This is a genomic window from Bacillus sp. FMQ74 (genome assembly GCF_001875785.1).
Taxonomy (GTDB): domain Bacteria; phylum Bacillota; class Bacilli; order Bacillales; family Bacillaceae; genus Bacillus; species Bacillus stercoris.
On the sequence record NZ_MOEO01000007.1, the window covers coordinates 173015 to 229742 of the forward strand.

Sequence of the window (56728 nt, forward strand, 5' to 3'; positions counted from 1 at the left end):
GGATAGGGCATTCTTTAATTCGTGTTGGTGATACTGTTTTTGATTGTAAAGGCGTTAACCCTGCTGCCTCGTATTTGTCTTTTTTATATGTAAATCCGAGCTGTTTCTTCAAAGGCGGTATACTCTTTTTTCCGCTATAAGATGAAATTCTTTCAACGTTTTCCCATAAATCCGGGCCAGGCAAGTTTATGACACATTCTTTGTGTCTTTCCAAATTGTCGATGGCTTTTCCTCCCAGTCCTACTCCAAGGATTATATAATGTCCAAGAGCCCAAGAAGAAGACATAGGACTAATATTAGTGGTTCCATCCTCATTCAATGTTGTTAGAAGAAATGTCGAGGTACCATAATACATAATCTTGGGTTTGATTTCTTTAAATCGACGAGTGTCTCGTTTTTTGATGTCCATCGTTTTTTCCTCCTTGTCACGCTTACATTTATATTGTAAAGGATTAACATTTCAACTATCATCGAAATATGAATGTAAGGAGGAAAATCATGAATCCTAATATTGCAAAAATCTCTTCGTTGCTATCAGATCCCTCGCGTTCTTCCATTCTTCTCAGTCTGATGGATGGAAGGATACACCCTGCGGGAGAGCTTGCATATCTCGCTAACATTAAACCTCAAACCGCAAGTTTTCACCTGAATAAATTGCTTGACGCGAAGCTGATTAGCGTAGAAAAGCATGGAAGACATCGCTATTACAGATTGTCTAACTCAGATGCCGCAAACGTGATTGAACAATTGCTTCATATTGCTCCTAAAGGTAAAGTCAAATCTTTAAAAGAGTCAAAAGAGAAAAAGGACTTGCATTTCGCCCGTACCTGTTATGATCATTTGGCAGGTTATGTGGGCGTGCAAATGGCACATTCACTAGTTGAGCAGGGGATGTTAAAAAAAGTTGATTTACACTTTGAGGTGACTTCAGAGGGTGCTTTATTCTTTTCGAAGTTAGGCATCAATGAAGAGCAACAACGGAATAAGAGGAGAGCTTTTGCCCGCTGCTGTTTGGATTGGAGTGAACGGCAGCATCATATTGCAGGAGCATTAGGAAACGCCCTATTGGTGCGCATGTTAGAAGAAGAATGGATCGTTCGTATGCCTAAAACGAGAGCGATTAGGATTACACAAAGCGGGAAAATCGCGTTTGAAAAGCACCTAAACGTGAAGATTTAGGATTTTGAAACGGAAACATCAGATGATGCGGTACGATATCTAGGAGGAGTAAGATTCGCTCTAATCTTACTCCTTCTTCTTATTTTGAAGCAGCTCGATTCCCCATTGCAATGGAGATGCGGTTCCAACTGTTTATTTGATTAATGATGAGAACAAGGTCAACATATTGTTTTTCATCATAATGTTCCCGCACCCGATGATATAGCTCATCAGGAACCCTTTTAGATGGAATGAGCGTGATGTGTTCAGACAGTTCGAGAGCAACTTTCTCTTCAGGGGAGTAAAAATCACATTCATTCCAAGCATGTAAACAGTAAATTCGCTGTTCAGTTTCTCCCATTTTGCGGGCATCGGACGTATGCATATCTATGCAGAAGGCACAGCCGTTGATTTGGGAGACTCTGATTTTGATTAATTCTCTCGTAGTTCGGTTAATTGAAGATTGTTTCGTGTATTTCTCCATATCCATCATGATTTTCATACCTTCAGGTGCAATCTCATAGTAGGACACTCTTTGACTCATTAGGCAAGACTCCTTTCCGTCGTATATCTAAATTGTATCTCGATATTGATATCTTTACCAATGTGAGAATTGTATGGCATTATTTCACTATTTTTTAGCAAAAAGCTGCTTAGAATAAAAATAAGGGTAACCCAAAATGATGAGTGGAGCTGCTAAGGCAAGCAGGGTCCACGAGCCTGAGTGGCTGTCTCTAATGACTCCAATGAATACACAAGTACCGATAAGAAAATATAATAAAGCACCTAGAAACCAATACATGATCATTCCTCTTTTTCCTTGCATCTGATTTTTGGCTGCGTATTTTTATCTGTCATATGGCTTAATCGATCAGGATATTGGTTTTTTAATACCTTCTCAGTCCGGATTCCTTTTCTTTTTAATGATAAAATTGTAAGATCAATTGATTTCAATGATGATCATTCCTTCAATGAATAGTATGTTCCTTATGATTTTAAAGATAAATTTGAAAAGATAAAACGTACATAAAGGTAGAACGTTCATGTACGTTTGGGCAATGATCATTTGTTGGAAACTCTAATGTTGGGTTCGATTCTCATGAATTTTGATTTTGTGAAACAGGTAAAGGAAGTGGATAAGGTTTGCTTATAAGGAATCCTTTCAAAGATAAATATTACTCACATGATAGGCGGGCATTAAACATGCTTGCGCTTAGAGTGCCTGGCCTGGCTTTTATTCTTATGATCTATATAGCCTCTATCGTGCTGCAATTTGTTTCTGGGAGCTGGTCCATTTTATTGCTTTATGCGTTTACCCTATTAATCGGAATTTTTGCCTTGCTTCATTGGCACTCATATCGCTGGGTTAAGAAAAGAGTGATTCTGTATTTCGTGGTACAAGGCCTGATCACCTTTATACTTGCTAATCTCATGACTGGCTTTCTCATACTGGTCATTATCGGCCTTTATGCATTTTTAATTGGACAAATCATAGGAATGGCAGACAGAAGAAGGACTTTTCCCATTCTTTATCTATTGCTGCTGCTGGCCATAAACTCGGCGTATCACCTTAATAAAGGTGAAGTGTTGCATTTTATTGTTATTGCTGCACCGATCATGATTGTTATCATCACTTATGCTGCAACATTTTTTGCCCAAGTCGATGAAAAAATAAAAGCTCAATTGACTCTTGAAAGGCTGGAGCTGGCTCATCAGCAGGTAGAACAGCTGACGCTGCAGAACGAAAGGCAGCGGATGGCCCGAGACTTACACGATACGCTTGCTCAGGGTCTTGTCAGTTTAAATATGCAGCTGGATGCAATTCATGTTCATCTCGCCAAAGGCAACACAGAGAGAGCGAAGGAAATCATACAACAATCGATGAAAAGAGTGAAAAGCACATTAGCTGATGCACGTTCAGCGATTGACGATCTCCGCAGCAAATCAGAAGAAATCGGTGTTTTAAAAGAAAGAATTACCTCACTAATGGATCATTTTATAGAGTCGACAGGCATGGCTTGTTTATTAGATTACAGATTGCATCAGGTGCTGGATGTGCGTACAGCTGAAAACTGTTATTACATCATTGGAGAATGCATGACGAATGCGGCAAAGCATGCTGAAGCAAAAACAATCTGGATTTCCATTTGGGATGATGAAAAGGGGAGGCTTCATTTAACAGTTAAGGATAACGGCAAAGGCTTTGATGTTGAAAAAGGAAAGAAAAAGAGAGGGCATTATGGGCTTCTTGGCATACAAGAACGTGTCAGAGCAATAAATGGCCAATTCAATATAAAGAGTACAAAATTGAAAGGAACACAAATTGAGATTACTGTACCAATTCAGGGAGAGATGCAAGATGTATAAAGTTTTAATCGTTGATGACCATCTTGTCGTGAGGGAAGGTCTGAAGCTTTTAATTGAAACGAACGATCAATACACTATTATAGGAGAGGCGGAAAATGGCAGAGCAGCAGTCCGTCTTGCAGATGAATTACAACCGGATATCATTCTGATGGATTTGTATATGCCGGAGATGAGCGGATTAGAAGCCATTAAACAAATAAAAGAAAAACACGATATCCCCATCATTATTTTGACTACATATAATGAAGATCACTTAATGATCGAAGGGATTGAATTAGGAGCGAAAGGCTATCTGTTAAAGGATACGAGTTCAGAAACCCTTTTTCACACAATGGATGCAGCGATAAGAGGAAATGTGCTATTGCAGCCTGATATCCTTAAACGTCTGCAAGAAATCCAATTTGAGCGGATGAAAAAGCAGCGCAGTGAGACGCAGCTGACAGAAAAGGAAGTCATTGTTCTAAAAGCAATTGCTAAAGGGCTTAAAAGCAAAGCGATTGCCTTTGATTTGGGCGTCTCTGAGCGAACAATAAAGTCCAGATTAACGTCTATTTACAATAAATTAGGCGCGAATTCAAGAACTGAAGCGGTAACGATTGCCATGCAAAAAGGTATTCTGACATTAGACAACTAAACTGCATATTTGAAAATTGCCCAAACGTACATGCCCGAATGTACGTTTTTTTTATTTCAATGTCAACTACAATCAGAAAGTAAGTGATCAAGCAATGTGCTGAAAGGAGATTATCATGTCAAAAATGTTATATACATTAGGAGGATGGGTTGCTCGCCATCGCGTAAAAGTCATATGTGCGTGGATCGTTGTGTTAGTTGCTTCGATAGGGCTTGCCACCACGTTAAAACCGAGTTTTTCTGAGGATATGTCCATTCCTGACACACCTTCGGAAAAAGCGATGGATGTGATTCAAAAAGAATTTCCTCATGGCCCTGATAAAGGGAGCATACGGGTGATTTTCGGAGCTGAAGATGGAGAGAAACTGACTGCAAATTCAGCGAAAAAAGCAATAGAAAAGACGTTCAAGGAAATCAATAAAGATGATTCAGTTGACTCGATTGCAAGTCCTTTTGTCACAGGAACAATCGCGAAAGACGGCACAGTTGCCTATGCTGATATCAAGTATAAATCTACAGCGGATGATATAAAGGATTACTCTATTAAACACTTAAAAAACAGTTTGAAAATCGCTGATGATGAGGGTTTGCAAACGGAGCTAAGCGGAGATGTCCCGGGAGCCGAGATGGAGATAGGCGGTGTTTCTGAAATTGTCGGCATTATCTTGGCTTTTGTCGTTTTAGCCATTACATTCGGTTCTTTATTAATAGCAGGTTTGCCGATTTTAACTGCACTGATTGGTTTAGGTGTAAGCATTGGAATGGTTTTGATTGGGACACAAGTATTTGATATTGCTTCCGTCAGTCTTTCATTAGCCGGAATGATTGGCCTTGCTGTTGGGATTGATTATGCTTTATTTATTTTTACGAAACACCGCCAGTTTTTAGGTGAAGGCATACAAAAGAATGAATCGATTGCGAGAGCCGTGGGAACAGCGGGAAGCGCAGTCGTTTTTGCCGGACTTACTGTTATCGTCGCCCTTTGCGGATTGACGGTTGTTAACATTCCTTTTATGTCTGCAATGGGGCTGACAGCAGGGCTTAGTGTACTGATGGCTGTTCTCGCTTCCATCACGCTGGTGCCTGCCGTCTTATCGATTGCAGGGAAACGGATGATTCCGAAATCAAACAAGTATAAAGAAAAGCAAAGCGCTGAAACAAATGTCTGGGGACGCTTTGTCACCAAAAATCCTATCATGCTAAGTGTATGCAGCATTCTGATTTTGCTCGTCATTAGTATCCCATCTATGCATTTGGAACTGGGCTTGCCTGATGCTGGGATGAAAGAGAAGGATAATCCGGATCGGCGGGCATATGATTTGCTTGCCGAAGGTTTTGGAGAAGGATTTAATGGCCAATTAACCATCGTAGCGGATGCCACAAATGCTGCAGAAAATAAGGCGGAGGCTTTCGCAGATGCAGTGAAAGAAATAAAGGGCTTAGACCATGTAGCAAGTGTCACCCCTGCAATGCCTAATAAAGAAGGGAACTTTGCCATCATTACGGTCGTTCCTGAAACAGGGCCAAATGATGTGGCAACGAAGGATTTGGTACAGGATGTGCGCAATTTATCAGATGAAAACGGAGTAGATTTGCTTGTTACTGGATCGACTGCAGTGAATATTGACATTTCAGATCGCCTGAATGATGCGATACCTGTGTTTGCTGTACTCATTGTCGGCTTTGCATTTGTATTGCTGACCATTGTTTTCCGTTCGCTGCTTGTGCCGCTTGTTGCTGTTGCAGGTTTCATTTTAACGATGACAGCCACTCTTGGGGTCTGTGTATTTGTCTTGCAGGACGGGAATCTCATCGACTTTTTCAAAATACCTGAAAAAGGGCCGATACTCGCCTTCCTGCCGATTTTATCAATTGGGATTCTGTTCGGTTTAGCCATGGATTATCAAGTATTTCTTGTCAGCAGAATGCGTGAAGAATATGTTAAAACAAAGAATCCAGTACAAGCCATTCAGGCTGGATTAAAACACAGCGGTCCTGTTGTTACAGCAGCCGGCTTGATCATGATCTTCGTTTTTGCAGGATTTATCTTTGCGGGTGAAGCTTCGATTAAAGCAAACGGATTGGCTCTTTCCTTTGGTGTGCTCTTTGATGCTTTTATTGTAAGGATGACACTGATTCCGAGTGTCATGAAGCTGATGGGGAATGCAGCCTGGTATTTGCCGAAATGGCTGGACAAGATGATTCCGAATGTGGATATAGAAGGGCATCAACTCACAGAGGAAATACAGCCAGAAATAAATCATGAACAAAAGAAACAAATCATGTAATAGAAAAAGCAGATCTTTTATGATCTGCTTTTTTGCTTAACGTTTGTTGCCTGAATCATGTTGTAGGCGATTCTATGGCCACTCAATGTGGCAGTATTTAGAAGGTGGAGCCGCCATTTTGTTTTTGCGCAGGCAGAGGACACCAAGCGGTATAGGATGTGTTTGATCAGGTTAGCCGAGATAATGTTTCAATCTCTCTAATCCTATTCTCAACTCGTCTAATGATTCTTTTGAAGAAAGCGCAACACGCAAATACTTATGAGGAGTGGCAGAACCGCTCAGAAAGAGATCAGAATGAAATGCGCGGATTCCATGTTTCTTCAAATCCGTTTCCAGCTGTAACGCATCGGTATCATCATTGATGGAAAGCCACCGATAAAAGCTGAGAGGATGTCCATTCAGCTCTGTTTCAGGAAAAAACTCTGCAAACATATCATTAGCTGACTGGGCAAGCTGTTTTTTTTTGAGAAACAATATCGTGCGCTTTTCCTGATAAGATCAGTTCTGTTATGACCTCTGCATCAAAAGAAGACGTTTTTACATTAATGTTGAACATCGCCTGGTGAATTTTCTCGCCTTAGGCAGTTCCATAGACCATATAAGCCACTCTTAATCCTGAACAGATTGACTTAGAGGTGCTGCAAATATATACGCTTTGTTCTGGGAGCAAGTTGAACATGGGCTCCTGATAATCAGAAATCAAGCCTGCGGTCATAAACGCATGAATATCGTCCTCAATCAATAATAAACGAAGCTTGCGGATCACTGCCGCGATTTCTTTCTGGCACTCGACATCACAACAGTAGTTGGGTTACAGCAAGAAGGCATCAAAAAAATGCCATGAATGTTGAGTTGAGTACATTATTGAACGAGCGGCGCTAGGAGAAACAAAGGTTCCCTTTCCGGTGACCGCATATATCAGCCCCTTTACCTCACACACTTTATAGGCTTGGGTAATTGTAGTAAAGTTTAAGTCAAGAAAGTCAGCCAATTCTCGCTGAGGCGGGAGTTTTGTACCAGGTGCTAAAAAACCATTTTTGATATCGTGTTCAAGCAGTGCAGCGATTGATTCATAGAAAGGCCGTTTTAATGCCTCTCTTTCTGGCTTCCAAGACATTGGATAATTGTCGAATGAATTGACCGGCATAATCCACCTCTATTGTTTCATTTCCCATAAATGGTTTTTAAAGGAGTGCAGCAAGTTTCTCTATTATCATACAAAGGATAATTGTAATCCATACAATTATCTTGTTTGTTGTATGGATTTAATATGGTACTTTAAAATAAAAATGTTGCAAGGTGTGAATCTGATGACAAAAACAAATCAAATAGGGGCTGCATTTCGTTCGGCCTTCCCGTATACGATTCCGATTTTTGCCGGATTTTTATTTTTGGGAATTGCTTATGGAATCTTTATGCACTCTTTAGGGTTTAGTGCAATTTATCCGATCATCATGAGTTTTATTATATTTGCAGGATCAATGGAGTTTGTTGCCGCCCATTTCTTGCTGGGCGCGTTCAATCCGTTGAATGCTCTTTTTTTGACGCTGATGGTCAATGCCCGGCATTTGTTTTATGGAATTTCCATGTTGGATAAGTACAGGGGGACTGGAAAGAAAAAGCTTTATTTGATCTTCGGGATGTGCGATGAATCATTTTCTATCAATTATACCGCTAATGTTCCGGCGAATGTTGAAAAGGGCTGGTTTATGTTTTTTGTGACACTGCTTAATCATTTATATTGGGTCGCGGGTGCAGCGATAGGAGGCATGTTTGGATCGTATGTGAAATTTAATACCGAAGGCCTTGAATTTGTGATGACCGCCCTCTTTATTGTGATCTTCATCGAGCAGTGGATGAAAGAGCAAAAACATCACAGTGCCCTCGCAGGACTTGGGCTTTCAGCTGCCAGCCTTATGATTTTTGGCGGAAACCATTTCATTATTCCTGCTTTGCTCGCCATTTTAGGGATACTCACTGTTCTGAGAAAACCATTAGAGAAAGCTGAGGTTTCCGTATGACGATGAGTATAACGCAGCAAATCATTACCGTTGCTATGGTCGTGCTTGGCACAATGCTGACACGGTTCCTGCCATTCATGATTTTCCCGTCTGGGAAACCGACACCGCAATACATACAATTTTTGGGCAGAGTGCTGCCATCAGCGGTAATCGGGCTTCTGGTTATTTATTGTTTTAAAGACGTGAGTCTACCTTCTGGGAGTCACGGCATCCCTGAATTGATTGGAGCAGCTGCAGTTGTACTGCTTCACTTGTGGAAAAAAAATATGCTACTTTCCATAGCGGGGGGAACCGTTGTTTATATGGCTATGGTACAATTGGTTTTTTAAACGTATGGGGAACGATCAAATGATCATGATTTTATTGAACTTTTTAAAAATTAATGAAATTGACACAATCTTATTTTGGAATCAGCACCGTGCCAATGCATATAGCATCTGTAGTGTTTCCTTGCCATTCAAGAGGTGTCTACTTTATTCGGAGGATTTATCATGTCAAAAAAAGTGTCTGCTTCCTATATCATCATTATAGGATTAATGCTATTTGCATTGTTTTTTGGGGCGGGAAATCTTATTTTCCCGCCTATGCTTGGGCAAATGGCTGGAAAAAATGTATGGATTGCCAATGCGGGTTTCTTGGTGACAGGAGTTGGCTTGCCGCTGCTGGCAATGACTGCATTTGTTTTTTCAGGTAAAGATAATTTACAATCGTTAGCCAGCCGTGTGCATCCGGTGTTTGGCATTGTGTTTACAACGATTCTCTATCTGGCCATCGGGCCTTTTTTCGCTATCCCAAGATCGGGGAACGTATCGTTTGAAATTGGAGTGAAACCTTTTTTATCAGGTGATGCAGGCCCTGTTTCATTGATCATATTTACAATATTGTTTTTTACAGTTGCATGTCTGTTATCACTTAATCCCACAAAAATAGTTGATGTGGTCGGAAAATTTTTAACACCAATTAAGTTGACATTTATCGGTTTACTTGTAGTGGTAGCTCTTGTTCATCCAATTGGAACCATTCAAGCGCCCTCAAAAGGGTATACATCACATGTGTTTTTTAAAGGCTTTCAGGAGGGATACCTTACACTGGATGCCCTTGTAGCATTTGTTTTTGGAATCATTGTGGTGAATGCAATGAAAGAACAAGGGGTAGCCACCAAAAAACAGCTGGTCATCGTTTGTGCAAAAGCAACCGCGATTGCTGCGACACTTTTAGCTCTTATCTATACTTCCCTTTCATATATGGGGGCCTCCAGCGTTGAAAAGCTGGGGTTTTTAGAAAATGGGGCCGAGGTTTTGGCTAAGGTTTCATCCTATTATTTTGGATCCTATGGTTCTATCTTATTGGGTTTAATGATTACAGTAGCATGTTTGACGACAAGTGTCGGACTCATCACAGCGTGTTCTTCGTTTTTTCATGAATTATTTCCGAGCATTTCTTATAAAAAAATAGCTGTGATGTTAGCGGTGTTTAGCACACTTGTTGCAAATATAGGATTAACAGAGCTCATTAAGGTGTCCATGCCTGTCTTAATGACGATGTATCCAATCGCGATTTCCTTAATATTGTTAACGTTTTTGCACTCTGTATTTAAAGGGAAGGCTGAAGTGTATCAGGGGAGCTTACTGTTCACGTTTATCATCAGCCTATTTGACGGTTTGAATGCAGCTGGGATAAAAATTGAAGTCGTGAATCGCGTTTTCACTCAGATTCTTCCTATGTACAGCATAGGGCTTGGGTGGCTTATTCCAGCAATTGCTGGGGGGATAGGCGGCTATATACTGAGTGTGTTCCGAACAAAAAAATCATGATATAGCGCTGTAGGACCGATAGAACCACTCACCTTCATAGATGTTGATTTCCCTGATCCGTGTTCTAAAGAGTTGAACAATGACTCAGATCTGCAGGTGGAATAAAGCTCTTTTCCGCCTGCATAATTGGGGGGAAGAAGATGGCTGATCAAAGAGAAGCTTTGTGTACGAGATTAGCACACATAGATAAACATGAAAGATCGATCCTTCGTGAGTTTCAATTACAACGGTCAAAGGCGCTCCCATCTCAAGCCGCGCTCATGGAACAAGCTGCAAATGATATAAAGACATATCGTGTAACATCAAAACCAATCCAAAAGAAAAAAAGAAGACAGGGCAGAGCTGAATCAAAAGCCTCCCGTGAAGCAGCATTACACATATTAAAGCAGCAGAATAAGCCAATGAGCAGTATCGATTTGAAAAGAAGGATTGAAAAGGAAACCGGCGTACACATTTCGAATATGACATCGTTTATGAATACTTTGATGAAAACGCACCCAGAGGTGAGAAAGCCTTATAGAGGGCAGTACATTGTGATTTGAATGCACGGTATCAAAGAATCAGCATTACAAATGTAGATCGGAGACAGAAACACAGTGCATTATCAGCATGATGCCAAGGATCTTGACGACCTTGGTATTTTTGTTGTGAACTGCCGGCCATCGATCGGTTTATGTACAAAGACGATCGCAAAGATTGTAATGAATGAATTGACGCCCATATGACCATTCATCGTCTGTCCCAGTGATAAAACATGGCCGGCATTCATGATTTCCGCATAATTGATGTCGATTTGTTAAAACCATAATCCAAATGAATGAATCACAAAAATCACAACAGGAGGGATCAACAGGGAAGGCAGCAGATTCAGTGTTTTGAACTTCTTGATTCCAAGAATGCTTAGACCTGAACTGAGGATGAGTATGCCTCCCACAATTGTGATTTCGTTAATAAGGTCTGCATTGATTGCGCTCTCCATTACTTTAGCAAATAAATAGATGGAGCCCTGCCAAGCAAACAATACAATGGCAGCTGCCGCTATTCCAAAACCAAAAGTCGAGGCGAGCACAATGGAGGTGATCCCATCTAACATACCGTTTGTCAGAAGGTATGTATAATCTCCATGCAAAGCGGCTTCAACAGGACCCAATATTGACAGCGAACCTATACAAAATAATAAGACCGCAGTTGATAACCCCTCCGCTAAATTGCTTTTAGAAAATTTGTTCACCAGCTTGTTGAATCGTAATTCCAGATTGATGATTTGGCCAAGCAAACCTCCAATAGCTAAACTCACGATGAAAAGAATAGGGTATTTACTATCAGGCAAATGCTGTGTAACGGCGTTGATCCCCAGCGCGACTGCAGCGAATCCCATTGCCTGCATCAAAATATCCTGGTATTCATCTTTAATGCCTTTTTTGAATATCCCCCCGATTATGCTTCCTGCAATGATCATCACTGTGTTAAATATCGTTCCAAACATAAGCTTTCTCCTCCAATAATGATTCCTGCATAAAAAATAAACCCTCTAGTTAGTAGAGAGTCAAGGGAGATCAAAACATATTCATGAGATTATTTGATGGGCAAGAGGATTTCAGTCACATAATTGTCTAGGTTATTCGTAATGCCATAATCAATGAGTGTGATTTCGATTGAATCCCCTGCTACCTCATAATGATGTTCTTCCATATACGCCAGTAATGTTTTGTAGTATGGTTCGGCTTCTGGGTGTGACCCTCTAAACCTAATTTGCAGATACTCTCTTGAAGGGAAAATGATTTCTGATGAAGTTTTTTCATTTTCATCTTCAAGAATCATAAATATACTGGAATATTTGTCAAACTGTTTTGCCTTCACATTTGCTGCTGAAATGGATAAACCGATTTTGCCTATAAATATATCTTCGTTCACATTCAGTTGGGTTCTCAATTCTGCTAACGAATGTTCAATATCATGGCCGAGAACATATTCCTGCTGTAAATAAGCGACACGCAATGCGGGAAGTTTAATTTTAGAAATTTGATGTAACGGCATGTTAACGGCATCTTCTATATGTGTGATGCGGCGGGAGATCTTTCGTTCAATGCGTTCCAATTCTTTCTTCTTGCGATCAATTTCAGCTTGCTGGCTTTTTAGTAAATGAAGAAGGGTATTTGTATTTTGAGAGTTATAAAAATCAAGCAGCTTATTGATTGGCAGGCCTAAGGCCCTCAAATACTTGATGGTATCCAGCCGCTCAAACTGTTGGGTGGAATAATATCGATAGTTCGTTTGCTCGTCTTTATATTCCGGCTTCAAAAGACCGATTTCATCATAATACCTAAGAGCAGAGATTTTCACATTGAATAACTTTGACACTTCCCCAATCGAAAAAAATTCCTTCATTCTAACAACCTTTCTGTCCCTATGATTGATATACATCCATATTATATAGTACAGCGAGTTCTAAAGGGAAAGTTTAACAGCATAAAGCAAAAGCTCCTTTTAAAAAGGAGCTTTTCATTCTTCGAAATAAGGATTCACATGGATGAGCACTTCTTCAACATCGGAAAACTGTCTTTTGATTTCATTTCGAATTTCGCGGGCAATGTCGTGTCCCTGCTTAATTGTCAAATCATGATCCAAAGATAAACGGACATCAAGCAATTTATAGTGGCCGTGTTCTCTCGCGCGGATTCTATCAATTCGTTTTACCTGATCACATTGAAAAATAACAGCCTTATATTCCTCGATCAGCTTGGGGTCAACGCTCTTTTCCATGAGCACATCAACAGACGGCCTGATTAATTCCATAGAAATCTTAAAAATGAGGTAAGCAACGATTGCACTGGCAATTGCATCTGCGTACAACAGATAGGACCAGCCGCGGTTGTTTCCGATGATAGCCAATAGTACGCCGATAAAAGCGGCAAGGGAGGCAACGATATCGCCTTTATGATCGTATGCAATCGCTATAATCGCTTTGCTGTTCCATTTTTCCCCTTGCTTGATAGAATAACGATATAAGATTTCCTTAGCCACGTACGAAATAAGAGCCGCAAACAATGCACTGTATTGGGGGACGCTTGGCCCTTTAACAAAGGACAGAATCGCTTCAATGAGGATATAAACGGATACGATCACTAAGATTATTCCTACAATCGCCTCACTAATGACTTCAGCTTTTCCGTGCCCAAAAGGATGGTCTTGATCGGGCGGTTTATTGGAAATGCCGATCACTGCCAAGACCGCAATCGAAGCAACTACATCTGCCGCGGAATGGATTCCGTCTGCAAAAACAGCTTCACTATCGCCTATCAGTCCAAAAAATACCTTTCCTGCCATTAGGATCAAATTGGCGATCAATGCAATCAAAGCAACTTTTCTGCTGATTTGTTCTCTTTCACTTGCCATTTTTTCCTCCTATAAAACTGCACAAAAAAATAGGAGTGCTCTTTAGACGCTCTCCGTATCCTTTTCTGTGTAATCACTTTGCTTATCATACCAATTCAATTTCGAGTGGGTCTATAGCAACGTTGTTTCCTGGTTACTAATAAATAAGGTAACAGAAAAAAAGTTGGAGCTGTGCTAAAAGGCTCACACTGCAAACAAATGAGTTCTTATGTAACAAGGAGTTCAATGAAAATGCTGCCTTCAGCGAAAAATTCCCATCTGTTGTAAAAAAACTATTGACATTAGAAGATCTGTATTTTACTATTATCTCATATTCAAGATATTTTAATTCGAGACATTTGGTTAATAAGGTCAACGATCAAGTGTTCAATCGCAGTCAGTTCTTTTTTTAAAATCCAATATGATTTTTTATAGAATAATATCTCGGATTCGAGATAAAAAGGAGTGTATCGTAATGGCTGAATTTACACACTTAGTCAATGAAAGAAGATCTGCAAGCAATTTTCTTTCAGGTCATCCAATCACAAAAGAAGACCTCAATGAGATGTTTGAATTGGTTGCATTGGCACCATCGGCTTTTAATTTGCAGCATACAAAATATGTGACGGTTCTAGACCCGGATGTAAAAGAAAAGCTGAAACAGGCCGCAAACGGACAATATAAAGTGTTTAGCTCATCTGCGGTTCTTTTGGTATTAGGAGATAAACAGGCATATCGGCAAGCGGCTGACATCTATGAAGGATTAAAGGTGTTAGGGGTATTAAATAAGCAAGAATATGACCATATGGTTCAAGACACCGTTTCGTTTTATGAAAACAGGGGAGAACAATTTAAGAGAGATGAGGCGATAAGGAACGCTTCACTTTCTGCGATGATGTTTATGCTGAGTGCTAAAGAAAAAGGCTGGGACACCTGCCCGATGATCGGCTTTGATGCGGAAGCCGTAAAACAGATTTTGAACATAGATGACCAGTTTGAGGTTGTCATGATGATTACAATTGGGAAAGAAAAAACAGAGAGCAGAAGGCCGCGCGGCTACCGTAAGCCTGTGAATGAGTTTGTTGAGTATATGTAAAAGGAGCAGATAAAAATGGCTAAAAAAACAATGGGAATTCATCATATTACAGCGATTGTCGGACATCCTCAAGAGAACACAGATTTCTATGCAGGAGTGCTCGGGCTTCGTTTGGTCAAGCAAACTGTCAATTTTGATGATCCAGGTACGTATCATCTTTATTTTGGGAATGAGGGCGGGAAGCCGGGAACTATCATCACTTTCTTTCCGTGGGCTGGAGCCCGCCAAGGCGTCATTGGAGACGGACAAGTTGGCGTGACTTCGTATGTCGTGCCGAAGGGGGCTATGGCATTTTGGGAAAAGAGACTGGAAAAGTTCAACGTTCCATACACCAAAATCGAGCGCTTTGGAGAACAATATGTAGAGTTTGATGATCCTCATGGCCTGCATTTAGAAATCGTGGAAAGAGAAGAAGGAGAGGCTAACACGTGGACCTTCGGAGATGTAACGCCTGATGTTGCCATTAAAGGTTTTGGGGGTGCAACCCTATTATCAGCACAGCCTGACAAAACCGCAGAGCTATTGGAAAACATCATGGGGCTGGAACGGGTCGGCAAGGAAGGAGACTTCGTTCGTTATCGTTCTGCCGGTGATATCGGAAATGTGATTGACCTTAAGTTAACGCCTATTGGCCGCGGTCAAATGGGAGCCGGCACGGTGCACCACATTGCTTGGCGGGCAAGTGATGACCAAGATCAATTAGATTGGCAAAGACATATTGCTTCTCACGGATACGGTGTAACTCCTGTTCGGGATAGAAATTATTTTAATGCCATTTACTTCAGGGAACATGGGGAGATCCTGTTTGAAATCGCAACTGATCCTCCGGGCTTTGCCCATGATGAATCACACGAATCGATGGGCGATAAATTGATGCTGCCTGTGCAATATGAACCGCATCGGGCACAAATTGAACAAGGGCTGCTGCCGTTTGAAGTAAGAGAATTAGATTGATTTGACACATAAAAAAATAAAGAAACATATATTCAATTGATGATTGCTGGATGGAACCGTTCAGCAAAAAATCAGATGAAATCAAAGATGAGGAGAGATAAAAATGGAAGATGCAGGACTGTTGCTTATTCGGATTATGATTGGTGTGGTGTTTTTGTTTTATGGCACACAAAAGTTATTCGGCTGGTTTGGGGGATACGGAATTAAAGGGACCGGACAATGGTTCGAATCAATTGGGGTAAAACCAGGTAACGCTGCGGCTGCTCTGTCAGGTCTTGGGGAGTTAGTAAGCGGAATTCTATTTATTTTAGGTGTGTTCCTCCCGCTTGGAGCTGCTATCATAACAATCATTATGTTAGGTGCGATCGTAAAAGTTCATGGAGCCAAAGGCTTTGCGAATGGCGCCGGCGGTTTTGAATATAACGTGGTGCTGATTGCAGTATCCATCGGGGTTGCACTCATCGGTCCGGGGGCTTACGCTTTGCATTTTTAATACGAAGTAAATCAGAACAGTTACTGTCATGCAGTAACTGTTCTTTTGTATTTACATTTTCGACGAGCTTGCAGGTACTCTGCAAAGCAAAAAAGCGGATATAATAAATAAAAATCTGTATAGTGAATGATACGTATTGACATGCTTGGTCATGAAAAATAGACCTATTTGAAGGAGTAAATGGATGAAAGAAATGACAGCATTACATTCATTAGATACTATAGATCATTTTATCAAACAGCACCAATTCAGTTTTATCTATATATCAAGGCCTGGCTGTACAGTATGTCACGCAGTTCTGCCGCAGCTTAGAATGGTATTGGATCAGTTTCCAAACATCGAATTGGGGCATGTCAATGCTGACGATGTTGCAGAGGTTGCCGGCAAATTTTCAGTCTTTACTGTTCCCGTGCTTCTTTTGTTCATTGATGGGACTGAGTATTTGAGAGAAGCCCGCTTTGTTCATTTTGAACAGCTTGAACAAAAGCTGGAAAGGGTTTATCGATTATATGAAGGCGAATAAAGGGTTTATACATTTGTGCCAAAAAGAGATGTTTGGCAGTGAACACATCAATATAAGGGCTTATTGAAAATGGGCTGGAGCAAATGGATCAATCTATTCTGCATCATAGCACGAGGATCAGTTAAGGGGTATAAATGATTTACCCATCAGCATATTAGTATTCCTGACTTTATCATATCCTCAGCACTCACACCATTGAGCTTTTCAGAAAAGACATATCAAACGATTAAAAAAGAACTCATATGAGTTCTTTTTTGTGCATCATTTTATTCTTCACTAGGTGAAGAAGGGTTATCAATCTGCCCTTGATCACTTGTATCATTATCACAACTTGCTGAAATAATAATTGAATTAGAAGGAGAGTAGTCTCCTAATGTGAAATTGACACCGTAATTTTTGCTGTTCGCAGTATGGCTGTTTTGCAAGTTTTGTCCGATATCTGTATTCGCGTTTTGTGTCATCCCATTTATCGTGAGATTTGAGATGTTGATTTGAGATCGCATGCTTCAAAAGCTCCTTTCATTCAGAAGTAGATGTCATAGAGGACGCTGGCAGTCTATTTACTTCTATGATATTTCGTTTTTATTTAATTGCATCAACATAATGGTAAAAATAATAGTGCCTCTTAAGAGAGTGAATGAGCATCTCTTTTGAAGATGATCGTAACAGCATTCAAACCTATCAGCAGAAATAAAGCCGCCTGATAAAGAGGCGGCAGATCGTTATATGTCATCTATGAATTTGATGTATCGTTTTTCGTTTGCCTGAAGGATAAGATGGTCGTTTTTAATGATGAGTAGGAGCCTATAGCGGCGTAGCCATAAAACCAGCCCATAAACACGCCGGAAAAGAGGCTGTGTCGATGGCTTATGAAAATAGAAATGACAAGACCTATTATTAAGGCAACTGATGGCACAAATGTTTTGGGGATTTTCAATAATATTTTGAGGATTTGGGTTATCAATATGATGATTGGAACGGCTATCACAGCATCCCAAAAGTTTGTATGAATAATTGGAAAAGCCATATGGCACCTCATGAAGTGTTTATTTCTTAATTTTTACGCTAAAAGCTTAGAAAGCAGTTCTTGGATCGCATATGTTACATTTTGGGCTTGATTGGCGGAGCTTGTTTGGCTTAAAGAATTGGATTCAAAAACCAAACCTGTATTATTCCCTCCGGAACCCTCTGTTGTTTTAGACACAGAGAACGGGCTGATGGAAAATGCAAATCCGTTATTAAAAACGCTGTTCCCGGATATCGAATGGATATAAACTGGGAATTTCATCATTCATCTCTCCTCTCCGTTATGACTGTTTATACAATATGGTGTGTGAGCAGCAATTGCTTAAACAAAACGGCAAAAACTTTCAGTAAGAGACAAAAACCTGCAAAATGCCACATGCGCCTTTGTTAATGCAGTTTTTTAGGGATGTTTTTTTTATTTTTTTTACCAACTTCATCAAAAATATTCTGATTGCCAGACTGGGCTTGTCCGTCCTTATTTATGAAATCGGGGTGAATGAGTTTTTTCAGATCCCTGACTGTTAAAGGCTTGGCGTCATCAGTCAATTCTATTCCTAATTGCCCGTTGGCCTCTAATGTCGCTATTTTAACATCTTGTATTGCCGTAACGCCGTGAAGCCTTAGCTGCATTTCAAGCTGGTCAGCTGTAAGTCTCATCTTCTTTAAGTTTTCGATATGAAGCTGTCCGTTTTCAATGACAATTTTTGCTTTTCCGGTTAACATCTTTTCAATGATGTTCGATTTCATTTGGATCCATTCCATAACGATGAGTGTGATTGTGAAAATTGCCGCTGCAATTAATGTTTTGAAGAGGCTGTACTCGATGATTGGCTGAACGATAATAGTTCCGATCGAAATCATGACAACCGTTTGAGTTGACGTCATTTGTGCGATTGATTTCCTTCCTGAAATTCTCAGCAAAATGACTCCGGCTACAATGAGAACAAGAGATTCCCAAGTGAAATTCATGCTACCACCTGACCAATGAGGAATTAGATTTGTCATGGGATTGGCTTTCCTTCTGACCAATCGCAATTTAATATATCCGAAAGGCAGTCGGTTCATTCTGCTCTGAACCGAACAATATTTTTGGGATAGATGGGATATATTAAGCCCAACAATGATATCGGCAGGAGTTTTTTGGCCAATACAATCTGGGAAGCGGGGAGCGCCATAACATGATTGAACTAGAAGTTGTCATTAGAACGGTTGCCAGCTTTGGCTTGCTGTTAATCGCAGAACGGATTTTAGGCAAACAGACAATTTCTCAAATGACGATTTTTGATTTTATTGCGGCGATCACATTAGGTGCGATTGCTGCCGGATTAGCTTATAATACTTCAATAAAACCGCACAATATGGCCATTTCGTTTAGTATTTTTGTGCTAACCATTTTTCTTATTTCGTTCCTGTCGATAAAGAACAGGAAGCTAAGAAAATTTTTTGCCGGAGATCCTACAGTGCTGATTCAAAACGGGAAGATACTTGAATCGAATATGAGGAAAATGCGTTACACACTTGATTATTTAAATCAGCAATTACGTGAAAAAGAAATATTTAATATCGAAGAAGTTCTTTTTGCAATCCTTGAAACGAATGGTCAGCTGACTGTGTTAAGAAAACCGCAATTCCGGCATGTGACCAAACAGGATTTAATGATTGCGGTAAACCAAGAACACAGGCTTCCGATAGAGCTTATTATGGACGGAGAAATCATTCAGAATAATTTACAGCAGAATTGTTTGACAGAGTCCTGGCTTTTGGAAGAATTGCGAAAAAGAGACATAAAGGTGAAAGAAACCGTGTACGCAGTGCTGCTGGGTAATGGGGATATTTATGTGGATCAATATAAAGACCATATATCAGCCCCTGTGGATAAGGAATGAAAGGAACAATCTTAAAGTCCTTTTTGCAACGGGATGGTTTCGACTTGCCTTGGGTACGAAATGTGCAGAAGCCCGTTTAATAGCTGAATTTGTAATAAATGGGATTCGGTAGCTTCGGGAAGCTGAATGGTTCGCTCAATTTCTCCGTAATACCGTTCACGAAGCACCACCATTTCGTCCGGAAAAACAGGCGTGATCGTTCCTTTGATCAACAGCTGGGTTTTAGATAATAAGCGGATTGTTAATTCTTCCTCATACACACCGGGCATTTCCACAATGATAAAATTATATTCTTCATCTTGATAAAAGTCGTAAACAAAAAACGTAGAAGCTTCGGAATCAAAAAAATGTTCCGGGGCTTTATATTTGAGCACATTTGTCCAAAAGTCACTTTGTTTATATTCATTCGTAATCTCAAGCCACTTTCGAATTTTTTCGAAATCCATATGAGATTCTCCTTAAATTTGATTTGCAATCGGCGCAGAAGGGTTTCCGATTTGGTCTTGGTCACTAACGTCTGAATCAATATTTCCAGTGTTCAAAAGTGAAGACGTAGGCGAAAGATCCCCTAAGGAAAAGTTTGCTCCAAAATATTTGCTGTTCGCAGTATGGCTGTTGTGCACAGTCGGACCGACATCTATATTTCCGTTTTGCGTGACGCCGTTGATCTTAATATTTGCGATGTTAATTTGATATGGCATAGACGAAACCCCTTTAATCTAAAATTGGCGGTGGTGCAATCGGAGGAGCATTAACGTTGGATGTATCAGAGTTGCCGATAGATGTCTGATCATTTACATCAGGATCGTTTAAGAAGTTTTCCATAACCGATTCTGTAGGCGAGGTATCACCGAAAGAAGAATTGGTCCCTTGAGATTTTTGATTGTTGGTAGGGCTGTTATAAGCAGCTTCGCCTATTGTAATTGAACCATTGCCCGAAATACTGTTGATCTTCAAATAATATAGGTTGATTACTGTAGACGGCATCCCATCACACCCTTCCATCTTTCTGTACAGTACATTATGCGCCGCTGCACCCAATTGTTCCTTGCATTTGCAGGCAAAACTCTATCTGGCCCCGGAGTGATGCTCGTTAGAAAAAAAGAATAAAGTTTGTCACAGCCTGAATTTCAATCTATTCAGCAAATACTTATCAGTGAATGAAAAGCCATTGATATAGTAATCAATGAATTGATTCAGTTATTCGACATACATGAGACCCTTTAATAAAGGAAGCTGGCAAACAGGATCAGTTTGTAAAAATGAAGCTAATGCCATGAAATAATACTCGCAAGTAAATTTTCTGTGAGTATTATTTTTTTGGGGGGCCTAGTTGAAAAGTAAAAAAGGACGAAAGGAGAAGAAAGCCGGAAACAATTACTCAAAGCTGCCGCTAATGAATTTTCACTCCGAGCTGGACATGGAAACGGTCGCTGAATGTTTGATCGGCATGATTGAACATTTAACCGATTCATTTTTGTTAACCGGAATCAAAGATCCGGCAAGTCTCGCAGCAGAGGTTGTGAATCTTTTAATATACGCGATGCTTCCGAAAGGGAGTGACATAAGGTGATATCTATTATTATGAAAGTCAGTTTGGCAGTTTTTATGCTCGCGGGAGGTATGATAAAGGTAAGCCGCGTTCCCTTTCAATTTCAATTTGAGCATTGGCGGCATTATCAATATTCATTCTGGTTTTTGACTGTTACTGGCATTCTTGAAGTAGCCGGGGCACTTGCTATGACAGCTTGGAATCGGTATGCAGCGTTAGGAGCAGGTGTACTGTTTGCCGTTCTCATGGCGGAAGCAATTTCATGCGCATATTTTTCGAGCGCGACAATCGGTCCTTATGACGATACCTGCGATGATCTGTTTGGTTGTGTCTATCATGATAATCATGGTGTAACAAACCTATATGCAGGAGATCTCCTTCTCTTATCGAATAATAGAAAGTCCCAGGTATTAACCGAGTAATTGAAATAGAGCTCCATTTCTGCGTTATTCGTCCGGCACAAGCTGGACTTTTTTTATAAAGGAGGAGTACAGAATGACATTAACTTTGGAAGCCATGACTTTGGAAGAGTTCCAAGCCTTTCGCGGGATGTCCGTGCAAAATTATGCGAAACAAAACATAACGTCGGGAACTTGGACGGAAAAAGAGGCGCTTGAGAAATCGGAGCAGGCATATGAGAACATGATTCCGAATGGGCGAGACAGCAGCAATCATTATTTTTGGAACATCACAAATGACCAAGTGGAAAGAATGGGCTGGCTCTGGCTGTATGCTGATCCGTTTCATCCTCAAAAGGAAGCGTTTATCTATTCCTTTGGATTGTATGAAGCCTTTCGCGGAAAAGGGCTAGCTCAATTGGCGCTTCAAAAGCTTGATGAAAGAGCAAGAGAGCTTGGTTCGGAAAGGCTGGCCCTTCATGTGTTTGCGCATAACGAGACAGCGATCCATCTTTATCAGAAGATGGGGTATGCCATGACCAATATACGTATGCGGAAACAGCTATGCTAATAAAAGCTGCTTACTTAAGCGGTTTCCCAAACACAGGATGCCAATGTAGATGTTTAAAGTTCTGGTAAGCTCCCAAGTTGGTGATCACACGCACGCGTCTTTTTCTTCCGTCACCATGGAAGCGACCTTTTGAACCCATTACATTACCTTTCTTCTATATATGAGAAATTTTCATTTGAACAATCAAGGGCCGCACACCCTTGATATTTTTTTGCCCTTGCCCCCCTTAGTCATTGCAGACTTGATCGACGGCTGAAGGAGAGGCCTGCTTTAAAACACAGCAAAAAAAGATTGACCTGCAAATTGTAAGGGGTTACAATTGAAAACAATTAGGAAAGACTTTCCCATTTAAAATTAATATTATAAATGATTATAAGGATTGTTTTTATGTACTAATGATATATAGGAGAAAGTCTTTCCTTAACTTCATAGATTGGGAGTGGTGCTCATGGGAAATGTACAGGTTGGGCTATTAGGTGCGGGACGGATGGGAGCTTTTCATGGTGAAAGTATTGCGTTCCGTGTGAAAGGAGCAGATTTGTATGCAGTTGCAGATCCGGTTCCGGGGAATGCAGAAGCATTTGCAAAAGCAATCGGCTCAAATATTAAAGCGTTTACAGACCCGTTAGACATGCTGGAACATCCTGATATTGATGCGGTCATCATTGCTTCGCCGGCAAGGACGCATGCCGCTAACATTATTGCAGCGGCGAGGAAGGGGAAAGCTGTATTCTGTGAGAAACCGATGGCTGTCACGCTGGAAGAAGCGGATGAAGTCATAAGGGTAGTAAAGGAAGAGTCTGTTCCGCTTCAGATCGGTTTTAACAGACGTTTTGCTAAAGGCTTTCGCAATGCGTATGAGGAAATCTGTGCAGGAAAAATCGGCACGCCTCAGTTAATGCGTTCCATCACAAGAGACCCGGCACTCGGCGATCCGACACCAATTCCTCAATGGACGATCTTCTTAGAGACGCTGATTCATGACTTTGATACGTTACTCTACCTCAATCCAAATGCAAAGCCGATTGAAGTCTATGCCGCGGCTGATGCACTTGTCAGACCTGATTTTAAAGACAAAGGATTTTTGGATACTGCAGTTGTCACGATCAAATTTGATAATGGAGCGATTGCAACGGCGGAAGCAAACTTCCAAGCCGTTTATGGATATGATGTCCGCGGAGAAGTGTTTGGGTCTGAGGGCATGCTGACCATCGGAGATATCCGCCATACAAACATGACAAGGTATAACAAAGACGGAGTCAGCTACAACACGATTCGCTACGACCAGGATTTGTTATTTGATGCTTATGTTGATGAATTACAAGCGTTTGTTGATGCTGTTCGAAATAATAAACCAGCCTTGGTAACAGGCGAAGATGCACGTGCAGCACTTGCTATTGCCGCAGCTTGTATAGAATCTTGCAAAACGAAGCGGCCTGTCACATTAAAAAATGGAGTGCCGCAAATGGTTTGAGTTTTTGATAGAAGAAGCGCCTTTTTAAAAAGAAATTCTGGTAAGCATTCGTTTATACTAGAGAGGATCTATTTTATAAAGGTGGCCTTCTTAATGAAAACAACCATTTATGATGTTGCTAAGGAAGCAAACGTTTCAATCTCTACGGTTTCAAAGGTTCTTAATAACACCGGAAATATAAGTGAAAAAACGAAAAATAGAATTTGGAAAGTGATTGAGGAGCTTCAATATCAGCCAAGTGTTGTGACTTCATCGAGAAAAATGATGAAAACCATCGGGCTGCTCATTCCTGACATTGCCAATCCATTTATGGCTGAATTGGCCAGAGCTGTGGAGGACAGCGGCCGTAAAAAGGGCTTCAGTGTCATCATATGCAGTACAGACAACAATTCGCTGAGAGAAGAAGAATATATCACCATGCTGAAGCAAAAGCATGTAGATGGCATTATTGTGGCGACGGGTCTCAAAAACAGTCAGGCGGTACGCGAACTGATTGAAAGCGACATGCCGGTTGTCATGCTGTCAAGAGATATACCGCATCTGCCTGTAGACACCGTAGTGGCGGATGATTTTAAAGGGGGATACGAGGCAGCCGTCCATTTAGCCCAATTAGGGCATACAAATATAGCTGTCATAGCAGAAAAGATTAACAATACATCAATCAAAAACCGTGTCATCGGCTTTAAAGAAGGGCTGCAGGTTTCAGGAATCCAAATCGATGAATCAGCCATTCTGGACTGTCCGTATGATTTGTCAGCAAGCAAAGACATCAGTTTAAAGCTGCTTAATCAAAAATATAGACCGACGGCTGTCTTTGTGACGACTGAACTGCTTGCTTTAGGCGTTTTGCAGGCTGCAAGGCAGCTTCATATTTCTATTCCTTCATCTCTTTCTGTGGTTGGGTTTGACAACAGCTTCCTTGCAAAGATCAGTGATCCCCAATTAACGACGATCGCACAGCCGACTGAAGAAATGGGGGAAAGGGCAATTGAACTGCTGATAGACGGCATGGCCGATTCAAAACCAAAGAAAGTAATTCAGCGTGTGATGCTGTCTCCTTCATTAATGGTGCGGGATTCAACGGCATCACTGTTATGACCCTTTTAGTATTTGGGGGGATCTTTCTCTTAAACGAAGGGATCTCCCTTGCTTAAACGTTAAATACAATCAGTCGGAGGTTTCTTGATGACATCCAAAAAGGCCTATATCAGTCTTATTTACTTATTCGGGGCATTAGGAGGTTTGCTGTTCGGGTACGATACGGGTGTAATATCCGGTGCGCTGCTGTTTATTAGAGAAGACATGGAGCTGACTCCATTGTTAGAAGGATTTGTTGTAAGCGGAGTACTGATTGGCGCTTTAGCCGGAGCAGCCTTTTGCGGAAGGTTTTCCGACCGCTATGGCAGGAAAAAAACAATCATCTGGCTCGGTGTGCTTTTTACAATTGGAGCCATTGGAACAGGCTTGGCTTATAATATCGGAATATTATTACTATTCAGAATAGAGCTGGGTGTCGCGGTTGGCGGAGCTTCGGCAATTGTTCCTTTGTATCTGTCCGAAATGGCGCCTGCCGCGATCAGAGGCAGAATCGCTTCATTGAATACATTGATGAATTCTTTCGGGATTCTCATGGCGTATATTGTAAACTTTGTTTTTTCATCTTCGGGCAGGTGGGATCTGATGCTTCTATTAGCGGTAATTCCCTCCTTCATTCTCATGGCCGGCATGTTTTTTATGCCTGAGAGCCCGCGATGGGTGCTGCAGAAAAGAAGTGAGGATGAAGCACGCCATATTTTGCTTTTGACGAGAGACACGAAAACAATTGATGCTGAGATCCGCAGTATGAAGGAGATCAAGACGGAAGAGCGTGTTTCCATATCAACATTATTATCTCCGGCTATCAGGCCGATCTTATTTATCGGTATTGGGGTCGCCGTCTTTCAGCAAGTAATAGGCACGAATACGATTATTTATTATACACCGACCATCCTAGAAAATGCCGGGTTCGGCGCTTCAAGTGCTATTGCAGGAACCATAGGCATCGGCATCATCAATGTCTTATTTACGATTATCGGCCTGCTGCTGATTGATATGATAGGGCGAAGAAAGCTCATGCTGATCGGCAATGTCGGAATGTCTATGGCACTTGGTATTTTGGGCATCAGTACGCTGTTCTTTCATGCACCCGGTTGGCTGCTGTTATCCTGCTTATGCTTGTTTATGGTAGCGTATTCAGCGAGCTGGGGAATGGTCGTTTGGGTTGTGCTGGCTGAAATTTTTCCGTTGCAGGTCAGGGGAACGGCGCTGGGGGTCGCCAGTACCTGTCTGTGGCTGGCAAATATTGCAGTGTCGCTGTCCTTCCCGCTGCTCTTAGATTTAATCGGTACAGGTTCTTTATTTCTCATATACGGCACCATTGGCGTTTTTGCCTTTCTCTTTGTTTATCATTTTGTGCCGGAGACAAAAGGCAAATCATTGGAACAGATTGAAGGAGAAATCATGTCAAAGAATACAGCTTCATCTTTCTAAAAAGGGGGATTTTAATATGGGAAGAGAATATGGGTTATGCTTATGGACTTTCGGCAGCATTCCATTTGAACAAAAATGCCGGCTGGCTGCAGAAATCGGAGTAGACGGGGTTGAGGTCGAAGGGGATATTTCGCTAAATCCGAAAGACATTGCTGACACATTGGCTGCTCATCAAGTAAAGATTTTATCGGTAACGCCAAGGAATGTGGATATTTCAAGTGTGAATGAAGAAGTTCGGTCAGAGGCTGTACAGTATTTCTTGGATTTACTGGATTGGGCTGTGGATGCAGGCGCTCCACGTATCTGTCTTCACGGCGATGTTGGTAAAGTGAGAGGGAGCGGTGATGATGCGCGGGATTGGAGTTTATTGGTCGAAAGCGCTAAAAAGATCATGGCCAAAGCGGAGGAATTGCAGATTCAGGTCGTATTCGAAGTATTAAACCGGTACGAAAATCATCAAGTGGTCACTGGCAAAGAAGCGTTACAATGCATACGTGATGTCAGCAGCCCCAATCTCGAAGTTCTTCTCGATGCGTATCATATGAACATAGAAGAAGCAGATCCTGTGAAGGCCATTAAACTGGCAGGGCAGAAACTCGGTGTCTATCACGTGGCCGATTCAAATCGCCAGGCCATCGGGAACGGCCATGCGAATCTCAATGAGCAAATCGAAGCGCTCAATACTATCGGTTATAAAGGCCCGATTATTATGGAGATGGTGGCGGCTGGACCGGATCCGTTTACCCCGATAAAAGGAAATGCCTATTTGGATGTAGTGGCAGGGTATTATAAGTCATCATTAGAGAAACTAAGGTCATGGGAAGGCTTGAAAATATAAAGAAAAAAGGACAACGGCTGTTGTCCTTTTTAATGAAAATCAACATCGATTTTATTTTTATTGCCTTGGGTTAACTTAGGCATTCTGACGACCAGTACTCCATTTGTGTAGGTTGCTTTTACGCCTTCGTGAGAAACAGCTGCCGGCAGTGTTACAGTTCTGTGGAAGCTGCCTGAGTAACGTTCTTTTCGATACATATTCTCTTCTTTTATTTCACTTGTTTTATTCATTGAACCGCTAATCGTTAGAATATTTTGTTCGACTTCAATGTTAATATCTTCTTTGTTTTCAATCCCGGGAATATCGCATGTAGCCACCACTTCATTTTCAGTTTGGTGTACATCCACTTTTATGCTGCCTACATTGTGCTCGCTTCTCAAATCAAAAGGAAACTCAGAGAAAAAATGATCAAAGTCTTTTCTCATATTCGCTAATTGTCTGAATGGATCATAAGGTGTTAGTGCCATGATAGGACCTCCTGTGTGTCTATTTCGTTTGTCAATATTATTTGCTTTATTTTGTCCTATATCCCTATCAATTTATTTAGAGGTCCTCACGGCTTCAATCCAGCTCTTTCATCCGTTTCGTAAGCTCGTTGAAAGCCTGATCAAGCTCCTTGTACCCTTTATCATTTGGCGTCATAAAACTGAGCTTTCCCAGCACTTCTTGTCTTTCTGTCTCAAGCTTTAAACGAAGTTCCTCCCGCTCGTTTCTTTCTGATGGAGCGTTATTCAATTGCTTTTCGATGCCATTGTCCGAAAAGACGAGTTTACAGTTTGTTGTTTTTTCAAGAAAATATCGGTCATGTGAAACAGCCAGCAATGTGCCGGTGTATTGTGACAGTGTTTCTTCCAGCTGTTCGCGTGACGGCAGGTCGAGGTGGTTTGTCGGCTCATCTAAAATCAGCACATCTTTTTCCTCCAGAATATATGCCATCAGCTTGACCTTTACACGCTCACCCATACTCATATGCTTGATCGGTTCAGTCCATTGGGCGGCTGTAAAACCTAAGTGCCTCATCAGATTTTGAACGTGCCCCCTTGCTTTGAATGTTTCATTCTCAAATAACTCTTCAGGTGTTTGTTCTAAAGGCAAATCAAACACCTCCTGCGTTAAATAGCCGATGTTTGCGGACGGCGACACCCATACACTTCCTTCTGCTGTTTCCTGTCCCAGAATGATGTTCAGTAATGTCGTTTTTCCGCTGCCGTTGGGGCCTAAGATGGCAACCTTTTCGCCATGCTGAATTGTAAAGTTTGCGTTTTTAAAGAGGGTCCTTTCTCCAAAAGCCTTCGTTACATTTTGAACTTCCAAAAAACGTTTTCCTGTTTTGTGGGTTGTATCGATTGAAAAGCTGACTTTATATTCTGGGGTAACGGGTTCCGCCTTTGCTTTTTCCAGCTCTTTTTCAAGCCGCTTCCGCTTGGATTTTATTTGGGCATCCGTACGCTTCGCTTTTACCCGGTGATATTCTTTAAACCCTTCCTTTTTCGTCGATTGGGCGTGGGCTTTTTCTGACCAAGAAGCGAGCTCATTCATTTGTGCTTCAATCCGTTCGACCATTTTTTGCTGCTTTTCATATTCGCGCTGCTGGGTGAGTCTTTTCTTCTCCCTGAACTTCATATATCCGGAGTAATTCCCTTTGAATTCAATCAGCGTTTGAGCTTCGAGCGACCATATTTTTGTTGCGGCTTCGTCTAAAAAATAACGATCGTGAGAAACAAGAATCACAGTGCCTCTATAGCTTTTCAGCTGTTGTATGAGAAATTGCAAGCTTTTTTCATCAAGGTGGTTTGTCGGTTCATCTAACAGTAAAAGATCTGCATCCTCTGACAGCCCTTTCGCCAGCCGCGCTTTCAGTTTTTCACCGCCGCTTAACTGATGAAATTCACGAAGGGGCACATGCCACTTCTCCAGTAACTTCTTTTCGGCAGGTGTCTGATTGGCAAAGGAATACGCCGCGGTTTCCTGTTCGACTAAAGCCATTTTTATATCCGCCCGAAGGATTTGTCCCTGTGCAGGGGCTAAGTCGTTGTGAATAAGGTGCAGCAGCGTAGATTTCCCAGCGCCGTTTTTGCCGATAATCCCAATGATATCTCCTTGCTGAACACTGGCATTTACGTTTTTAAAAACAGTCAGATCCTTCACTTCATAGCTCACGTTTGTTAATGTTATAATCTCTTTCATCCATATCCCTCGCTTTAAAGGGAGAATAAAAAAATCCTCCCAAATGTGTTGGAAGGATTAGCCGTGCCTGTGCATGATCAAATAAGCTATTCTTTATAAATAGCGGTGTCGTATATATAGAAAATGGGCAGACTAATCCTATTTTTTCTGATTTGAAATATTGATTTCAAACGGTAAAAAATAAGATTAGTTAATCATTGTCCACCCATCATCCCTTCTTGTTTTGATTACAAACACTATAGCATACCTTCAAATTCAAAAGCAAAGGTCATTTTCATCAAAAAAACTCCTGCTCTCATTTTTGAGGCAGGAGTTTCGAGTCATTGATGCTTCGCTTTTCTCACTTTATAAATCACAATCAGCAAAATAAACCAAACCGGTGTGACAAATAAGGAAACACGAGTATCCTGTGCCAGTGCCAGCACAACCAGAACAAACGCCAGGAACGCAAGAATCAGGTAATTTGTAAACGGATAAAGCGGAAGCTTAAACTTGTTTGTTTTCGCTAATTCAGGTCTTGTTTTACGGTATTTCATATGGCAGATGACCGTAATCCCCCAAATATAGATAAAGCATACGGTTGAAATACTTGTGATCAGGGTGAATACGCCTTCTGGCATGATGTAGTTTAACGTAACACCGATTAAAATCACGATAGCTGAAAAGAATAAAGCATTTCTAGGCACTTTACGCTGAGTCAGTTTCGCCATTGACTCAGGCGCATTGTGATCTTTCGCCAGGGAATAAACCATACGGCTTGTACTGAATACAGCGCTGTTGCATGCTGAAGCAGCGGATGTTAACACAACAAAGTTAATGATGCTTGCTGCCCCGATGATACCAACCGCAACAAATACTTGTACGAATGGGCTTTCGCTGGGATTGATGACATCCCAAGGATAAATGCTCATAATCACGAGAAGAGCACCAATATAAAAAAGCAGCACACGGACAGGGATATTATTGATCGCCTTAGGGATTACTTTTTCGGGATTTTCTGTTTCACCCGCCGTAAGTCCGACAAGCTCAATGCCGACAAAGGCAAACACAACCATCTGGAACGAGAGGATAAACCCGTGCATGCCATTCGGGAACAGGCCTCCGTGGCTCCAGAGATTTGTGAAGCTGGACACTCCTGAGCTTGTGGAAAAGCCTTTAAAAATCATCACAAGGCCAATGACAATTAACGCCAAGATGGCAATGACTTTAATCAAAGCAAACCAAAATTCTAATTCTCCAAAAAGCTTGACTGTCGCCAGGTTCATAATCAGTAAAATAATAAGAGCGATTAAGCCGGGCACCCATTGCGGCACACCAGGGAGCCAATATTGAGTGTAAAGCCCGACGGCTGTCAGGTCAGCCATCGCAATGGAAATCCAGCAGAACCAATATGTCCAGCCGGTGATAAAGGCTGCCATATCGCCTAGATAGTCTTGTACAAAATCCACAAAAGAGTGGTAGTTCAAATTTGATAACAGCAGTTCACCCAGCGATCTCATAATTAAAAAGCAAATGATTCCTGTGATCATATAAGCAAATAAAATCGACGGTCCGGCAAAATGAATCGATTTGCCTGAGCCGAGAAATAAGCCTGTCCCAATAGCCCCGCCGATGGCGATAAGCTGGATATGCCTGTTTTTCAAGCCTCTCTGCAATGTTTGCTGATTTATATTGTCTTTCGTCATGTCGTCTGTCACTTTATGTGTTCCTCCATTAAATATTGATTATTGAGTCAGCAATCTATTTTTAATGATTATTATAACACTAAAATTTCTATCTTTTTTACTATAAAGGGTATATGAAAGGAAATTTTAATGTGATTTGGACTACCCAGCGAAAGAAAGCAGCTCCATTTAGGAGCCGCTTTCCTATGCCTGTTCAGTTTTTTGCATGTACAGGTAAAGCCCATAATCTGTCGGTGCGGATGCGTATCCTGCCTGCCGCAGCATTGCCGTGATATTGCCGCGGTGGTACGTTCCGTGATTGACAACGTGGGGAATCAGTTCGGAAACAGTTGTTTTCATGATTCCGCCTGAGGGATTTTGAATCTGGAGGGGCTGATTGAGCTGTTCTTTTTGCTGTAAAAATAGTGTATAGCGCTCGGATAACTTCAGAAACAGGTCTTCCATTTCCTCCATTTCTTTTGTCTCTGTCTGTTCTTTTAGCTGTTCAGCTAACGCCAAAGCATCGCTCATCGTTTTGCCGGAAAACACTTCAATCCAGCCGAGGTCAGAAAGGTAAACATGAGACAATACATGGGATATCGACGGAAACACACTTTGAATTTCTTGATGGTATACCTCTTTTGGAAGCTCTTTTAATCGGTTGAATATTTGCTGATTGGCCCAGACGTTATATTCATACAATTTGAATGCTAAATCTGACATGTTAAATTTCCCCCTTCGTGTGTATAGTTTCTATTGTACACGAACTGGTGTTCCTTGTGGGGTGCTTGTGAATAAAATCTGTTGACATGTATAGTTTAGGGGGATAAACTAATTGAAATTGAACATAAAGTTTAGCGGGGTAAACTATAATGAGGAGGGGAAGATGTTGAATGAACAAAAGCTATGTCAGGCGATAAACCTGTTTGTGGAAGTCCTGCTTGAAGGGACAGAGTTTGTGCATCGTGAAATCAATCAGGATGTCTTCAAGCATATCTCAAGGGAACAGGCAGACCTGCTGAAGATTTTAAAAGTCAAAGGCCCAACCTCTCCCGGCAGCCTGGCCATGTATCAAAATGTACATAAGAGCGCGATCTCTAACAGACTGAAAAAGCTGCTCGAAAAAGGATTGGTTCAATGGGACGACTGTCCGGCAAAAAGTGATAGGCGCTCTAAGCTTATTAACATTACACCCAGTGGTGAACACATACTGGAAGAATTAGATTCTGCCATCTTTAACGCACTCAAACCGCTGATCGATGATATAGATGAGGAACACTTACATTCCATCATCGAGATATTCACCATTTTAAAGAGCAAATTTAAAGGAGGAGATTCTGCCGAATGAGAGCAATCATCAAATTCAAGTGGGCAATTGCAGCTATAGTATTAGCACTTACCGTCGTTTTGAGTTTGTTTTCTCCAAACTTAACGGAGCTGGCCAATCAAAAGGGGCAGGCCCAGCTTCCCGCTGATGCAGTTTCAGAAAGGGCAAACGCCATTTTAAAACAAGCGGGAGAAGACAATAATTCGATCAGTGTTGTCTTTACATTAGACCATGCTCTAAAGAAAGAAACAGAGAATCAACTCCGGACAATAATCGATAAAATCAAAAAGGTCGATGGTGTAGAAGAGGTCACATCTCCTCTGTCAGCTGAAAAAGAAGTCAAAGACCAGTTGATGTCGAAAGACAAGAAAACCGTTCTCATTCCTGTGACGATTACAGGTTCTGATAAAAAGGCGGAAAAAATCGCGAACGAGATTTATCAAATCGTTCCTGATGATTTGACGGCATATATTACGGGAGCTTCCCTTATTAATCAGGATTTCGCTCACAGCTCAGAGGAAGGGCTTAAGAAAACGGAAGTGATCACAGTCTGCCTGATCATCGGTTTACTGCTGATCGTGTTCCGATCTGTTGTGACGCCTTTTATACCGATTGTAGCAGTGGGTTTTTCTTATCTGATCAGTCAATCCATACTTGGCATCCTTGTATACTATGTTGATTTTCCTATCTCGACTTTTACGCAAACCTTCTTAGTTGCGATCCTGTTCGGCATTGGAACAGATTACTGCATTCTGCTGCTTACACGATTCCGTGAAGAATTGGCAAACGGGCATGATAAAAAAGAAGCGGCGCTTATCGCTTACCGCACAGGGGGAAAAACCTTATTTATCAGCGGATTCGCGGTATTAATCGGATTTTCCGCTTTAGGATTTGCGAAGTTTGCGATTTTCCAATCCGCCGTAGGAGTAGCGGTCGGTGTGGGAATCTTAATGATCATTCTCTATACACTGCTGCCATTATTTATGGTGACACTGGGTGAAAAATTATTCTGGCCTTCTAAGAAAGTGCTGTCGCACAGTGACAACAAATTATGGGCGTTTCTCGGCAAACACTCCGTTGCACGTCCGTTTCTGTTCATTGTCATCACGGTGGTGATTACGCTTCCGTTCATCTTGACCTATGATGACCAGATATCATTCGATTCAACTGCGGAAATCAGCAGCGATTATCAATCAATCAAAGCTCTCAAGGCCATCAAGGATGGATTCGGGGAAGGAAAAGCGTTCCCGATCAACGTTGTCGTAAAAGGAGACAAAGATCTCACAACAGCTGATACAATCCCTTATCTCGGAAATATCAGCAAAGCGATCGAGAAAGTTGATCATGTTGACTCTGTCATGACCATCACGCAGCCGACTGGTGAAAAAATCAAAGATTTATATATTGATAACCAGCTAGGATCGGTTTCAGACGGGCTGGATAAGACGGTAAAAGGGATTGCCGATGTCCAAAGCGGATTAACAGATATAGAAAACGGACTGAATCAAATGGCAGGGCAAACCGGCTCGGCCTCAAATAGCGGCTCTGGCGGTTCACTGGGCGATGCCGCAGATGGCTTGGGCAAAATTAATCAGCAGCTGCAGCTCGTGAGCAAACAAATTTCTCAAACCGGCAACACCTCACAGACCGTGCAGCAGCTTACGGCAATCAGCGGACAGCTTGTCCAGATTCAAACCGGCCTTGAACAAGCGAACAAGCAGCTCTCAGGCCAGCAGGCACAAGCCGGAACATTGACAGAAAGCCTGAAGAAGCTGTCAGAAGGCGTGAAGAGCGCAAATGAAGGCCTGACGAAAATCTCTGACGGCATTACAGCTTCCAGTGATATGTTAGAGGACATGAGCAAAAGTCCAACTGTAAGAGATACCGGCATATTCATTCCTGATCAAGTAATGAAGGACAAAAACTTTAAGAAGTCAATTGACCAATATTCCTTTGCAGACGGCAAAGGTGTTCAATTAAGCGTCGTTCTGGATTCAAATCCTTACTCAGAACAAGCCATTACGACAATAAAACAAATCAAAAAAGCTGTCGCTAACGAAGTTGACGGCACTCCTCTGGAGGATGACCAGATCGTGTACGGCGGGGTCACGAGTATGAATGCGGACTTAAAAGAGCTGTCCACAACGGACTTCTCCAGAACGATGGTGATCATGATTATAGGCCTGTTTATCGTGTTAACCATTTTGTTCCGCTCCATGATCATGCCGATTTATATGATCGCGTCACTGCTGCTGACGTACTATACGTCAATATCTATCACAGAATTAATTTTTGTAAACGGCTTAGGAAACGCCGGCGTCAGCTGGGCAGTACCATTTTTCAGTTTTGTTATCTTAATCGCGTTAGGGGTAGATTATTCGATCTTCTTGCTGGATCGATTTAAGGAAGAGGTGCACCTTGGCATTCAGCAAGGTGTTGTCAGATCAATGAGTAAAATGGGATCTGTCATTATTACAGCTGCTATTATACTGGCCGGTACGTTCGCGGCGATGATGCCTTCAGGCGTCAATACGCTTATGCAGGTGGCAAGTGTTATCATTATCGGGCTCTTGCTATACGGTCTTGTCATTCTTCCGCTCTTCATTCCGGCAATCATTGCGACCTTCGGAGAAGGAAACTGGTGGCCGTTCGGCAGGAAGAAAATAAAAGAATAATAGAGAGAAGAGTGATGAGTGGTCATCACTCTTTTTTCATGACTAAACGACAAAATGAAATTAAGGGTTTCAGACATGTTAACCAAAAGGTCAGACGATCGAACGGCGGCTATACTTAAAAACAAAGAGCCCGGAAAACATTCCTGGGCTCTTTGTTTTATTTCCATTCTGCAATTGTATCAATCGGCAGACGGTAGGAAGCATAGCCTTCGTCTGCTGCTTTTCCGATAGAAAGCAGCATGACCGGTACATAACGTTCTTTATCCAATCCGAAGGTTTCCGCGATGTTTTCTTTATCGTATCCGCCGATCGGGTTTGTATCATAGCCGTGCGCGCGTGCAGTCAGCATCAGCTGCATCGAAACGAGGCCTCCGTCAATCAGGATCGTTTCACGGTTGACCTGTGCCGGAAGCTTTTCAAAATGTGCAGTCAGCGCGGCGATTTGTCTGTCTTTGACCTCCTGCGGCATGTAACCGAGTTCAACGGCTTTAGAATAGATTTCTTCTAAGTAGTCTGCGTTGTTCATGTCTGCAAATACAGCGATGACAGCAGATGATGTTGTGACCTGTGTTTGGTTAAAGCTGGCAAGCGGTGCGAGCTTTTCTTTTCCTTCCGGGCTGTCAATGACAAGAAAACGCCATGGCTGCGCGTTAACGGAAGAGGGCGCAGTTGTTGCTTCTTCTAAGATTTCTGTCATCTCTTCTTTGCTGATTTTCACTGTCGGATCATAGTTGCGAATAGAACGGCGGCCTTTCATAATTTCCATAAAATCGTTTGTTTTGATCATGTTGATACACTCCTCTTAAGCTTCAATATTAACTATATTGTTCCGCATGCGCGCCAGTACATTAATGAGCAGGCGGCGCTCTTCTGCGCTTACATTTGCGAGCATTTCCTTCATGAAACGCTCCTTTTCTTTCTTAGAAGACTCGATTCGCTCTCTACCCTGATCTGTAAGCCGAACAAGGGTGATGCGATTGTCCTCAGGCTTGCGCCGTCTTGATACCATGCCTTTGGCTTCCAGCTGTTTCAGATGTCTGGTAACGGCTGCGCTATCGATATTTACTTTTTTTTGAAGGTCGCTTTGACTGATCTCATCTGCATGATAAAGCAATGTCAGCAATTCCAAACGAGATTGGCTGATGCCCGTGCATGCCTCGAACTTCACGCCAATCACCTTGTTCACGCCTTGCAGCTGATATAAAATCTCGGCTTCCTCTGAACAAAATGACGCCAAAACCCATCCCTTCTTTCCTGTCAAAATTATCAATTGATGTATCAATGATTGACACGTCAATTAATATACAACGATTGTTTTCATCTTGCAAGTCATATGCACTCAAAAACCTCCCAGAGGGAGGTTTTTGTCATTCTTGCGGCTCAGGGTAAAACATCAGCAGAAAAAAGCTAGCCGTTTCTTCAGATGAATTGATGTAGCTGTGCGGTGTTGATCCTGCAAACTGCAAGGCATCTCCAGAAGCGAGCGTGTGCTCCTGACCCTGCAGATTAACCGTTAATTCGCCTTCTTTAATGAGAAGATATTCTTCTCCTAAATGTGTTTTTGCTTCATGAATACATCCGGGTTTCAGATCAACAACGTAAATTTCAAACTTTGTTTCAGGATTGTAGGGGAAAAAAGGGTAGACACTGTAGTTTTCTTCATTATCTGTAACAGGTTCGATATCCTGCAGATTGATTTTTTTAACTTTTGGCTTGTCTTCTTTCAGAAATACAGAAAACGATACTTGAAGCCCGTTTGCGATCTTCCATAGCGTGGTGACAGTCGGGGTTGATTTTCCTTTTTCGATTTGGCCGAGCATCGCTTTGCTGACACCGGTTAATTCAGAAACTTGATCAAGAGTAAGGTTTCTGGTCTTTCGAAGTTTGATTAGATTCTTTGCGATAATGGCTTGGATATCATCCATACATGTATCTCCTTACGTCCATATTCGTTTTATTATAACATATAGAATTCTGTTATCATATTTTATTGTAAGTTATAACGTACGTGTGTATAATATGTTAGACGAGGAGGGGAACAGAATGCTGTCTGAAAAAGAAATGACTCATGCAAAAACTGACGATCCAACATTCTTTCAGGGATTTCAAGATTGTGTTCCGACGCTGGTCGGTTACATTAGCGTAGGCTTAGCTTTTGGAATCGTGGGGGTTGCCTCGCATTTAAGTGTGATGGAAATTGTGCTCATGTCGGGATTGGTTTTTGCAGGCGGCGCCCAGTTTATTATGTGTGCGTTGTTAGCGGCGAACAGTCCAATGTCAGCGATTATCCTGACAACATTCATTGTGAATTTACGGAATTTTCTATTAAGTGCGTCGCTTGCTCCTCATTTTTCAAAGTATTCGCTTATGAAAAATGTAGGGATCGGAATGATGGTGACAGATGAGTCGTTCGGTGTTGCTTCCAATAAGATTGTCAAAAACGAGCCGATTAACGACCGCTGGATGATCGGTTTAAATCTTACAGCGTATGCATGCTGGGTGCTGTCTTGTGTGGCAGGTGCTGTTTTTGGCAAGTGGATTACCGATCCGGAATCGTTCGGACTTGATTTTGCGGTGACGGCTATGTTTTTGGCGCTGTTGGTTCTTCAACTGGAACATGTAGTGCCGTCGAAGCTTAAACATTATGTTTCTCTTATTATGTATATGGTAATTGCCATGACTGTTTTTTCTTTCTTTATACCATCTCATCTTGCGGTCATTATATCAACGGTCATCGTAGCAACTATCGGGGTGGTGACGGATAAATGAGTATCAATATATATATCTTGATGGTGATTATCGGCTGTGCGCTGGTCACGATGATTCCCCGTATCATCCCTTTTTTAGTTGTTCGGAATATCACTTTGCCGGAGCCCGTGCTCAAGTGGCTTTCCTATGTGCCGGTTTGTATATTGACAGCACTTGTCGTAAAGGATTGTATGATTCAGTCTAATGATACTCTGAAATTGAATTGGCCTGTTGCCGTCATCTTGATCCCGACTCTCTTGATTGCGATGAAAACGAAAAGCTTATCTATTACTGTGATCTGCGGTGTGCTTCTTATGGCAGGTTTGCGATTATGGGCATAAGACAAGCGGATCGGGACTTACTGAATCAGGGCAGAAGACCCTGATTTTTTGTCTTTCGTTCAAGCTTTAAGCGGCTTTCACAGGCTGAAAGTTATGATACAATATACAAATGTTTCACAGCTTCAATCCATTATTGGAGCTGACATCCATTGTATAAGGGATTAGGTTGAAGGGAAGGTTTGATAACATGCTGCACAATCCAACTGGAAAAGAACGCTTGGCACTGGCGTTTCTGCTCGGCATGCTTGCTATATTGGGCCCGCTTAATATAGATATGTATTTGCCAAGTTTTCCTGAAATCGCGGAAGATTTATCAGCAAGTGCTTCACTTGTTCAGTTAAGTTTAACAGCCTGTCTGGTCGGGCTTACGATCGGCCAGCTGATTGTCGGGCCGGTCAGTGATGCGCAGGGAAGACGAAAACCGCTATTAATCTGTATTTTTTTATTTGCGTTATCCTCTCTGTTTTGTGCACTGTCGCCCAATATTACAACTTTAGTGGCAGCGCGTTTTTTGCAGGGATTCACTGCTTCCGCAGGGCTTGTCCTGTCTCGCGCAATCGTCCGCGATGTGTTTACCGGAAGAGAGCTTTCTAAATTTTTCTCGCTGCTAATGGTGATTACCGCCGTGGCGCCGATGGTTGCGCCTATGACAGGCGGTGCCATTTTGCTTTTGCCGTTCGCAACGTGGCATACAATTTTTCATGTACTAACGATCATCGGATTTTTACTGGTTCTTCTGATTGCATTGAGGTTAAAAGAAACGCTTCCGCCGGAAAAACGGATTCCAAGCTCAATTGGAACCTCTGTCAAAACGATGGGCAGCCTGCTGAAGGATCGGTCCTTTATGGGGTACGCGTTAACTGTCGGGTTTATTCACGGAGGAAGCTTTGCATATGTGTCCGGTACGCCTTTTGTATACCAGGATATCTACGGGGTGTCTCCGCAGGTATTTAGTATCCTTTTCGGCATTAACGGGCTGGCCATTATATCAGGCAGCTTTATCATCGGGCGCTTCGGCGGAATCATTCACGAAAAAAGCCTGCTTCGCATGGCTGTCATTACGGCTATGATTGCGACGGCTGTGCTATTAACCATGACCATCATTCACGGTCCTCTTGCTACATTAGTCATATCCATTTTCATTTACATGATTACGATCGGCATGGTTTTGACCAGCACGTTCACGCTGGCCATGGAAAAGCAGGGGCACCGCGCCGGAAGTGCAAGTGCACTGCTTGGAATGCTTCCGCTGCTCCTTGGTTCGATTGTGTCACCGCTTGTAGGCATTAATGAGACAACAGCCGTTCCGATGGGAGCGATTATGTTTGTGACAGCTGTCATCGGCTCACTGGCGTTTTTTGGATTAACGAAAGAACGAGTAGGGCAGCATTCATAAAAAAACCTGACATGACGTCAGGTTTTTTGTTTTATTTAAAATAACAACAGCAGGCCTGCAATCGCCGGAGTCAAAAAGATGGCTGATTTCAAAACCACCTTTGGCATGAGGTTGGTGAATTTGGCGCCTACATAGGCACCGCACATTGTTCCGACCAGAACTTTAATCAGCAATACATAATCGACGAAACCTTCGGTGATATATCCGATGCCTCCACCAACAGCCAGAGGGATGATCACAAGCATCGTCGTTCCGACAGAATGGCGGATGGACAAATTCAGCATAATCATTAAACCGATTTGAATAAAAGGTGCCGATCCAATGCCGAATGTGCCGGAAAGAACGCCGGCTGCAATTCCTAAGATAACCGCTCTCGTATACGTTGAAAGAGTGCTTTGATTTACTTGAGCCTTCTCTTTTAAAATGAATAATCTAATCAAAATGAGAATCGCTGATAAAAATAACATTCCAGCCGTCAAATAATGAAGCAAATCAGCGGGAATAAAAGATGTCAGCTTGGCGCCGAAAAATGAGCCAACGGCTGCAAAGCCTCCGACTATTAAGCCGATTTTCATTTGAATGTTGCCCTCGCGATAGTGGCTGTATGCCCCTGATAAGCTGGTGAAAGCCATGCCGGCGAGAGAAGTGCCTAAAGCCGTATGAATCGGGATATGGAAAAGAAGCGTTAAAAGGGCAATGACAAAGCCGGCTCCACCGGCGCCAATAAAGCCTAAAATAATTCCTAGAAGAAACATAACAAGAATAATGAGCATATTTTTTCCTCCATTGAAAGATGTAAAAATGTAATCGTGCGCTATTCTGGCGGAGGTATGGTGTCCTATTGACGAAGAAAAACACGACGGTTTTTCAGTTGCCAGTAGTCCGTCGACCGTCGTTCAGCAAACATATAGTACCTCAAATTCTGGGATCTGACAAGGCAGTTTGTTGCTTCCCATTACCATCTGTTATATGATTTTGATGAAGAAAAGCCCTTGAATATATTCAGAAGAGGTATTATATATGGACGATTTTAAATTAGATAAGCCGACTCCCTACTACCTGCAATTTTATAACCAGCTGAAAAAAATGATCTTCAACGGGACTTTTAAGCCTGGGGAACGGATAAACGAAACACAGCTGGCGAAAAGCTTTGGCGTCAGCCGCTCGCCGATAAGGGAAGCCATGCGGCTGCTTGAGAAAGATGGTTTGTTAAAGGCGGATGACCGAAATGGGTTTTCGATCACATCATTAACGGCAAAAGATGTAGATGAGATTTATAAAATCAGAATTCCGCTGGAGCAGCTGGCAGTCGAATTAGTCATAGACGAAGCGGACGAAGAAGAGCTGATCATACTCGAAAAACAGCTTGAAGAAACAGAGAAAGCCATTCACAACGGCACGGAAGATACGGAAATCATTCGTTTAAACCAAAAATTTCATGAGCTACTTGTTGATTTCAGCCATAACCGACATTTGAGAAATTTACTTGAGCATGTAAATGATCTAATTCACTTTTGCAGAATCCTTAATTATACCGGCGACCACCGTGCAGAAACGATACTACGTGAGCACCGCAGAATATTTGAAGAAGTGAAAAAGAAAAACAAAGAAGCAGCCAAACAGCATGTGCTGGCTCATTTCAATCATGACTGTGAGCATTTGAAGCAAGTGCTTGAAGAAGGAAAAGAGAATTGATTTGCATGATCCGGTACCAAGGGGGAGCAGAACCCTTGGTATTTTTTTATGCATTCACCACATATCTAAGAGTCCCCGTTAATAAAATTTTATGATGGTTTGACTAACGAATAATGGGGGTTAAACATGTTTATCCATATCGTCGGGCCTGGTGATTCTTTGTTTTCGATAGGCAGAAGATACGGTGCTTCTGTTGATCAAATACGGGGTGTGAATGGTTTAGATGAAACGAATATCGTGCCGGGGCAGGCTCTGCTTATCCCTCTTTATGTATATACAGTCCAGCCGGGAGACACGCTTACCGCCATCGCGGCAAAAGCGCTTGTTCCATTAGAGAGACTGCGGGCAGCCAATCCGGGCATCAGCCCAAATGCTTTACAAGCGGGAACAAAAATAACGATACCTTCGATCTCAAATTATATTGCGGGAACATTAAGTTTTTACGTGCTCCGAAACCCTGACCTTGATCGGGAGCTAATCAATGATTATGCGCCATACTCGTCTTCAATTTCGATTTTTGAATATCGTATTGCACCTAACGGGGATATTGCAAACCAATTAAATGATGCGGCTGCTATCGAGACAACTTGGCAAAGACGAGTGACGCCGCTGGCAACAATAACAAACCTTTCATCAGGAGGCTTCAGTACGGAGATTGTTCACCAAGTGCTGAACAATCCAACAGCAAGAACCAATCTGGTCAACAACATTTATAACTTAGTTTCCACAAGGGGGTATGGAGGTGTCACAATCGATTTTGAACAGGTGAGCGCCGCGGACCGCGATCTTTTCACTGGCTTTTTACGCCAGCTGAGAGATCGCCTTCAGGCGGGAGGGTATGTGCTGACGATAGCTGTTCCTGCAAAAACAAGCGATAATATTCCATGGCTGAGAGGCTACGATTACGGGGGGATAGGAGCGGTTGTCAATTATATGTTTATCATGGCTTATGATTGGCATCATGCGGGGAGTGAGCCGGGCCCTGTAGCGCCGATTACTGAAATAAGGAGAACCATTGAGTTTACGATTGCGCAGGTGCCGAGCAGAAAAATCATTATCGGAGTCCCGCTCTACGGGTACGACTGGATCATCCCCTACCAGCCGGGAACAGTTGCTTCAGCGATTTCAAATCAAAACGCAATCGAAAGAGCGATGAGGTACCAAGCCCCGATACAATATTCTACCGAATATCAATCACCATTTTTCCGGTACAGTGATCAGCAGGGGCGCACGCATGAGGTATGGTTTGAGGATGTCAGAAGCATGAGCCGGAAGATGCAGATCGTGCGCGAATACAGATTGCAGGCTATTGGCGCTTGGCAGTTAACGCTGGGCTTTACACCGGGCCCATGGCTTCTGCGGAAATTTTTTACGATCAGAAAAGTGTAAAAAGACACCACAGCTTGGGTGTCTTTTTTTTGATTAAGTCCAGAGCAGCAGAATAGTTCATTCATTTGTCCCTTGCATGGGGTTACGTTCCCATCTTACGATTAGTAGTAGTCTGATCAAACAAAGATTCAGAATACGATTTGAGAGGGAGTTGTCTACATGAAGACAGTATTGATTTTAAATTTTCCTGCGGAAGGCCATGTGAATCCTACCTTAGGCATTACAAAAGCGTTTTCCGATAAGGGATATGATGTCCATTATATCTCTACTGAAAAATATAAAAAACGTTTAGAAGCAGCGGGAGCAACTGTCCATCTTCACAGGGATCTGCTGAGAACAACACCTATTCATGTCGGTTCGCCCAATGGCATTCTTGATTTCGTCAAAATCCATATCAAAACGTCATTGGACATTTTACAGATTGTCAAAGACTTATCTAAGAGCATTCAATTTGATTTTGTTTATTATGATAAATTCGGTGCGGGGGAATTGGTGAGGGATTACTTAGATATTCCAGGGATCTCTTCATCGGCGTCTTTCCTGTTTGGCGAGGAGCATCTGAAAATCCTGCCGCTGCATCCGGAGTCTGGAGCGCCGCTTGAATTGGATCAAGAGTGCGAAGACCTTTTGGCAAAAATGAAAGAAACGTACGGTGTTGCCCCGAAAAACCTGGTTCAATTCATGAACAATAAAGGGGAATTGAACGTAGTGTATACAAGCCGTTATTTTCAGCCAGAAAGTGATCGTTTCGGGGACGAGTGTCTGTTTATCGGCCCGAGCTTTCCAAAGAGAGCGGAAAAAACAGATTTCCCAATTGAACAGCTAAAAGATGAAAAGGTCATTTATATTTCAATGGGGACTGTACTGGATCATACAGAGGAATTCTTCAACCTTTGTATCGATGCATTTTCCGGCTTTAACGGAAAAGTTGTCATCGCTGCCGGAGAAAAAGCCGACCTGACCAAATTAAAGCAGGCACCGGAAAACTTTATCATTGCTCCGTATGTCCCTCAGCTGGAAGTGCTGGAGCAATCGGATGTTTTCATTACACACGGCGGAATGAACAGCGTAAACGAAGGGATTCATTTCAGCGTGCCACTGGTTGTCATGCCTCATGACAAGGACCAGCCGATGGTGGCGCAGCGTCTCTCTGAACTCCATGCAGGTTATGTCATCTCTAAAGATGAAGTCAATGTCCAAATATTAAAACAGGCTGTAGATGAGGCTTTACATAACGATCAGTATACGGCAGGCATAAAAAAAATCAATCAAAGCTTCAAAGAGTGCATGGATATGGGAGAAGTGCTGGAGCGGATTGATGAGTTGATTCGCCAAAAAAACAGATAAGAAAAAGAACTCCCGTACCTGGTACGGGAGTTCTTCATTTTAAAACTTGATTTTGATCTTTTGAGCATCACTGATTTTCTTATGGTTATGGTCAAAGACGTCGCTTGTCGTGATTTCGATCCACTTGATCTCTGCTTTCTTCTTATCTGCTTCTTTATCATGAGCATGGCCGCTTGATGCGTTCACAATAAAGCCGAGATTTCCGGACTTTTCGGCGCCGCCTTCCAATTCGCCGTTTAACTCTTCAAGATAAATATCTTTGTTCCAATCAAAGGTTTCGCCTGTATTTGTTTTCATCAAGGCAATCGGCGCAACATTTACTTTTTTTGAAGAGGTGTTCTTAATATCAACGAAAACCTTAACGAAATCGAACTCTTCATCGTGTGTTAACTCATGAAAATAATCAATCATGCTGTAGTCCGGGCGCAAGTGGATCAGCTTCATTTCTTTTACTGTTAACTCCACGTCGCCAATCTTATAGGTTTTGTTCACTTGTTTGATATCTTTTAAGACAGCTTTTCCCTTATCATCCGAAAACGTTTGGCCGACCTTAAGCAATGACCGGTCATCAGTTACCTGGGAATTAGGCTGATAATCATCTGTACTGTCCTTCTGGGATGAAGTGCTTTGCAGCTCGGCTTTTACTGTTTTCTCCCCGCCTGCATGCTGTTTTTCAGTACTCGCGTTTGATGAGCAGCCCGCAAGCATGATGGCAAAAACAAAAATTGAAAGAATTCTTCTCATGATGATTCCTCCATTAAAAAGAGATCCCGTTACTTCATACAAGCAACGGGACACCTTGTATTCTTTTACTTATCGTTAATCTTAATGTTGTATTGTAAAGCCTTGAAGACATTTTTGGCGATTTCTGTATTATCGATTTGGCCTGCAAATGTCTCACTAGACGGACCGTATGCATAGACGGGAACATCTTCACCGGTATGTCCGCCTGTTGTCCATCCAGTGTGAGAGCGTTTATTAAAAATGTTCTCGATGGCGTTATCGATATCCAGCACTTCCTTCGATTTGGCCGCTTCTTCAACCGATTGAATTTCGGCTTTTGTTAAAGCCAATTTCTTTTGATCGATATATGTTTTCAACGTTTTTTCAACATCCGCGCCGTCAGCGATCTTTTCTGCCATAAAGTCTGGTGTGCGTTTTGCAGCTTTAATGGGTTCACTGAACCAATTGTAGATGCCGTCCGCACCGATGGAATATCCGCCGGTTGAGTGGTCAGCCGTTGCGACAACCAATGTGTGCTTGTCTTTTTTGGCGAAATCAATAGCCGCCTTATAAGCTTCTTCGAAGTCTTCCATCTCGCTCATGGCGCCGACGATATCATTGTCATGGCCCGCCCAGTCAATTTGGCTGCCTTCCACCATGAGGAAGAATCCGTCTTTATCCTTGTTTAACTTTTTAATCGCTGTGTTTGTCATATCTTTAAGTGAAGGAATATCCTTCGTCCGGTCAATCTTTTTAGGCAGGCCGCCGTCAGCGAATAGGCCGAGAACTTGGCTGTTTTTATTTTTCAGCATGTCTTTGCGGTTATCCACATAGCTGTATCCCGCTTTTTTGAATTCCTTGATCAAATTACGGTCCTTACGGTCAAAATTGCTCTTTCCTCCGCCTAGAAGAACATCAATTTTGTGCTTGCCGTTGACCATTTCATCAAAATAATCATCCGCAATTGAGTTCATATTTTTTCGGCTGTGGTCGTGTGACCCAAAAGAGGCCGGAGTGGCGTGTGTAATTTCTGAAGTAGCCACAAGTCCTGTTGCTTTTCCTTTTTCTTTCGCAGCTTCAAGCACCGTTTTGGCCTCTGACCCGTCATTATCCACGGCTATGGCATTATTGTATGTTTTAATTCCCGCAGACATAGCCGTTGCCGCCGCTGCAGAATCCGTTACATTTTGTTCTGGATCATCGGGGTAAGTTGTTTGCTGGCCGACAAGATACTGATCAAAAGCCGTAGGCTCCACAGCTTTTGTCTTTTTATTATCCTTTAAGTATCGATAAGCGGACGTATAAGACACACCCATACCATCACCAATCAGAACAATAACATTCTTAATTTCGTCTTGGTTCCCCTTTTTCTTTTCCTGGGCGCTGGCTTCAGGCACAATGCCGCTGGCTAAGCTGCTGAACGCAATAGATGATAAAACCACGATAGGCAGTAATTTCTTTGGGAATTTTTTCAACTGGATAACCTCCTAAAATAAATCTCAATGACAACCCAATTATATTTTTAAACTGTTAAGCTGGTATTAATCGATTTTAAAGATTGGATTTACAAGAATAATGAACTGAGACCCTTAAATAATGGTTATTATTTTATGAGAAGTTTTAGAAGGAGAAAGCGATAGTACTAAAGAAACAATTGAAGGAATTGATACTGGCTGTGAGTAGGAGGACTGATAACTGATATCGTCCCATGAAAACAACCCGCTTACACCTTGAACAATCAGGATTCTTTTAACGAACTTCTCTTTACGGCATCATTTAATTTAGGAGGGAGCAACATGAACGTTTTTTCTGAATATTTAGCGGGGATTGATAATCCGCTTCATCGCGATAGAACCGAAGAGGTGTTGACTTGGATAAAAAATAAATATCCAAATTTACATACAGCAATAAAATGGAACCAACCGATGTTTACGGATCACGGTACATTTATAATTGGTTTTAGTGTTTCTAAAAAGCATTTAGCAGTCGCTCCTGAAAAAGTAACGGTAGCGCACGTAGAGGATGATATTGTGAAGGCCGGATATGATTACACCGAGCAGCTAATACGCATCCCTTGGAACGGTCCAGTTGATTACACGCTACTTGAGAAAATGATTGAGTTTAATATTCGGGATAAGGCGGACTGCTCCACTTTTTGGCGGAAATGAAAAAGTAGAAAAGGCATAACATATTAGCTGTATAAAATATGCTACGCCTTTTCATTTGTCTATTTTTGGTTTTGATCATCTATTGCTGCCTTTCATCAAACAAGGTCTTTTCATTGAGCGTAAGCTGACTCGCAGCATAATGATCACCTTGCTTCCATTTCACTTCAATGGTTATATCATGGCCTTCAAGCTCATGTTCATCTAACCGCTCTAAAAAAGAAATGGACTTTTCTTTTGCGCTTCCATCACGAAAAGTGCCTCCGGAATAGTCACGCATTGGGATTTCTATGTTAGAATTCAGCAGAACTTCATTATCCTTTTTTACAATCAGTGATTCCAAATAAGTGTTGTCTGTTTCATTTGTATCGCCGATCCAATTAAGCTCGCCGCTGTATTCATTCGGTGCATCTTCATTTTTTTTGAAAACAGCTTTCCAATTCTGATCTTTGCTTTCTCCCTGCCAATTCGGATACTCCAAACGAACATGATGAATCAGGCGATAGGAAAAAAAGATTAGGCAGAAAGCGATTAATAGGAATGCCGCGAAAATAAGAGGGTATTTATAATGACTGAACATAAAAGACTCCTATTCGTTTAATCAATTACCTTCGAAAATAAAATTTCATCCCGAATCAAAATGCCGTTTTCAGCTATCACGGGAATCGCCGGCTTGAGCAGCCGCGCTTTTTCAACTGCGTTTGGAAACACTGCAGCGAATTGATAGCCTCTCTTTTGATAAAACGCCATCGCATGTACATTATCATTCGTTGTGATAAGCTCTATTCGTTGACAATGTGCATGCTTAGCTGTCGCTTCAACCTGCTGAAGTAAAGCTGTGCCGATTCCTTTATTTTCAATCATACTATCTAATGAAATAATTTCACAGTCTTTCCCATCTATTGTGTATGTAATACAGCCAATGATTTCGCCGCTCTCATTTACGGCAGCAAATCCATTTAATTCATCACACCGAAAAATGCCGCTGGAAATCGCCATCTCGGGTGTACCCCAATGCTTAGCAAAAAAAATCGGTCAACATATGTTTCGCTACCTCATTGTTTGGGATGATGATCACCGTAACACTCCTCTATTGAAAGTATACTATCAATATATACAATAAAATGAACACTAAGAAAATAGATGTTGAGGTGACGACATGGAAATCAACGATGCCATATACGGGCAGCACCATATAGAAGGATTGCTGGAAGAGCTTATCAAGAGCGCTCCGATGCAAAGATTAAAAGGAATTTATCAGGGCGGAGCAAGCTTTTTAGTCAATCGAAAGTGGAATGTGACCAGATATGAGCACTCTATCGGCGTGATGCTCCTCATCAAAAAGCTCGGAGGAACGATAGAAGAGCAGATTGCAGGCCTGCTCCATGATGTATCACACACGGCTTTTTCACATGTGGCCGACGTTGTCTTTGAAAATCAAGCAGAAGACTATCATGAAAACATCTATCAACAAGTCATTGTTCACTCTGAAATCCCGGACATTTTACAAAAATACGGCTATCAAAGCGAAGAACTTTTATTTGACGATTCAAGATGGACGTTGCTCGAACAGCCTGCACCGGAGCTGTGTGCTGATCGGATAGACTATACGCTGCGTGATATGTACCGATATGGGCACATTAGTCTGCACGAAGCGCAAACCTTTTTGGCTCATCTTATTGTGAGAAACGGAAGGATGTTTCCGGACGGTATCGAAGCCGCCGAATGGTTTGTCGGCGTGTATTACAAGGAAGTGATTGATTTCTTTTTGAATCCCGTGAATGTATATGGATATGAATATTTAGCGCGAGCGTTGAAGGCAGCGCTGCGGCATCATGTCATATCCGCAAAGGATCTGCTGAAAACGGATCAAGAGGTACTGAACATCTTGTGGTCATCAAAAAATGAAGAAGTTCTGAGCTTGCTTACATCCATTCATCCCGGCATACAAGTAATAGAAGATGACATCCAGTACGATTTCCATCAAAAGAAGAAAATGCGTCTTATCGACCCATCCATTTTTCACGATGACAAATGGATCAAATCCTCAGATGCTTCTGAACAGGTGAGGAAAATGGGTGAGGCAGCCTATCAAAAAGCAAAAAAAGGTGTGTATATCAAAATATTAAATCAGTAATTGCCGCCTGACAGCGGCTTTTTTCATGTTTGGCTTTACAAGTTGAGGGGAATAGGACAAACTGCGGGAATGTTTTATGAGAACATCAGCGTATTTACATACCATTCGGGGGTATAGTATTATCGAGAGGACGTGTTATTTTTCATTGTCCGCGGGCAAAAGTTACAGTAAAAAAATGAAGCAAAGGAGAATGAACATGAAAATCTCTAAAAATGCACTGGGAATTCTGATGTTATCTCTTGTTTTTGTTTTATCAGCATGCGGCAACAACAACAGTACGAAACAAAGCACACAAGACAATCATTCAGACTCCTCAACACATGAAGAGATGGACCATTCCGGATCAGCTGACGTTCCAGAGGGATTACAGGAATCTAAAAATCCAAAATACAAAGTAGGCAGCCAGGTAATCATCAAGGCTTCTCATATGAAAGGCATGAAAGGAGCCGAAGCCACAGTAACAGGCGCCTACGATACAACGGCGTATGTTGTCTCTTATACTCCGACAAACGGGGGACAGCGTGTGGATCATCACAAATGGGTGATCCAAGAAGAAATCAAAGATGCCGGAGATAAAACGTTACAACCCGGAGATCAGGTGATTTTAGAGGCTTCTCATATGAAAGGCATGAAAGGAGCCACAGCTGAGATCGACTCCGCGGAAAAAACAACTGTATACATGGTTGACTACACATCGACAACAAGCGGCGAAAAAGTGAAAAACCACAAATGGGTCACCGAAGATGAGCTTTCAGCTAAATAATAAAAAATCCTCCTTTTACAAGGAGGATTTTTTTGCTGTCTGAACAGGTCTTGTTAAAGAAATTAAAGCAAACAGGACAGCGATGATAACAATCGATCCGCCGCACCATGCCGTTGACACCACAGTACCCGTCTGATCTAAAACAACACCGCCAATGGCTGAGCCAAGGGCAATTCCGACCTGGAGGGCAGACGTGTTAAAGCTTTGCTGAATGTCAGATGAATGTGGCGCAATTTCAATTAAATAGCTTTGCTGAGCGGGGGCGAGGCTCCAGCTCAGAAGACCCCAAATGACCATGACAGGCAAAAAGAAAATCATAGACGATGTAGACAGCGGCAGTAAGAACATAATGATGGCAAAGGAACCAGTTACCAGCAAAATGCTCTTAAAGGAACCAAGCCGGTCTGAAAGCGCTCCTCCGAAAGGGCCTCCGCATACAGCGGATATACCGAAAAGGAAATAACAAATGCTGATCCAGAAAGAACTCAGGTGAAGAGTTTCTTCTAAAAACGGAGCAAAGTAGGCGTATAGTGTATAATGCCCAGCCAATGTAAACATCGTGACAAGATGTGAACTCGCGATTTTCAGATTGCCAACCGTCTTGAGTTGTTCCCGGAAAGGAATCATTTTCTCTGCTGGTATTCTTTCAAAGAAGATTGAAATAATCAGCATGGAAACCAGCGCCAACAGGCCGATGCCAAGGAACAAAATCCGCCATCCGAAAGAATCGCTGATTAAGATTCCGAGCGGCACGCCCAATGCGATCGCGGAGCTGAATCCCATAAAAATAATTCCGATTGCGCGGGCTCTGTATTCAGGCGCTACAATTTTCGGGGCAATCGTTAAAGAAAGTACAACAATCAGTCCTGTACTCATCGCCGCCAATACCCTAGATACCATCAGTGTTGCAAAATTAGGGCTGAAGTAGGCGACAAGATTGCTAAGAAAGAAAACAAATAAAGCAATTAAATATAAGCGCTTCCGCTCAACCTTCGCAGTCAATGCCAAAAGCAAAGGCCCAGCTACTGCATATCCCAGCGCAAATACACTGATCAGCTGTCCGGCTGAAACAATGGAAATGTCTAAATCATTTGCGATCTGAGGAAGAATTCCTCCCACAATTAACTCAACCAATCCGACTGCAATCGTAGAAGCTGCAAGCAGGAAAACTTTGAAATTCATAACAAACTCCTTTACTTAAATGTTTTGATAAATAAAAAAATCCTGATTACAAAAAATGTCATAAACAAATTTTGTAATCAGGATTTTACGGTTCCTGGTAGACACCCTCAAACCATATTATTGAGGTTATACAAGTGATAATAGCTATTTAATTGATTCGTTTCCGTTGATGAGTGTAACACATTATGAATGAATCTTCCATAGAAAAATTTACAAAACGATGAACCGGACAAAAATATGATTATATTTATTTTATAAAAGTATAGACATTTAAAATTAAATGACTATAATAATTTATGTAAGCGTTTTAATAACAGGGGGGATAGCAGTTGAAAAAAATATTACTTGCATGCAGTTCAGGAATGTCTACCAGTTTATTGGTGACAAAAATGAAGGAATACGCACAGTCTATCGGTGAGGAAGCAGAGATTTGGGCTGTTGGCCAAGATAAGGCAAAAGAAGACTTGAGAAAAGCGGATGCCGTTTTGATTGGTCCGCAAATGAGCTTTCTGAAAAGCGAACTCCAAAAAGAGGCGGATCAATACAACATTCGAGTTGAAGTCATTGACATGATGGCCTACGGAATGGCAGATGGGAAAAAAGCGTATGAGCAGGCATTGTCCTTAATGGTGAATCAATAATGGAACAGATGAAAATCACGAATTTAACCGACGAACAAATCAGTTTTCAGCTAATCCTGCACAGCGGAAATGCCCGCAGCTGCATCATACAATCACTGCGCGCCTATAAAGAAGGGAACAAGGACGAGGCGGATGCCCTCATTGCCAAGGCGGAGCAGGATTTATCCGTGGCCCATGACATTCACTTTCAAATGATACAGAAGGAATCCGGCGGAGAAGCAGCAGCTTTTTCATTGCTGCTTATGCATGCGGAGGATCACCTGATGTCAACATTATCCATGAAAGAATTAGTGAAAGAGATGCTTGATCTCTTTAAAACCAAGAATCTATAAATAATCGGGGTGGATAGGGTGTTCGAGAAAATCAGCCAATTCCTTGTTCCAATTGCAGGGAGGTTAAACAATAACCGCTATTTGCAAGTGCTGCGTGATGCATTTATGCTGGCTTTCCCGCTGACGATATTTGGGTCCATTTTTGTCGTGTTAACGAATTTGCCGTTTCTAAACAAAATCATGAACGCCTCAATGCTTACGTCGTTTCAGTCTCATTTCGGCATTGCCTCCACGGCGACAATGGGCATTATGTCTGTCTTTGTTGTGTTCGGGATAGGTTATTACCTGTCAAAAAGCTATCAGGTCGAAGCTGTATTTGGCGGAGCGATCGCTTTGGTTTCCTTTTTGCTCTTAACGCCATTTATCGTTCAGCCGGAAACAGGAGATGCCATTACAGGCGTTATCCCGGTCGACCGTCTCGGTGCAAAAGGGATGTTTCTTGGCATGATTACGGCATTTCTTTCTGGTGAAATCTACAGAAGAATCGTTCAGAAAAACCTGACAATCAAAATGCCAGCCGGTGTTCCGCCTGCTGTAGCAAAATCATTCGCCGCACTTATTCCGGCTTTTATCACATTGACCGTATTTTTGCTGATTAACGTAATGGTAACTCTGTTTTTTAAAACAAATATGCACGACGTCATTTATCATGCGATTCAGGCGCCGCTTGTCGGACTTGGAAGCGGTATCATCCCAACGCTGATTGCCGTGTTTTTCATTCAAATTCTTTGGTTTTTCGGTCTGCATGGACAGATCATTATCAACTCCGTGATGGACCCGATTTGGAATACACTGCAGGTAGAAAACCTTTCTGCTTACACGGCGGGAAAAGAAATTCCTCATATTATTTCAAAACCGTTTATGGAGATTTATACAGTAGGGATGGGCGGAACCGGGATGACGCTTGCGATTGTGTTTACCATTCTCATATTCATGAAAAGCAGGCAGATGAAGCAAGTATCAAAACTTGGCCTCGCTCCCGGTATTTTTAACGTAAACGAACCGATTATCTTCGGGCTCCCGATTGTCATGAATCCGATCATTCTTGTGCCTTGGGTATTGGCGCCGATGGTTGTTACGCTCGTCACCTATCTGGCCATGTCAGCCGGGCTCGTTCCGCCTCCGACTGGTGTGACGGTGCCGTGGACGGTTCCATTATTCATTAATGGCATCATGGCGACGAACTCGATCATGGGGGGCGTGATGCAGCTTATCAATCTGCTTATTGTCTTCGTGATTTGGTTTCCGTTCCTAAAAGCAATGGATAAATTAAATCTGGCAAAAGAAAAAGAACAGGCTGTGCAGGAAACAGCTGCTCAGCAAAAAGATAACAGCATTAAAATGTGACATAAGGGGAGAGAGACTTGACACAAACAGAACAATATCGTTTTCCAAAGGATTTTTGGTGGGGATCATCCGCTTCAGCAACACAAACGGAGGGTGCCGCCGACAGAGACGGAAAAGGGCAGAATATATGGGATTATTGGTATGAGAAAGAACCGCATCGTTTTTTTGACCATGTCGGACCCGCGGCCACATCCCAATTTTACGACAATTATAAAGAAGATATCAGGCTGATGAAGGAGCTTGGCCACAACTCGTTCCGGATGTCGATTTCCTGGTCGCGTTTAATACCAGACGGAACAGGCGAGATCAACGATAAAGCCGTAAATTTCTATAACAATGTCATTGATGAGTTGATCGCTAACGGAATTGAACCTTTTGTCAATTTGTTTCATTTTGATATGCCGATGGCGCTTCAAAAAATCGGCGGCTGGGTAAACAGAGAGACGGTTGACGCTTATGAAAACTATGCAAGAACATGCTTCCGTTTGTTTGGCGGCAGAGTGAAAAAATGGTTCACACATAATGAACCAATCGTTCCCGTAGAAGGCGGCTACTTATATGATTTTCATTATCCAAACAAGGTCGACTTTAAAGAGGCTGTCCAGGTTGGATTTCATACGATGCTGTCAAGTGCCCGCGCGATTCAGGCTTACAGGGAGATGGAGCAGGACGGAAAAATCGGCATCATTTTAAATTTGACCCCATCATACCCGAGAAGCAGCCATCCGGCGGATGTGAAAGCCGGGGAAATCGCAGACGCGTTTTTTAACAGATCCTTTTTAGACCCATCTGTCAAAGGTGAATTTCCAAAAGAGCTGGTCGACATTTTGAAGAATGAAGGCTTTATGCCTGATTACAACCCTGAAGATCTTGACATCATCAAAAAGAACACGGTTGACCTGTTGGGAGTGAATTATTACCAGCCGAGACGTGTGAAAGCAAAAGAACATCTTCCGAATCCCGACGCTCCTTTTTTGCCGGACAGGTATTTTGATCCTTACGTCATGCCGGGCCGCAAAATGAATCCGCATCGCGGCTGGGAGATCTATGAAAAAGGCGTTTATGATATTTTGGTCAATTTAAAAGAAAACTACGGGAACATCGAGTGTTTTATCTCTGAAAACGGCATGGGAGTTGAAGGCGAAGAGCGCTTCAGGGATGAACAAGGCATGATTCAGGATGATTACCGGATTGAATTTATAAAAGAGCACCTTAAATGGATTCACCGCGCCATGCAGGAAGGATCGAACGTAAAGGGCTATCACTTATGGACGTTCATGGACAACTGGTCTTGGACAAATGCCTATAAAAACCGATACGGGTTTGTATCTGTCAATCTCGAGAAAGACGGAGAAAGAACCATCAAAAAGAGCGGAAAATGGTTTAAAACGGTTGCTGAGCAAAACGGTTTCTAGATTTTCTTAAGGTCAAGATCTTCCGGCAATCATCATGATGAATAGAGATGACGAACAACCGCAACATTGATGAAATAGGGAAAAGAACTTATGATATCCGTAAAAGCTTATGTGATATCAGACTCTAACAGCTGCCGGAGGATACCAATGAATAAATACGAAATCATTGCAAATGAAATGAGAAATAGAATTAAAAATAACGTATATCCGATCGATCAGCCCATTCCTGATGAAGTATCTCTTGCAAAAGAATTTAACTCAAGCCGTATGACGATGAAGAGAGCCTTGGATAATTTAGTTGCCGAGGGTCTGCTGTTCAGAAAACGCGGCCATGGCACGTTTATTATTCAATCTGCAATACAGGATGACCATGTCCATGTAGTCAGCAATGAGATTCTAGGATTGACCAACTTGCTGAAAGATAAAAAAATCAAAAGCAAGGTCATTCAGTTTGAAGTGCAATTTCCCACTGAGGAAGTGGCCGCCCATTTGTCTATTGATCAGAAAACACCGGTTTATTATGTCGTTCGGCTGCGAATTGTAGAAGGTGAACCCTATGTACTGGAAAAAACATATATGCCGACGCATTTAATCCCGGGCATTAATGACGATGTCCTTCATGATTCGATCTACAATCATATTACAAATGTGCTGCAGCTCAAAATCGCCGGAACGCATCGGAAAATCAGAGCCTGCAAATCTGATCATATTGACCAGCAGCATCTGGGCTGCAAACAGGATGATCCAATTCTTGAAGTTGAACATGTGGGCTTCTTAGATACCGGGATTCCATTTGAATATTCCTTTTCACGTCATCGGCATGACAAGTTTGTTGTGACTTCTGTAAACATACGGCGCTGATTGCGGAGACAACAAGGAGGCCATCTGCATGCTTGGCGGTATTGAAGCAGGCGGCACAAAGTTTGTTTGTGCTGTCGGTAGAGAAGATGGAACGATCATTGACAGGATAGAATTCCCCACAAAGATGCCGGATGAAACGATAGAGAAAGTGATTCAATATTTTCGCCAATTTTCATTACAGGCAATCGGCATCGGCTCCTTTGGTCCTGTTGATAACGATAAAACCAGTCAAACATACGGTACCATTACGGCCACACCGAAAGCGGGCTGGAGACACTATCCCTTTTTACAAACCGTTAAGAACGAAATGAAAATCCCAGTCGGGTTTAGTACGGATGTCAACGCTGCAGCGCTGGGTGAATTCCTTTTCGGTAAAGCGAAGGGGCTCGACAGCTGCCTGTATATAACGATTGGCACTGGCATAGGCGCGGGGGCTATTGTAGAGGGGAGGCTCCTTCAGGGGCTGTCACACCCTGAGATGGGCCATATTTATATCCGGAGGCACCCGGATGACGTATACCAAGGGAAGTGCCCTTATCATGGAGATTGCTTTGAAGGCTTAGCTTCAGGCCCCGCTATCGAAGCCCGCTGGGGAAAAAAAGCTGCTGATTTATCAGATCTAACCCAAGTCTGGGAACTGGAAGGGTACTATATTGCCCAAGCGCTGGCTCAGTATATTTTGATCCTTGCACCTAAAAAAATCATTCTTGGCGGCGGCGTCATGCAACAGAAACAAGTGTTTCCTTATATCTATCAATATGTACCGAAGATCATGAACAGCTACTTAAATTTTTCTGAATTATCGGAAAATATAAGTGATTATATAGTACCTCCACATTTAGGCAGTAACGCAGGAATCATCGGCACGCTGGTTTTAGCGCAACAGGCCTTGCAAGCAGAGTCAGCATCCGGGGAGGTGCGATCATGAAGCACCCTATATTTTTGGAGCCTGTCTTTAAAGAAAGAATATGGGGGGGAACAAAGCTTTACGATGCTTTCGGCTACGCAATACCCTCAGAAAAAACAGGTGAATGCTGGGCCGTTTCTGCACATGCTCATGGTCCGTCGGTTGTAAAAAGCGGTCCGCTGGCAGGAAAGACACTTGATCAAGTATGGCAAGATCATCCGGAGGTGTTCGGGTTTCCGGATGGTAAGGTGTTTCCGCTTTTGGTAAAGCTGCTTGATGCAAATATGGATCTCTCCGTGCAAGTTCATCCTGATGATGATTATGCAAAACTGCACGAAAACGGCGATCTTGGTAAAACAGAGTGCTGGTATATAATGGATTGCAAAGATGACGCTGAACTGATTTTGGGACATCACGCAAGCACAAAGGAAGAGTTCAAACAGCGAATAGAAAGCGGTGATTGGAACGGGCTGCTGAGGAGAATCAAAAT

The 56728-nt window shown here is 42.2% G+C and carries 63 protein-coding genes, 4 pseudogenes and 1 riboswitch (2 of these 68 cut by a window edge); of the genes and pseudogenes, 39 read left to right on the forward strand and 28 right to left on the reverse strand.

From position 1 onward, the window contains the following. Positions 1-409: the 5' portion of a flavin reductase family protein gene (locus BLL41_RS14820; protein WP_071578436.1), read on the reverse strand. Its footprint begins 215 nt before the window's first position; 409 of the gene's 624 nt are visible here — the first part of the coding sequence; it begins with the start codon at positions 407-409; the stop codon falls past the left edge of the window. 89 nt (positions 410-498) lie between these two features. On the opposite strand from BLL41_RS14820, the gene BLL41_RS14825 reads away from it, so the two are divergent. Further along, positions 499-1179 carry an ArsR/SmtB family transcription factor gene (locus BLL41_RS14825; protein WP_071578437.1) on the forward strand — a complete coding sequence of 227 codons (681 nt, stop codon included), beginning with the start codon at positions 499-501 and terminating at the stop codon, positions 1177-1179. 79 nt (positions 1180-1258) lie between these two features. Here the strand turns inward: BLL41_RS14825 and BLL41_RS14830 are convergent, their stop codons facing one another. The 3 genes from BLL41_RS14830 to BLL41_RS14835 all read right to left on the reverse strand — a co-directional run bounded on the left by BLL41_RS14830 (position 1259) and on the right by BLL41_RS14835 (position 2112). Further along, a complete protein-coding gene (locus BLL41_RS14830) occupies positions 1259-1702 on the reverse strand; it encodes a carboxymuconolactone decarboxylase family protein (protein WP_071578438.1) in 444 nt (147 codons plus the stop codon). Between the two features lie 87 nt (positions 1703-1789). Beyond that, a complete protein-coding gene (locus BLL41_RS22425; RefSeq protein ID WP_083428029.1) occupies positions 1790-1966 on the reverse strand; it encodes a hypothetical protein in 177 nt (58 codons plus the stop codon). Then, a complete protein-coding gene (locus tag BLL41_RS14835) occupies positions 1963-2112 on the reverse strand; it encodes a hypothetical protein (RefSeq protein WP_014662946.1) in 150 nt (49 codons plus the stop codon). The genes BLL41_RS22425 and BLL41_RS14835 overlap by 4 nt, the downstream gene beginning before the upstream one ends. Positions 2113-2301: 189 nt before the next feature. Between BLL41_RS14835 and ydfH the strand changes: the two genes are divergently transcribed. From ydfH to BLL41_RS14850, 3 genes are all read left to right on the forward strand, one after another. Then, positions 2302-3525: a two-component system sensor histidine kinase YdfH gene (gene ydfH / locus BLL41_RS14840; protein ID WP_083428030.1), complete on the forward strand. Its 1224-nt coding sequence runs from the start codon at positions 2302-2304 to the stop codon at positions 3523-3525. Next, positions 3518-4159 (forward strand): two-component system response regulator YdfI, encoded by a 642-nt coding sequence (gene ydfI / locus BLL41_RS14845; protein WP_071578440.1) that lies wholly within the window; start codon positions 3518-3520, stop codon positions 4157-4159. Before ydfH ends, ydfI begins: the two co-directional genes overlap by 8 nt. 115 nt (positions 4160-4274) lie before the next feature. Then, positions 4275-6446 carry an MMPL family transporter gene (locus tag BLL41_RS14850; protein ID WP_071578441.1) on the forward strand — a complete coding sequence of 724 codons (2172 nt, stop codon included), beginning with the start codon at positions 4275-4277 and terminating at the stop codon, positions 6444-6446. Between the two features lie 171 nt (positions 6447-6617). On the opposite strand, the pseudogene BLL41_RS14855 reads toward BLL41_RS14850, so the two are convergent. Next, a pseudogene (locus BLL41_RS14855) lies at positions 6618-7593 on the reverse strand (aminotransferase class I/II-fold pyridoxal phosphate-dependent enzyme). Positions 7594-7705: 112 nt separating this feature from the next. Between BLL41_RS14855 and azlC the strand changes: the two are divergent. The 5 genes from azlC to BLL41_RS23105 all read left to right on the forward strand — a co-directional run bounded on the left by azlC (position 7706) and on the right by BLL41_RS23105 (position 11006). Further along, positions 7706-8467: an azaleucine resistance protein AzlC gene (gene azlC / locus BLL41_RS14860; RefSeq protein ID WP_083428031.1), complete on the forward strand. Its 762-nt coding sequence runs from the start codon at positions 7706-7708 to the stop codon at positions 8465-8467. After that, positions 8464-8796: a branched-chain amino acid transporter permease gene (locus BLL41_RS14865; RefSeq protein ID WP_071578443.1), complete on the forward strand. Its 333-nt coding sequence runs from the start codon at positions 8464-8466 to the stop codon at positions 8794-8796. The genes azlC and BLL41_RS14865 overlap by 4 nt, the downstream gene beginning before the upstream one ends. Positions 8797-8958: 162 nt before the next feature. Then, the gene (brnQ, locus tag BLL41_RS14870; protein ID WP_071578444.1) at positions 8959-10281 is read left to right on the forward strand and encodes a branched-chain amino acid transport system II carrier protein; all 1323 of its coding nucleotides are present in this window, start codon (positions 8959-8961) and stop codon (positions 10279-10281) included. A gap of 140 nt (positions 10282-10421) precedes the next feature. Further along, positions 10422-10823 (forward strand): Rok-like winged helix domain-containing protein, encoded by a 402-nt coding sequence (locus BLL41_RS14875; protein ID WP_071578445.1) that lies wholly within the window; start codon positions 10422-10424, stop codon positions 10821-10823. Between the two features lie 54 nt (positions 10824-10877). Then, positions 10878-11006 (forward strand): hypothetical protein, encoded by a 129-nt coding sequence (locus BLL41_RS23105; protein ID WP_256252453.1) that lies wholly within the window; start codon positions 10878-10880, stop codon positions 11004-11006. A 71-nt stretch (positions 11007-11077) separates the two neighbouring features. Here the strand turns inward: BLL41_RS23105 and BLL41_RS14880 are convergent, their stop codons facing one another. The 3 genes from BLL41_RS14880 to mneP form a co-directional block, all read right to left on the reverse strand. After that, positions 11078-11767, reverse strand: coding sequence for a DUF554 domain-containing protein (locus tag BLL41_RS14880; RefSeq protein ID WP_071578446.1), 690 nt, complete (start codon positions 11765-11767; stop codon positions 11078-11080). A gap of 89 nt (positions 11768-11856) precedes the next feature. Further along, the gene (locus tag BLL41_RS14885) at positions 11857-12669 is read right to left on the reverse strand and encodes a MerR family transcriptional regulator (protein WP_071578447.1); all 813 of its coding nucleotides are present in this window, start codon (positions 12667-12669) and stop codon (positions 11857-11859) included. 114 nt (positions 12670-12783) lie between these two features. Then, positions 12784-13677 carry a manganese transporter MneP gene (gene mneP, locus BLL41_RS14890; RefSeq protein ID WP_071578448.1) on the reverse strand — a complete coding sequence of 298 codons (894 nt, stop codon included), beginning with the start codon at positions 13675-13677 and terminating at the stop codon, positions 12784-12786. 454 nt (positions 13678-14131) lie between these two features. Between mneP and BLL41_RS14895 the strand changes: the two genes are divergently transcribed. From BLL41_RS14895 to BLL41_RS14910, 4 genes are all read left to right on the forward strand, one after another. Beyond that, positions 14132-14752, forward strand: coding sequence for a nitroreductase family protein (locus BLL41_RS14895; RefSeq protein WP_071578449.1), 621 nt, complete (start codon positions 14132-14134; stop codon positions 14750-14752). Between the two features lie 15 nt (positions 14753-14767). Continuing rightward, positions 14768-15706, forward strand: a complete 939-nt coding sequence (locus BLL41_RS14900; protein ID WP_071578450.1) for a ring-cleaving dioxygenase — start codon at positions 14768-14770, stop codon at positions 15704-15706. 103 nt (positions 15707-15809) lie between these two features. Beyond that, positions 15810-16199: a DoxX family protein gene (locus tag BLL41_RS14905; protein WP_071578451.1), complete on the forward strand. Its 390-nt coding sequence runs from the start codon at positions 15810-15812 to the stop codon at positions 16197-16199. A gap of 184 nt (positions 16200-16383) precedes the next feature. Next, positions 16384-16722 carry a thioredoxin family protein gene (locus BLL41_RS14910; RefSeq protein WP_071578452.1) on the forward strand — a complete coding sequence of 113 codons (339 nt, stop codon included), beginning with the start codon at positions 16384-16386 and terminating at the stop codon, positions 16720-16722. 266 nt (positions 16723-16988) lie between these two features. On the opposite strand, the gene BLL41_RS14915 is transcribed toward BLL41_RS14910, so the two are convergent. From BLL41_RS14915 to BLL41_RS14935, 4 genes are all read right to left on the reverse strand, one after another. Further along, positions 16989-17225, reverse strand: a complete 237-nt coding sequence (locus tag BLL41_RS14915) for a spore germination protein (RefSeq protein WP_071578453.1) — start codon at positions 17223-17225, stop codon at positions 16989-16991. Between the two features lie 230 nt (positions 17226-17455). Then, positions 17456-17749, reverse strand: a complete 294-nt coding sequence (locus tag BLL41_RS22805; protein ID WP_071578454.1) for a hypothetical protein — start codon at positions 17747-17749, stop codon at positions 17456-17458. Positions 17750-17782: 33 nt separating this feature from the next. Further along, positions 17783-18013, reverse strand: a complete 231-nt coding sequence (locus BLL41_RS14930; protein ID WP_071578455.1) for a spore germination protein — start codon at positions 18011-18013, stop codon at positions 17783-17785. Positions 18014-18135: 122 nt separating this feature from the next. Continuing rightward, on the reverse strand, positions 18136-18717 hold the full coding sequence (locus BLL41_RS14935; RefSeq protein ID WP_071578456.1) for a DUF421 domain-containing protein: 582 nt from the start codon (positions 18715-18717) through the stop codon (positions 18136-18138). Positions 18718-18926: 209 nt separating this feature from the next. Here BLL41_RS14935 and BLL41_RS14940 point away from each other — a divergent pair, with 209 nt between their 5' ends. Then, entirely contained in the window at positions 18927-19634 is a 708-nt protein-coding gene (locus BLL41_RS14940; RefSeq protein ID WP_071578457.1) for a DUF421 domain-containing protein, read from the forward strand. 11 nt (positions 19635-19645) lie between these two features. Here BLL41_RS14940 and cotP read toward each other — a convergent pair whose 3' ends face one another. Genes cotP through BLL41_RS14955 form a run of 3 tightly spaced genes read right to left on the reverse strand, consistent with a single transcriptional unit; the run spans position 19646 to position 20621 of the window. Further along, the gene (gene cotP, locus BLL41_RS14945; protein WP_071578458.1) at positions 19646-20080 is read right to left on the reverse strand and encodes a spore coat protein CotP; all 435 of its coding nucleotides are present in this window, start codon (positions 20078-20080) and stop codon (positions 19646-19648) included. A 12-nt stretch (positions 20081-20092) separates the two neighbouring features. Continuing rightward, positions 20093-20335: a spore germination protein gene (locus BLL41_RS14950; protein WP_014478992.1), complete on the reverse strand. Its 243-nt coding sequence runs from the start codon at positions 20333-20335 to the stop codon at positions 20093-20095. Between the two features lie 13 nt (positions 20336-20348). After that, positions 20349-20621, reverse strand: a complete 273-nt coding sequence (locus BLL41_RS14955; protein WP_003243854.1) for a spore germination protein — start codon at positions 20619-20621, stop codon at positions 20349-20351. A gap of 415 nt (positions 20622-21036) precedes the next feature. Here BLL41_RS14955 and BLL41_RS14960 point away from each other — a divergent pair. The 7 genes and pseudogenes from BLL41_RS14960 to BLL41_RS14990 all read left to right on the forward strand — a co-directional run. Next, positions 21037-21207: pseudogene (locus BLL41_RS14960) on the forward strand (TetR/AcrR family transcriptional regulator); the annotation flags it as partial. Next, a pseudogene (locus BLL41_RS14965) lies at positions 21204-21540 on the forward strand (DoxX family protein). The pseudogenes BLL41_RS14960 and BLL41_RS14965, both read left to right, overlap by 4 nt. Positions 21541-21681: 141 nt before the next feature. Next, on the forward strand, positions 21682-22155 hold the full coding sequence (locus BLL41_RS14970; protein ID WP_071578459.1) for a GNAT family N-acetyltransferase: 474 nt from the start codon (positions 21682-21684) through the stop codon (positions 22153-22155). Between the two features lie 448 nt (positions 22156-22603). Continuing rightward, positions 22604-23629, forward strand: a complete 1026-nt coding sequence (locus BLL41_RS14975) for a Gfo/Idh/MocA family oxidoreductase (protein ID WP_071578460.1) — start codon at positions 22604-22606, stop codon at positions 23627-23629. A gap of 93 nt (positions 23630-23722) precedes the next feature. Next, entirely contained in the window at positions 23723-24727 is a 1005-nt protein-coding gene (locus BLL41_RS14980; protein WP_071578461.1) for a LacI family DNA-binding transcriptional regulator, read from the forward strand. Positions 24728-24814: 87 nt separating this feature from the next. After that, positions 24815-26158, forward strand: a complete 1344-nt coding sequence (locus BLL41_RS14985; protein WP_071578462.1) for a sugar porter family MFS transporter — start codon at positions 24815-24817, stop codon at positions 26156-26158. A 16-nt stretch (positions 26159-26174) separates the two neighbouring features. Further along, positions 26175-26996, forward strand: coding sequence for a sugar phosphate isomerase/epimerase family protein (locus tag BLL41_RS14990; RefSeq protein ID WP_071578463.1), 822 nt, complete (start codon positions 26175-26177; stop codon positions 26994-26996). 29 nt (positions 26997-27025) lie between these two features. Here the strand turns inward: BLL41_RS14990 and BLL41_RS14995 are convergent, their stop codons facing one another. From BLL41_RS14995 to dinB, 4 genes are all read right to left on the reverse strand, one after another. Further along, complete coding sequence (locus BLL41_RS14995; protein WP_071578464.1) at positions 27026-27463, reverse strand: Hsp20/alpha crystallin family protein; 438 nt, start codon at positions 27461-27463, stop codon at positions 27026-27028. Between the two features lie 94 nt (positions 27464-27557). Next, entirely contained in the window at positions 27558-29183 is a 1626-nt protein-coding gene (vmlR, locus tag BLL41_RS15000; RefSeq protein ID WP_071578465.1) for an ABC-F type ribosomal protection protein VmlR, read from the reverse strand. Between the two features lie 320 nt (positions 29184-29503). Continuing rightward, positions 29504-30880 carry an amino acid permease gene (locus BLL41_RS15005; RefSeq protein ID WP_071578466.1) on the reverse strand — a complete coding sequence of 459 codons (1377 nt, stop codon included), beginning with the start codon at positions 30878-30880 and terminating at the stop codon, positions 29504-29506. Positions 30881-31051: 171 nt separating this feature from the next. Further along, positions 31052-31570, reverse strand: coding sequence for a damage-inducible protein DinB (gene dinB / locus BLL41_RS15010; protein ID WP_071578467.1), 519 nt, complete (start codon positions 31568-31570; stop codon positions 31052-31054). A 166-nt stretch (positions 31571-31736) separates the two neighbouring features. On the opposite strand from dinB, the gene BLL41_RS15015 reads away from it, so the two are divergent. Both BLL41_RS15015 and BLL41_RS15020 read left to right on the forward strand, forming a co-directional pair. Beyond that, positions 31737-32195, forward strand: a complete 459-nt coding sequence (locus tag BLL41_RS15015; protein WP_015252707.1) for a MarR family transcriptional regulator — start codon at positions 31737-31739, stop codon at positions 32193-32195. Beyond that, positions 32192-34849 (forward strand): MMPL family transporter, encoded by a 2658-nt coding sequence (locus BLL41_RS15020; protein ID WP_071578468.1) that lies wholly within the window; start codon positions 32192-32194, stop codon positions 34847-34849. Before BLL41_RS15015 ends, BLL41_RS15020 begins: the two co-directional genes overlap by 4 nt. Before the next feature lie 157 nt (positions 34850-35006). Here BLL41_RS15020 and BLL41_RS15025 read toward each other — a convergent pair whose 3' ends face one another. The 3 genes from BLL41_RS15025 to BLL41_RS15035 form a co-directional block, all read right to left on the reverse strand. Next, positions 35007-35636, reverse strand: a complete 630-nt coding sequence (locus tag BLL41_RS15025) for a nitroreductase family protein (protein ID WP_014112842.1) — start codon at positions 35634-35636, stop codon at positions 35007-35009. Between the two features lie 15 nt (positions 35637-35651). Further along, complete coding sequence (locus BLL41_RS15030) at positions 35652-36146, reverse strand: MarR family transcriptional regulator (RefSeq protein ID WP_083428033.1); 495 nt, start codon at positions 36144-36146, stop codon at positions 35652-35654. A 70-nt stretch (positions 36147-36216) separates the two neighbouring features. Next, a complete protein-coding gene (locus BLL41_RS15035; RefSeq protein WP_071578470.1) occupies positions 36217-36774 on the reverse strand; it encodes a helix-turn-helix domain-containing protein in 558 nt (185 codons plus the stop codon). 118 nt (positions 36775-36892) lie between these two features. Between BLL41_RS15035 and BLL41_RS15040 the strand changes: the two genes are divergently transcribed. The 3 genes from BLL41_RS15040 to BLL41_RS15050 all read left to right on the forward strand — a co-directional run bounded on the left by BLL41_RS15040 (position 36893) and on the right by BLL41_RS15050 (position 39334). Beyond that, a complete protein-coding gene (locus BLL41_RS15040; RefSeq protein ID WP_071578471.1) occupies positions 36893-37618 on the forward strand; it encodes an AzlC family ABC transporter permease in 726 nt (241 codons plus the stop codon). Next, positions 37615-37938 carry an AzlD domain-containing protein gene (locus BLL41_RS15045; RefSeq protein ID WP_071578472.1) on the forward strand — a complete coding sequence of 108 codons (324 nt, stop codon included), beginning with the start codon at positions 37615-37617 and terminating at the stop codon, positions 37936-37938. Before BLL41_RS15040 ends, BLL41_RS15045 begins: the two co-directional genes overlap by 4 nt. A gap of 187 nt (positions 37939-38125) precedes the next feature. Further along, on the forward strand, positions 38126-39334 hold the full coding sequence (locus tag BLL41_RS15050; RefSeq protein WP_071578473.1) for a Bcr/CflA family efflux MFS transporter: 1209 nt from the start codon (positions 38126-38128) through the stop codon (positions 39332-39334). A gap of 35 nt (positions 39335-39369) precedes the next feature. Here the strand turns inward: BLL41_RS15050 and BLL41_RS15055 are convergent, their stop codons facing one another. Then, positions 39370-40107 (reverse strand): sulfite exporter TauE/SafE family protein, encoded by a 738-nt coding sequence (locus BLL41_RS15055; RefSeq protein WP_041336928.1) that lies wholly within the window; start codon positions 40105-40107, stop codon positions 39370-39372. A 247-nt stretch (positions 40108-40354) separates the two neighbouring features. Between BLL41_RS15055 and BLL41_RS15060 the strand changes: the two genes are divergently transcribed. The 3 genes from BLL41_RS15060 to BLL41_RS15070 all read left to right on the forward strand — a co-directional run bounded on the left by BLL41_RS15060 (position 40355) and on the right by BLL41_RS15070 (position 43765). Continuing rightward, entirely contained in the window at positions 40355-41029 is a 675-nt protein-coding gene (locus tag BLL41_RS15060; protein WP_071578474.1) for a GntR family transcriptional regulator, read from the forward strand. A 126-nt stretch (positions 41030-41155) separates the two neighbouring features. Continuing rightward, positions 41156-42418, forward strand: coding sequence for a glycoside hydrolase family 18 protein (locus tag BLL41_RS15065; protein ID WP_071578475.1), 1263 nt, complete (start codon positions 41156-41158; stop codon positions 42416-42418). Between the two features lie 159 nt (positions 42419-42577). Beyond that, a complete protein-coding gene (locus tag BLL41_RS15070; protein ID WP_071578476.1) occupies positions 42578-43765 on the forward strand; it encodes a macrolide family glycosyltransferase in 1188 nt (395 codons plus the stop codon). Between the two features lie 39 nt (positions 43766-43804). Here BLL41_RS15070 and BLL41_RS15075 read toward each other — a convergent pair whose 3' ends face one another. Both BLL41_RS15075 and phoB read right to left on the reverse strand, forming a co-directional pair. Then, on the reverse strand, positions 43805-44509 hold the full coding sequence (locus BLL41_RS15075) for a membrane lipoprotein lipid attachment site-containing protein (protein ID WP_071578477.1): 705 nt from the start codon (positions 44507-44509) through the stop codon (positions 43805-43807). A 65-nt stretch (positions 44510-44574) separates the two neighbouring features. Continuing rightward, complete coding sequence (phoB, locus tag BLL41_RS15080; RefSeq protein ID WP_083428034.1) at positions 44575-45963, reverse strand: alkaline phosphatase family protein; 1389 nt, start codon at positions 45961-45963, stop codon at positions 44575-44577. Positions 45964-46284: 321 nt separating this feature from the next. Between phoB and BLL41_RS15085 the strand changes: the two genes are divergently transcribed. Then, a complete protein-coding gene (locus BLL41_RS15085; RefSeq protein ID WP_071578479.1) occupies positions 46285-46656 on the forward strand; it encodes an iron chaperone in 372 nt (123 codons plus the stop codon). Between the two features lie 79 nt (positions 46657-46735). Here BLL41_RS15085 and BLL41_RS15090 read toward each other — a convergent pair whose 3' ends face one another. Then, positions 46736-47233: a YdhH/YoaO family protein gene (locus tag BLL41_RS15090; RefSeq protein ID WP_071578480.1), complete on the reverse strand. Its 498-nt coding sequence runs from the start codon at positions 47231-47233 to the stop codon at positions 46736-46738. Between the two features lie 17 nt (positions 47234-47250). Then, a pseudogene (locus tag BLL41_RS15095) lies at positions 47251-47695 on the reverse strand (GNAT family N-acetyltransferase). Positions 47696-47812: 117 nt separating this feature from the next. Between BLL41_RS15095 and BLL41_RS15100 the strand changes: the two are divergent. Together BLL41_RS15100 and BLL41_RS15105 are read left to right on the forward strand one after the other, a co-directional pair. Then, positions 47813-48790: an HD domain-containing protein gene (locus BLL41_RS15100; protein ID WP_071578481.1), complete on the forward strand. Its 978-nt coding sequence runs from the start codon at positions 47813-47815 to the stop codon at positions 48788-48790. 145 nt (positions 48791-48935) lie between these two features. Further along, a complete protein-coding gene (locus tag BLL41_RS15105) occupies positions 48936-49553 on the forward strand; it encodes a YdhK family protein (RefSeq protein ID WP_083428035.1) in 618 nt (205 codons plus the stop codon). Between the two features lie 15 nt (positions 49554-49568). Here BLL41_RS15105 and pbuE read toward each other — a convergent pair whose 3' ends face one another. Next, a complete protein-coding gene (gene pbuE, locus BLL41_RS15110; RefSeq protein WP_071578483.1) occupies positions 49569-50735 on the reverse strand; it encodes a purine transporter PbuE in 1167 nt (388 codons plus the stop codon). A 54-nt stretch (positions 50736-50789) separates the two neighbouring features. Continuing rightward, positions 50790-50889: riboswitch (purine riboswitch) on the reverse strand. Positions 50890-51064: 175 nt separating this feature from the next. Between pbuE and BLL41_RS15115 the strand changes: the two genes are divergently transcribed. The 7 genes from BLL41_RS15115 to manA all read left to right on the forward strand — a co-directional run. Beyond that, entirely contained in the window at positions 51065-51376 is a 312-nt protein-coding gene (locus BLL41_RS15115) for a PTS sugar transporter subunit IIB (protein ID WP_071578484.1), read from the forward strand. Further along, positions 51376-51708 (forward strand): PTS sugar transporter subunit IIA, encoded by a 333-nt coding sequence (locus BLL41_RS15120; RefSeq protein WP_071578485.1) that lies wholly within the window; start codon positions 51376-51378, stop codon positions 51706-51708. Before BLL41_RS15115 ends, BLL41_RS15120 begins: the two co-directional genes overlap by 1 nt. Positions 51709-51726: 18 nt before the next feature. Further along, positions 51727-53055, forward strand: a complete 1329-nt coding sequence (gene celB / locus BLL41_RS15125; RefSeq protein WP_071578486.1) for a PTS cellobiose transporter subunit IIC — start codon at positions 51727-51729, stop codon at positions 53053-53055. 17 nt (positions 53056-53072) lie between these two features. Next, positions 53073-54470 (forward strand): 6-phospho-beta-glucosidase GmuD, encoded by a 1398-nt coding sequence (gmuD, locus tag BLL41_RS15130; RefSeq protein WP_071578487.1) that lies wholly within the window; start codon positions 53073-53075, stop codon positions 54468-54470. Positions 54471-54617: 147 nt separating this feature from the next. Next, positions 54618-55331, forward strand: coding sequence for a transcriptional regulator GmuR (gene gmuR, locus BLL41_RS15135; RefSeq protein WP_003234096.1), 714 nt, complete (start codon positions 54618-54620; stop codon positions 55329-55331). Between the two features lie 28 nt (positions 55332-55359). Further along, entirely contained in the window at positions 55360-56259 is a 900-nt protein-coding gene (locus BLL41_RS15140) for an ROK family protein (RefSeq protein WP_071578488.1), read from the forward strand. Then, positions 56256-56728, forward strand: the beginning of a protein-coding gene (gene manA / locus BLL41_RS15145) for a mannose-6-phosphate isomerase, class I (RefSeq protein ID WP_071578489.1). 475 nt of this gene lie beyond the right edge of the window; 473 of the gene's 948 nt are visible here — the first part of the coding sequence; its start codon is at positions 56256-56258; its stop codon lies off the right edge, out of view. Before BLL41_RS15140 ends, manA begins: the two co-directional genes overlap by 4 nt.

Bases quoted from the DNA above. Each gene is read 5' to 3' on its own strand.
- BLL41_RS14825 (WP_071578437.1), top strand. From the start codon at position 499: ATGAATCCTAATATTGCAAAAATCTCTTCGTTGCTATCAGATCCCTCG.
- BLL41_RS14830 (WP_071578438.1), bottom strand. From the start codon at position 1,702: ATGAGTCAAAGAGTGTCCTACTATGAGATTGCACCTGAAGGTATGAAA.
- BLL41_RS22425 (WP_083428029.1), bottom strand. From the start codon at position 1,966: ATGATCATGTATTGGTTTCTAGGTGCTTTATTATATTTTCTTATCGGT.
- ydfI (WP_071578440.1), top strand. From the start codon at position 3,518: ATGTATAAAGTTTTAATCGTTGATGACCATCTTGTCGTGAGGGAAGGT.
- BLL41_RS14850 (WP_071578441.1), top strand. From the start codon at position 4,275: ATGTCAAAAATGTTATATACATTAGGAGGATGGGTTGCTCGCCATCGC.
- azlC (WP_083428031.1), top strand. From the start codon at position 7,706: ATGGATTTAATATGGTACTTTAAAATAAAAATGTTGCAAGGTGTGAAT.
- BLL41_RS14865 (WP_071578443.1), top strand. From the start codon at position 8,464: ATGACGATGAGTATAACGCAGCAAATCATTACCGTTGCTATGGTCGTG.
- brnQ (WP_071578444.1), top strand. From the start codon at position 8,959: ATGTCAAAAAAAGTGTCTGCTTCCTATATCATCATTATAGGATTAATG.
- BLL41_RS14875 (WP_071578445.1), top strand. From the start codon at position 10,422: ATGGCTGATCAAAGAGAAGCTTTGTGTACGAGATTAGCACACATAGAT.
- BLL41_RS14880 (WP_071578446.1), bottom strand. From the start codon at position 11,767: ATGTTTGGAACGATATTTAACACAGTGATGATCATTGCAGGAAGCATA.
- BLL41_RS14885 (WP_071578447.1), bottom strand. From the start codon at position 12,669: ATGAAGGAATTTTTTTCGATTGGGGAAGTGTCAAAGTTATTCAATGTG.
- mneP (WP_071578448.1), bottom strand. From the start codon at position 13,677: ATGGCAAGTGAAAGAGAACAAATCAGCAGAAAAGTTGCTTTGATTGCA.
- BLL41_RS14895 (WP_071578449.1), top strand. From the start codon at position 14,132: ATGGCTGAATTTACACACTTAGTCAATGAAAGAAGATCTGCAAGCAAT.
- BLL41_RS14900 (WP_071578450.1), top strand. From the start codon at position 14,768: ATGGCTAAAAAAACAATGGGAATTCATCATATTACAGCGATTGTCGGA.
- BLL41_RS14905 (WP_071578451.1), top strand. From the start codon at position 15,810: ATGGAAGATGCAGGACTGTTGCTTATTCGGATTATGATTGGTGTGGTG.
- BLL41_RS14910 (WP_071578452.1), top strand. From the start codon at position 16,384: ATGAAAGAAATGACAGCATTACATTCATTAGATACTATAGATCATTTT.
- BLL41_RS14915 (WP_071578453.1), bottom strand. From the start codon at position 17,225: ATGCGATCTCAAATCAACATCTCAAATCTCACGATAAATGGGATGACA.
- BLL41_RS22805 (WP_071578454.1), bottom strand. From the start codon at position 17,749: ATGGCTTTTCCAATTATTCATACAAACTTTTGGGATGCTGTGATAGCC.
- BLL41_RS14930 (WP_071578455.1), bottom strand. From the start codon at position 18,013: ATGATGAAATTCCCAGTTTATATCCATTCGATATCCGGGAACAGCGTT.
- BLL41_RS14935 (WP_071578456.1), bottom strand. From the start codon at position 18,717: ATGAATTTCACTTGGGAATCTCTTGTTCTCATTGTAGCCGGAGTCATT.
- BLL41_RS14940 (WP_071578457.1), top strand. From the start codon at position 18,927: ATGATTGAACTAGAAGTTGTCATTAGAACGGTTGCCAGCTTTGGCTTG.
- cotP (WP_071578458.1), bottom strand. From the start codon at position 20,080: ATGGATTTCGAAAAAATTCGAAAGTGGCTTGAGATTACGAATGAATAT.
- BLL41_RS14950 (WP_014478992.1), bottom strand. From the start codon at position 20,335: ATGCCATATCAAATTAACATCGCAAATATTAAGATCAACGGCGTCACG.
- BLL41_RS14955 (WP_003243854.1), bottom strand. From the start codon at position 20,621: ATGCCGTCTACAGTAATCAACCTATATTATTTGAAGATCAACAGTATT.
- BLL41_RS14970 (WP_071578459.1), top strand. From the start codon at position 21,682: ATGACATTAACTTTGGAAGCCATGACTTTGGAAGAGTTCCAAGCCTTT.
- BLL41_RS14975 (WP_071578460.1), top strand. From the start codon at position 22,604: ATGGGAAATGTACAGGTTGGGCTATTAGGTGCGGGACGGATGGGAGCT.
- BLL41_RS14980 (WP_071578461.1), top strand. From the start codon at position 23,723: ATGAAAACAACCATTTATGATGTTGCTAAGGAAGCAAACGTTTCAATC.
- BLL41_RS14985 (WP_071578462.1), top strand. From the start codon at position 24,815: ATGACATCCAAAAAGGCCTATATCAGTCTTATTTACTTATTCGGGGCA.
- BLL41_RS14990 (WP_071578463.1), top strand. From the start codon at position 26,175: ATGGGAAGAGAATATGGGTTATGCTTATGGACTTTCGGCAGCATTCCA.
- BLL41_RS14995 (WP_071578464.1), bottom strand. From the start codon at position 27,463: ATGGCACTAACACCTTATGATCCATTCAGACAATTAGCGAATATGAGA.
- vmlR (WP_071578465.1), bottom strand. From the start codon at position 29,183: ATGAAAGAGATTATAACATTAACAAACGTGAGCTATGAAGTGAAGGAT.
- dinB (WP_071578467.1), bottom strand. From the start codon at position 31,570: ATGTCAGATTTAGCATTCAAATTGTATGAATATAACGTCTGGGCCAAT.
- BLL41_RS15020 (WP_071578468.1), top strand. From the start codon at position 32,192: ATGAGAGCAATCATCAAATTCAAGTGGGCAATTGCAGCTATAGTATTA.
- BLL41_RS15025 (WP_014112842.1), bottom strand. From the start codon at position 35,636: ATGATCAAAACAAACGATTTTATGGAAATTATGAAAGGCCGCCGTTCT.
- BLL41_RS15035 (WP_071578470.1), bottom strand. From the start codon at position 36,774: ATGGATGATATCCAAGCCATTATCGCAAAGAATCTAATCAAACTTCGA.
- BLL41_RS15040 (WP_071578471.1), top strand. From the start codon at position 36,893: ATGCTGTCTGAAAAAGAAATGACTCATGCAAAAACTGACGATCCAACA.
- BLL41_RS15045 (WP_071578472.1), top strand. From the start codon at position 37,615: ATGAGTATCAATATATATATCTTGATGGTGATTATCGGCTGTGCGCTG.
- BLL41_RS15050 (WP_071578473.1), top strand. From the start codon at position 38,126: ATGCTGCACAATCCAACTGGAAAAGAACGCTTGGCACTGGCGTTTCTG.
- BLL41_RS15055 (WP_041336928.1), bottom strand. From the start codon at position 40,107: ATGCTCATTATTCTTGTTATGTTTCTTCTAGGAATTATTTTAGGCTTT.
- BLL41_RS15060 (WP_071578474.1), top strand. From the start codon at position 40,355: ATGGACGATTTTAAATTAGATAAGCCGACTCCCTACTACCTGCAATTT.
- BLL41_RS15065 (WP_071578475.1), top strand. From the start codon at position 41,156: ATGTTTATCCATATCGTCGGGCCTGGTGATTCTTTGTTTTCGATAGGC.
- BLL41_RS15070 (WP_071578476.1), top strand. From the start codon at position 42,578: ATGAAGACAGTATTGATTTTAAATTTTCCTGCGGAAGGCCATGTGAAT.
- BLL41_RS15075 (WP_071578477.1), bottom strand. From the start codon at position 44,509: ATGAGAAGAATTCTTTCAATTTTTGTTTTTGCCATCATGCTTGCGGGC.
- BLL41_RS15085 (WP_071578479.1), top strand. From the start codon at position 46,285: ATGAACGTTTTTTCTGAATATTTAGCGGGGATTGATAATCCGCTTCAT.
- BLL41_RS15090 (WP_071578480.1), bottom strand. From the start codon at position 47,233: ATGTTCAGTCATTATAAATACCCTCTTATTTTCGCGGCATTCCTATTA.
- BLL41_RS15100 (WP_071578481.1), top strand. From the start codon at position 47,813: ATGGAAATCAACGATGCCATATACGGGCAGCACCATATAGAAGGATTG.
- pbuE (WP_071578483.1), bottom strand. From the start codon at position 50,735: ATGAATTTCAAAGTTTTCCTGCTTGCAGCTTCTACGATTGCAGTCGGA.
- BLL41_RS15120 (WP_071578485.1), top strand. From the start codon at position 51,376: ATGGAACAGATGAAAATCACGAATTTAACCGACGAACAAATCAGTTTT.
- gmuR (WP_003234096.1), top strand. From the start codon at position 54,618: ATGAATAAATACGAAATCATTGCAAATGAAATGAGAAATAGAATTAAA.
- BLL41_RS15140 (WP_071578488.1), top strand. From the start codon at position 55,360: ATGCTTGGCGGTATTGAAGCAGGCGGCACAAAGTTTGTTTGTGCTGTC.